At 63.4% G+C, this 54,918-nt stretch carries 56 protein-coding genes, 2 tRNA genes and 7 pseudogenes (2 of these 65 only partly in view); 28 read left to right on the top strand and 37 right to left on the bottom strand.

The genetic code is table 11. The features are described 5' to 3' along the window. Window positions 1-493 carry the 3' portion of a TonB-dependent receptor gene (locus H9L14_RS11740; RefSeq protein ID WP_246444145.1) on the top strand. It extends 41 nt beyond the left edge of the window, so 493 of the gene's 534 nt are visible here — the last part of the coding sequence; the start codon falls outside the window, past its left edge; it ends in the stop codon at window positions 491-493. Between the two features lie 529 nt (window positions 494-1,022). After that, window positions 1,023-1,727 (top strand): TonB-dependent receptor, encoded by a 705-nt coding sequence (locus H9L14_RS11735; RefSeq protein ID WP_187709963.1) that lies wholly within the window; start codon window positions 1,023-1,025, stop codon window positions 1,725-1,727. On the opposite strand, the gene H9L14_RS16730 is transcribed toward H9L14_RS11735, so the two are convergent. From H9L14_RS16730 to H9L14_RS11710, 7 genes and pseudogenes are all read right to left on the bottom strand, one after another. After that, window positions 1,728-1,934 (bottom strand): tryptophan synthase subunit alpha, encoded by a 207-nt coding sequence (locus tag H9L14_RS16730; protein WP_281389383.1) that lies wholly within the window; start codon window positions 1,932-1,934, stop codon window positions 1,728-1,730. Beyond that, window positions 1,931-2,451: pseudogene (gene trpA, locus H9L14_RS16135) on the bottom strand (tryptophan synthase subunit alpha). Before trpA ends, H9L14_RS16730 begins: the two are co-directional and overlap by 4 nt. 65 nt (window positions 2,452-2,516) lie before the next feature. After that, entirely contained in the window at window positions 2,517-3,677 is a 1,161-nt protein-coding gene (trpB, locus tag H9L14_RS11725; protein WP_187708240.1) for a tryptophan synthase subunit beta, read from the bottom strand. Further along, window positions 3,668-5,059: a bifunctional indole-3-glycerol-phosphate synthase TrpC/phosphoribosylanthranilate isomerase TrpF gene (gene trpCF, locus H9L14_RS11720; protein WP_187708239.1), complete on the bottom strand. Its 1,392-nt coding sequence runs from the start codon at window positions 5,057-5,059 to the stop codon at window positions 3,668-3,670. Before trpCF ends, trpB begins: the two co-directional genes overlap by 10 nt. After that, window positions 5,052-5,792 carry an anthranilate phosphoribosyltransferase gene (gene trpD, locus H9L14_RS11715; protein ID WP_222949823.1) on the bottom strand — a complete coding sequence of 247 codons (741 nt, stop codon included), beginning with the start codon at window positions 5,790-5,792 and terminating at the stop codon, window positions 5,052-5,054. Before trpD ends, trpCF begins: the two co-directional genes overlap by 8 nt. Before the next feature lie 5 nt (window positions 5,793-5,797). Continuing rightward, window positions 5,798-6,127 carry a hypothetical protein gene (locus H9L14_RS15135; RefSeq protein WP_222949822.1) on the bottom strand — a complete coding sequence of 110 codons (330 nt, stop codon included), beginning with the start codon at window positions 6,125-6,127 and terminating at the stop codon, window positions 5,798-5,800. A 220-nt stretch (window positions 6,128-6,347) separates the two neighbouring features. Further along, window positions 6,348-6,423 (bottom strand) — tRNA-Thr (locus tag H9L14_RS11710). 166 nt (window positions 6,424-6,589) lie between these two features. On the opposite strand from H9L14_RS11710, the gene H9L14_RS11705 reads away from it, so the two are divergent. The 4 genes and pseudogenes from H9L14_RS11705 (at window position 6,590) to H9L14_RS16125 (ending at window position 13,568) form a co-directional block, all read left to right on the top strand. Beyond that, window positions 6,590-7,951: a PAS domain-containing protein gene (locus tag H9L14_RS11705; protein WP_187708238.1), complete on the top strand. Its 1,362-nt coding sequence runs from the start codon at window positions 6,590-6,592 to the stop codon at window positions 7,949-7,951. A 102-nt stretch (window positions 7,952-8,053) separates the two neighbouring features. Next, window positions 8,054-12,700, top strand: a pseudogene (locus H9L14_RS11700) (NAD-glutamate dehydrogenase). Then, window positions 12,700-13,188 (top strand): ATP-grasp domain-containing protein, encoded by a 489-nt coding sequence (locus H9L14_RS16130; RefSeq protein ID WP_246444141.1) that lies wholly within the window; start codon window positions 12,700-12,702, stop codon window positions 13,186-13,188. Before H9L14_RS11700 ends, H9L14_RS16130 begins: the two are co-directional and overlap by 1 nt. Then, entirely contained in the window at window positions 13,185-13,568 is a 384-nt protein-coding gene (locus tag H9L14_RS16125) for a hypothetical protein (protein ID WP_246444140.1), read from the top strand. The genes H9L14_RS16130 and H9L14_RS16125 overlap by 4 nt, the downstream gene beginning before the upstream one ends. Here H9L14_RS16125 and H9L14_RS11690 read toward each other — a convergent pair. From H9L14_RS11690 to H9L14_RS11675, 5 genes and pseudogenes are all read right to left on the bottom strand, one after another. Then, a complete protein-coding gene (locus H9L14_RS11690) occupies window positions 13,558-13,800 on the bottom strand; it encodes a ribbon-helix-helix domain-containing protein (protein ID WP_187708237.1) in 243 nt (80 codons plus the stop codon). The two genes, H9L14_RS16125 and H9L14_RS11690, sit on opposite strands and share 11 nt — an antisense overlap. Next, a pseudogene (gene phbB / locus H9L14_RS11685) lies at window positions 13,800-14,520 on the bottom strand (acetoacetyl-CoA reductase). Before phbB ends, H9L14_RS11690 begins: the two are co-directional and overlap by 1 nt. Before the next feature lie 32 nt (window positions 14,521-14,552). Next, window positions 14,553-15,557, bottom strand: a complete 1,005-nt coding sequence (gene hemH / locus H9L14_RS11680) for a ferrochelatase (RefSeq protein ID WP_187708236.1) — start codon at window positions 15,555-15,557, stop codon at window positions 14,553-14,555. After that, a complete protein-coding gene (locus tag H9L14_RS17100; RefSeq protein ID WP_343070262.1) occupies window positions 15,554-15,766 on the bottom strand; it encodes an AMP-binding enzyme in 213 nt (70 codons plus the stop codon). Before H9L14_RS17100 ends, hemH begins: the two co-directional genes overlap by 4 nt. Window positions 15,767-16,033: 267 nt before the next feature. Next, window positions 16,034-17,184: pseudogene (locus H9L14_RS11675) on the bottom strand (class I adenylate-forming enzyme family protein); the annotation flags it as partial. A 110-nt stretch (window positions 17,185-17,294) separates the two neighbouring features. On the opposite strand from H9L14_RS11675, the gene lgt reads away from it, so the two are divergent. The 5 genes and pseudogenes from lgt (at window position 17,295) to H9L14_RS11650 (ending at window position 21,809) form a co-directional block, all read left to right on the top strand. After that, window positions 17,295-18,173, top strand: a complete 879-nt coding sequence (gene lgt / locus H9L14_RS11670; RefSeq protein ID WP_187708235.1) for a prolipoprotein diacylglyceryl transferase — start codon at window positions 17,295-17,297, stop codon at window positions 18,171-18,173. A gap of 65 nt (window positions 18,174-18,238) precedes the next feature. Then, window positions 18,239-19,149, top strand: a pseudogene (locus H9L14_RS17480) (class I SAM-dependent methyltransferase). Beyond that, entirely contained in the window at window positions 19,146-19,655 is a 510-nt protein-coding gene (locus H9L14_RS11660; protein WP_187708234.1) for a GNAT family N-acetyltransferase, read from the top strand. The pseudogene H9L14_RS17480 and the gene H9L14_RS11660 overlap by 4 nt, the downstream one beginning before the upstream one ends. Beyond that, window positions 19,652-20,413, top strand: a complete 762-nt coding sequence (gene pgeF, locus H9L14_RS11655) for a peptidoglycan editing factor PgeF (protein WP_187708233.1) — start codon at window positions 19,652-19,654, stop codon at window positions 20,411-20,413. The genes H9L14_RS11660 and pgeF overlap by 4 nt, the downstream gene beginning before the upstream one ends. A 91-nt stretch (window positions 20,414-20,504) precedes the next feature. Further along, on the top strand, window positions 20,505-21,809 hold the full coding sequence (locus H9L14_RS11650) for a cystathionine gamma-synthase family protein (RefSeq protein WP_187708232.1): 1,305 nt from the start codon (window positions 20,505-20,507) through the stop codon (window positions 21,807-21,809). Here the strand turns inward: H9L14_RS11650 and H9L14_RS11645 are convergent. From H9L14_RS11645 to H9L14_RS16115, 5 genes are read right to left on the bottom strand one after another with little or no spacing between them, the layout of a single operon-like run. Next, complete coding sequence (locus tag H9L14_RS11645) at window positions 21,806-22,870, bottom strand: winged helix-turn-helix domain-containing protein (protein ID WP_187708231.1); 1,065 nt, start codon at window positions 22,868-22,870, stop codon at window positions 21,806-21,808. The genes H9L14_RS11650 and H9L14_RS11645 overlap by 4 nt on opposite strands. Before the next feature lies 1 nt (window position 22,871). After that, a complete protein-coding gene (locus H9L14_RS11640) occupies window positions 22,872-23,540 on the bottom strand; it encodes an HAD family hydrolase (protein ID WP_187708230.1) in 669 nt (222 codons plus the stop codon). Continuing rightward, window positions 23,537-24,304, bottom strand: coding sequence for a nucleotidyltransferase family protein (locus H9L14_RS11635; protein WP_187708229.1), 768 nt, complete (start codon window positions 24,302-24,304; stop codon window positions 23,537-23,539). The genes H9L14_RS11640 and H9L14_RS11635 overlap by 4 nt, the downstream gene beginning before the upstream one ends. Next, on the bottom strand, window positions 24,301-25,002 hold the full coding sequence (locus tag H9L14_RS16120) for a CDP-alcohol phosphatidyltransferase family protein (RefSeq protein ID WP_246444138.1): 702 nt from the start codon (window positions 25,000-25,002) through the stop codon (window positions 24,301-24,303). Before H9L14_RS16120 ends, H9L14_RS11635 begins: the two co-directional genes overlap by 4 nt. After that, window positions 24,960-25,358 (bottom strand): hypothetical protein, encoded by a 399-nt coding sequence (locus tag H9L14_RS16115; RefSeq protein ID WP_246444135.1) that lies wholly within the window; start codon window positions 25,356-25,358, stop codon window positions 24,960-24,962. The genes H9L14_RS16120 and H9L14_RS16115 overlap by 43 nt, the downstream gene beginning before the upstream one ends. A 158-nt stretch (window positions 25,359-25,516) precedes the next feature. On the opposite strand from H9L14_RS16115, the gene H9L14_RS11625 reads away from it, so the two are divergent. From H9L14_RS11625 to H9L14_RS11605, 5 genes are read left to right on the top strand one after another with little or no spacing between them, the layout of a single operon-like run. After that, a complete protein-coding gene (locus tag H9L14_RS11625; protein WP_187708228.1) occupies window positions 25,517-26,617 on the top strand; it encodes an ABC transporter permease in 1,101 nt (366 codons plus the stop codon). Further along, window positions 26,614-27,405 carry an ABC transporter ATP-binding protein gene (locus H9L14_RS11620; RefSeq protein WP_187708227.1) on the top strand — a complete coding sequence of 264 codons (792 nt, stop codon included), beginning with the start codon at window positions 26,614-26,616 and terminating at the stop codon, window positions 27,403-27,405. The genes H9L14_RS11625 and H9L14_RS11620 overlap by 4 nt, the downstream gene beginning before the upstream one ends. Continuing rightward, on the top strand, window positions 27,405-28,355 hold the full coding sequence (locus H9L14_RS11615; RefSeq protein ID WP_187708226.1) for an MlaD family protein: 951 nt from the start codon (window positions 27,405-27,407) through the stop codon (window positions 28,353-28,355). Before H9L14_RS11620 ends, H9L14_RS11615 begins: the two co-directional genes overlap by 1 nt. Further along, window positions 28,355-28,528 carry a hypothetical protein gene (locus H9L14_RS11610; protein WP_187708225.1) on the top strand — a complete coding sequence of 58 codons (174 nt, stop codon included), beginning with the start codon at window positions 28,355-28,357 and terminating at the stop codon, window positions 28,526-28,528. The genes H9L14_RS11615 and H9L14_RS11610 overlap by 1 nt, the downstream gene beginning before the upstream one ends. After that, window positions 28,525-28,968: an ABC-type transport auxiliary lipoprotein family protein gene (locus tag H9L14_RS11605; RefSeq protein ID WP_187708224.1), complete on the top strand. Its 444-nt coding sequence runs from the start codon at window positions 28,525-28,527 to the stop codon at window positions 28,966-28,968. Before H9L14_RS11610 ends, H9L14_RS11605 begins: the two co-directional genes overlap by 4 nt. Here H9L14_RS11605 and pepN read toward each other — a convergent pair. Next, window positions 28,965-31,601: an aminopeptidase N gene (gene pepN, locus H9L14_RS11600; RefSeq protein ID WP_187708223.1), complete on the bottom strand. Its 2,637-nt coding sequence runs from the start codon at window positions 31,599-31,601 to the stop codon at window positions 28,965-28,967. The two genes, H9L14_RS11605 and pepN, sit on opposite strands and share 4 nt — an antisense overlap. 103 nt (window positions 31,602-31,704) lie before the next feature. On the opposite strand from pepN, the gene H9L14_RS11595 reads away from it, so the two are divergent. Continuing rightward, on the top strand, window positions 31,705-32,103 hold the full coding sequence (locus H9L14_RS11595; RefSeq protein ID WP_187708222.1) for a DUF6491 family protein: 399 nt from the start codon (window positions 31,705-31,707) through the stop codon (window positions 32,101-32,103). Here the strand turns inward: H9L14_RS11595 and H9L14_RS11590 are convergent, their stop codons facing one another. From H9L14_RS11590 to H9L14_RS11580, 3 genes are all read right to left on the bottom strand, one after another. Beyond that, window positions 32,104-32,856, bottom strand: coding sequence for a DMT family transporter (locus H9L14_RS11590; RefSeq protein ID WP_246444133.1), 753 nt, complete (start codon window positions 32,854-32,856; stop codon window positions 32,104-32,106). It abuts the gene before it with no gap. A 169-nt stretch (window positions 32,857-33,025) separates the two neighbouring features. Beyond that, window positions 33,026-34,027, bottom strand: a complete 1,002-nt coding sequence (locus H9L14_RS11585) for a threonine aldolase family protein (protein WP_187708221.1) — start codon at window positions 34,025-34,027, stop codon at window positions 33,026-33,028. A 49-nt stretch (window positions 34,028-34,076) separates the two neighbouring features. Then, window positions 34,077-34,151, bottom strand: a tRNA-Thr gene (locus H9L14_RS11580). 90 nt (window positions 34,152-34,241) lie between these two features. Here H9L14_RS11580 and H9L14_RS11575 point away from each other — a divergent pair. Next, on the top strand, window positions 34,242-35,282 hold the full coding sequence (locus H9L14_RS11575) for a prolyl hydroxylase family protein (protein WP_187708220.1): 1,041 nt from the start codon (window positions 34,242-34,244) through the stop codon (window positions 35,280-35,282). A gap of 13 nt (window positions 35,283-35,295) precedes the next feature. On the opposite strand, the pseudogene H9L14_RS11570 reads toward H9L14_RS11575, so the two are convergent. Further along, window positions 35,296-37,088 (bottom strand): annotated as a pseudogene (locus tag H9L14_RS11570) (aminopeptidase P family protein). A gap of 121 nt (window positions 37,089-37,209) precedes the next feature. Here H9L14_RS11570 and H9L14_RS11565 point away from each other — a divergent pair. Next, window positions 37,210-37,575 carry a hypothetical protein gene (locus H9L14_RS11565; RefSeq protein WP_222949821.1) on the top strand — a complete coding sequence of 122 codons (366 nt, stop codon included), beginning with the start codon at window positions 37,210-37,212 and terminating at the stop codon, window positions 37,573-37,575. Window positions 37,576-37,690: 115 nt separating this feature from the next. Here the strand turns inward: H9L14_RS11565 and H9L14_RS11560 are convergent, their stop codons facing one another. Next, window positions 37,691-38,971 (bottom strand): carbohydrate porin, encoded by a 1,281-nt coding sequence (locus H9L14_RS11560; RefSeq protein ID WP_246444131.1) that lies wholly within the window; start codon window positions 38,969-38,971, stop codon window positions 37,691-37,693. A gap of 148 nt (window positions 38,972-39,119) precedes the next feature. Here H9L14_RS11560 and H9L14_RS11555 point away from each other — a divergent pair, with 148 nt between their 5' ends. Both H9L14_RS11555 and H9L14_RS11550 read left to right on the top strand, forming a co-directional pair. Then, the gene (locus H9L14_RS11555; RefSeq protein ID WP_187708218.1) at window positions 39,120-41,180 is read left to right on the top strand and encodes a S9 family peptidase; all 2,061 of its coding nucleotides are present in this window, start codon (window positions 39,120-39,122) and stop codon (window positions 41,178-41,180) included. Further along, a complete protein-coding gene (locus H9L14_RS11550; protein WP_187708217.1) occupies window positions 41,177-41,572 on the top strand; it encodes an acyl-CoA thioesterase in 396 nt (131 codons plus the stop codon). The genes H9L14_RS11555 and H9L14_RS11550 overlap by 4 nt, the downstream gene beginning before the upstream one ends. Here the strand turns inward: H9L14_RS11550 and H9L14_RS11545 are convergent. Next, window positions 41,569-41,730 carry a hypothetical protein gene (locus H9L14_RS11545; protein ID WP_246444129.1) on the bottom strand — a complete coding sequence of 54 codons (162 nt, stop codon included), beginning with the start codon at window positions 41,728-41,730 and terminating at the stop codon, window positions 41,569-41,571. The genes H9L14_RS11550 and H9L14_RS11545 overlap by 4 nt on opposite strands. 423 nt (window positions 41,731-42,153) lie before the next feature. Here H9L14_RS11545 and H9L14_RS11540 point away from each other — a divergent pair, with 423 nt between their 5' ends. From H9L14_RS11540 to H9L14_RS11530, 3 genes are all read left to right on the top strand, one after another. Further along, window positions 42,154-42,564: a thermonuclease family protein gene (locus H9L14_RS11540; RefSeq protein ID WP_187708216.1), complete on the top strand. Its 411-nt coding sequence runs from the start codon at window positions 42,154-42,156 to the stop codon at window positions 42,562-42,564. Between the two features lie 75 nt (window positions 42,565-42,639). Next, window positions 42,640-43,419, top strand: coding sequence for a polyphosphate kinase 2 (gene ppk2 / locus H9L14_RS11535; protein ID WP_187708215.1), 780 nt, complete (start codon window positions 42,640-42,642; stop codon window positions 43,417-43,419). 133 nt (window positions 43,420-43,552) lie between these two features. Next, the gene (locus H9L14_RS11530; RefSeq protein ID WP_187708214.1) at window positions 43,553-44,143 is read left to right on the top strand and encodes a hypothetical protein; all 591 of its coding nucleotides are present in this window, start codon (window positions 43,553-43,555) and stop codon (window positions 44,141-44,143) included. A 1-nt stretch (window position 44,144) separates the two neighbouring features. Here the strand turns inward: H9L14_RS11530 and H9L14_RS11525 are convergent, their stop codons facing one another. After that, the gene (locus H9L14_RS11525) at window positions 44,145-44,471 is read right to left on the bottom strand and encodes a TraR/DksA family transcriptional regulator (RefSeq protein ID WP_187708213.1); all 327 of its coding nucleotides are present in this window, start codon (window positions 44,469-44,471) and stop codon (window positions 44,145-44,147) included. 179 nt (window positions 44,472-44,650) lie between these two features. On the opposite strand from H9L14_RS11525, the gene H9L14_RS11520 reads away from it, so the two are divergent. Beyond that, the gene (locus tag H9L14_RS11520; RefSeq protein ID WP_187708212.1) at window positions 44,651-44,995 is read left to right on the top strand and encodes a hypothetical protein; all 345 of its coding nucleotides are present in this window, start codon (window positions 44,651-44,653) and stop codon (window positions 44,993-44,995) included. A gap of 3 nt (window positions 44,996-44,998) precedes the next feature. Here the strand turns inward: H9L14_RS11520 and H9L14_RS11515 are convergent, their stop codons facing one another. Together H9L14_RS11515 and H9L14_RS16105 are read right to left on the bottom strand one after the other, a co-directional pair. Beyond that, window positions 44,999-45,493 carry a carboxymuconolactone decarboxylase family protein gene (locus H9L14_RS11515; RefSeq protein ID WP_187708211.1) on the bottom strand — a complete coding sequence of 165 codons (495 nt, stop codon included), beginning with the start codon at window positions 45,491-45,493 and terminating at the stop codon, window positions 44,999-45,001. 321 nt (window positions 45,494-45,814) lie between these two features. After that, complete coding sequence (locus H9L14_RS16105) at window positions 45,815-46,213, bottom strand: excalibur calcium-binding domain-containing protein (RefSeq protein ID WP_246444126.1); 399 nt, start codon at window positions 46,211-46,213, stop codon at window positions 45,815-45,817. Between the two features lie 137 nt (window positions 46,214-46,350). Here H9L14_RS16105 and H9L14_RS11505 point away from each other — a divergent pair, with 137 nt between their 5' ends. After that, window positions 46,351-47,373: a hypothetical protein gene (locus H9L14_RS11505; protein ID WP_187708210.1), complete on the top strand. Its 1,023-nt coding sequence runs from the start codon at window positions 46,351-46,353 to the stop codon at window positions 47,371-47,373. A gap of 340 nt (window positions 47,374-47,713) precedes the next feature. Here H9L14_RS11505 and H9L14_RS11500 read toward each other — a convergent pair whose 3' ends face one another. Further along, the gene (locus H9L14_RS11500) at window positions 47,714-48,160 is read right to left on the bottom strand and encodes a hypothetical protein (protein WP_187708209.1); all 447 of its coding nucleotides are present in this window, start codon (window positions 48,158-48,160) and stop codon (window positions 47,714-47,716) included. Between the two features lie 17 nt (window positions 48,161-48,177). Further along, window positions 48,178-48,669, bottom strand: coding sequence for a hypothetical protein (locus tag H9L14_RS11495; RefSeq protein WP_187708208.1), 492 nt, complete (start codon window positions 48,667-48,669; stop codon window positions 48,178-48,180). A gap of 275 nt (window positions 48,670-48,944) precedes the next feature. On the opposite strand from H9L14_RS11495, the gene H9L14_RS17475 reads away from it, so the two are divergent. Together H9L14_RS17475 and H9L14_RS16725 are read left to right on the top strand one after the other, a co-directional pair. Then, window positions 48,945-49,148, top strand: a complete 204-nt coding sequence (locus tag H9L14_RS17475) for an HNH endonuclease (protein WP_187708207.1) — start codon at window positions 48,945-48,947, stop codon at window positions 49,146-49,148. A 207-nt stretch (window positions 49,149-49,355) separates the two neighbouring features. Further along, window positions 49,356-49,481, top strand: a complete 126-nt coding sequence (locus tag H9L14_RS16725) for a hypothetical protein (RefSeq protein WP_281389382.1) — start codon at window positions 49,356-49,358, stop codon at window positions 49,479-49,481. A gap of 114 nt (window positions 49,482-49,595) precedes the next feature. Here H9L14_RS16725 and H9L14_RS11485 read toward each other — a convergent pair whose 3' ends face one another. The 8 genes and pseudogenes from H9L14_RS11485 to H9L14_RS11450 form a co-directional block, all read right to left on the bottom strand. Continuing rightward, window positions 49,596-50,681, bottom strand: coding sequence for a ribonucleotide-diphosphate reductase subunit beta (locus H9L14_RS11485; protein ID WP_187708206.1), 1,086 nt, complete (start codon window positions 50,679-50,681; stop codon window positions 49,596-49,598). Between the two features lie 2 nt (window positions 50,682-50,683). Then, window positions 50,684-50,896 (bottom strand): hypothetical protein, encoded by a 213-nt coding sequence (locus tag H9L14_RS11480; protein ID WP_187708205.1) that lies wholly within the window; start codon window positions 50,894-50,896, stop codon window positions 50,684-50,686. Between the two features lie 28 nt (window positions 50,897-50,924). After that, window positions 50,925-51,299 carry a hypothetical protein gene (locus H9L14_RS11475; RefSeq protein ID WP_246444124.1) on the bottom strand — a complete coding sequence of 125 codons (375 nt, stop codon included), beginning with the start codon at window positions 51,297-51,299 and terminating at the stop codon, window positions 50,925-50,927. Then, a complete protein-coding gene (locus H9L14_RS11470) occupies window positions 51,296-51,493 on the bottom strand; it encodes a hypothetical protein (protein WP_187708204.1) in 198 nt (65 codons plus the stop codon). The genes H9L14_RS11475 and H9L14_RS11470 overlap by 4 nt, the downstream gene beginning before the upstream one ends. A gap of 2 nt (window positions 51,494-51,495) precedes the next feature. Further along, complete coding sequence (locus tag H9L14_RS11465; RefSeq protein WP_187708203.1) at window positions 51,496-51,654, bottom strand: hypothetical protein; 159 nt, start codon at window positions 51,652-51,654, stop codon at window positions 51,496-51,498. Next, window positions 51,654-53,524: pseudogene (locus H9L14_RS11460) on the bottom strand (ribonucleoside-diphosphate reductase subunit alpha). The gene H9L14_RS11465 and the pseudogene H9L14_RS11460 overlap by 1 nt, the downstream one beginning before the upstream one ends. Before the next feature lie 487 nt (window positions 53,525-54,011). Continuing rightward, window positions 54,012-54,491 carry a hypothetical protein gene (locus tag H9L14_RS11455; RefSeq protein ID WP_187708202.1) on the bottom strand — a complete coding sequence of 160 codons (480 nt, stop codon included), beginning with the start codon at window positions 54,489-54,491 and terminating at the stop codon, window positions 54,012-54,014. 146 nt (window positions 54,492-54,637) lie between these two features. Then, window positions 54,638-54,918: the 3' portion of a hypothetical protein gene (locus H9L14_RS11450; protein ID WP_187708201.1), read on the bottom strand. 73 nt of this gene lie beyond the right edge of the window; the window shows 281 of its 354 coding nt (coding positions 74-354); its start codon lies off the right edge, out of view; it ends in the stop codon at window positions 54,638-54,640.

Genomic DNA, 54,918 nt, shown 5'->3' with positions numbered 1-54,918 from the left:
CGTGCTTGATGGCGTGCCGCAGACTGATCCGTTCGGTGGATGGGTGAACTGGCCTGCCTATGACGCCGCTGGTCTGGACGAGGTCCGGATCGTCCGTGGGGCCGGCAGCGTCTCTCATGGACCCGGTGCACTCGCCGGGTTTATCGAGATGCGCTCCGCCGCCGCGGGCAGCTTCGATGCCTCGCTCGAAGGCGGAAGCCGGCAGTCGGTGCGCGGCCATGCTTATTTGGGGAAGGAGTTTGGAGAGAGTCTCCTGGCGCTCGACGCCCAGGCGGGACGTAGCGACGGTTTCGTGCCGGTCACCGAGGCCACGCGTGGGCCTGCCGACGAGGCGGCACCCTATCGCGAGGGCAGCGTCCGCGCTCGCTGGGTCATACCTGTTGCGGACAAAGTGGAAGCGCAGCTTGGCGGGCTTGGATTTGCCGACAGCCGCAACCGCGGTCTTCCTTTCACGGGAACCGCACCCGTGGAGCCGACGCATCGCTCCGGCTAGTCGGACACGGACGGTGGCAGTGGGTGGCGCTCGGCTACGCGCAATGGCGAAACCTGCGAAGCAGCTTCGCCAGCGTCGATGACGAACGGGCAAACGCGTCGCGTGTGTCGCTCCAGGATTCCGTGCCGTCGACAGGACAAGGTGCGGGCTTCGAAATCCGGCCGCCCTCGGGCCCGGAATCGACCTCCGCTTCGGGGCAGATGCCCGCTCCACGACGGGTGAGTCCCGCGAGCTATACGCCTACGCTGGCGGTCAGCCGACCAGACGCCGGATCGCTGGCGGCGACAGTGCAACCGCAGGCTTGTTCCTCGATGCCAGTTCGGAGGGGGTTCCCTGACGGTGAACGGCGGGTCCGAATCGACCGCTGGCGGATTTCCGACGGAAGGCTTCTGGAACGCCTGCTTGCTGGTGATACCGTGACGCGGGACGAAGCGTATGGAAGCCGCAGCGGATGGCGACCGACGGCGAGGCTCGGGGCCCTAATCGACCTTGGGCACGGCGCTAGCCTCCGGGGAGCCGCCTATCACGGCTGGCGCCTGCCCACCCTGAACGAGCTCTTCCGGCCATTCCGTGCGGGGCCGACGCGACTGCTGCCAATCCCCTGCTCGATCCGGAAAGACTGTCTGGCGTGGAAGCCGGCACCCGTCTTCAGCGGGGCATCATCGACGCGTCGGTGACAGTCTTCGTCAACCGCCTTTCCAACCCGATCGCCAACGTCACGCTCGGTCGCGGCCCCGGCATTTTCCCGGGTGTCGGCTTCGTCGCCGGCGACTATCGCCAGCGCCAGAACATCAGGGCCATTAACGTTCGCGGCATCGAAGCGGCTGGGGAAGTCCGGAGCGGTCCATGGTCGATCCGGCTCGGCGCCAGCTTCACGGACGCAAGGGTTGTCGCGGACGGGGTGTCCGCGGCGCTCGACGGATTGCGGCCCGCACAGACGCCGGAAGTCATTCTCTCCGGCGGTGTCGGCTGGGAGTCGGAAGGCCGGTCGGCCTCCATCGAGATCCGCCATGTGGGCTCGCAGTATGAGGACGACCTCAACCGGAACCTATTGCCTGGAGCGACTACGATCGACGCCTTCGCTTCATGGCCGCTGGGCGACAAATTGCAGATCATCGCCCGAGGTCAGAACCTATTCGACGAGTCCGTGACGGCCGCATTGAACGACGACGGCTCGGTCGAGCGAGCAACGCCGAGGACCCTCTGGCTCGGACTGAGATTTTCCTCCCGATGATCAGGAGACGAGTTCTGACCTCGTCGCCGCCTTCATTGCCGATACGAACTGCCTGAGCCGCGCTGTTCCTTCCTTCTCACGAGCTAGCTGGACGATTGCGGATCCGCTGATCACTCCGGCCGCACCAGCGGCAAGCGCGGCTTGGACGTGTGCAGGCTTGGAGATACCGAAGCCGAACACCGGCGGCGGTGCGCCCGCCTCCTTCAATTTCGCGGGAGTGATCGATCGAATTGCGCATCGGCGTGTGTGCCGGTGATGCCGGATCGGCTCACGCAATAGGTGTAGGCCTTGGACAGCTTCGCAATCGATCGGAGCGTCGGGTCCGGCGTATTGGCCGCGGCGATGAGCACCGGCTCGAGTCCGGATTGCTCCATTTCCCGCGCGAACGGTTCCGCTTCGAGTGCTGGGACGTCGGCGATTAGCAGGCTGTCCGCACCCGCTTCCGCCGCGTCGCGCATGAAGCCTGCCCGTGCGACCACGACATTGGCGTAGGTCAGGATGCCGGTGGGACGTCGGAGTGCTTTTCGCGGAAGCCAGCGATCAAGTCGAAACAGTCGCCGACACGGACACCTGCGTCCAGCGCTCGTTTCGAGGCCGCCTGGATGATTGGCCCGTCCGCAACCGGATCGGAAAAGGGGATGCCGACCTCGATCATGTCGGCCCCGCTTTCGACAAGAGCGCCGAGCAACCTTGCGCTGGTCGCGAGGTCCGGATCGCCGAGCATGAGAAAGCCGCCGAACGCGCCTTCGCCGCTCGCTTTCAACCGCTCGAACAAGTTCGCGTAGCGGCTCATGCTGGCGTTCCGAGCAATTGCTGTGCCTGCGCAACGTCCTTGTCGCCACGACCAGACAGTCCGACCAGGAGAGCTGCAGCGGGCCGATCCTTCGCGATTTTCAGCGCATGGGCGAGGGCGTGGGCTGATTCAAACGCGCAAAGAATGCCCTCGTTCGTCGCCAGCACCCTAAACGCGCTCAGCGCTTCCTCGTCAGACGCGCCGACATATTCGGCTCTTCCGGTTTCCTTGAGATAGGCGTGCTCGGGTCCTACGGCTGGATAATCGAGCCCGGCCGACACCGACCAGGTGTCCGCGATCTGGCCTTCCTCGTCTTGAAGTACGTAGGTCTCCGCCCCGTGGAGAATGCCGGGCCGGCCGCGAAGGAGCGTCGCGCCATGCTCGGCCCCGTCGAGCCCGCGGCCCGCGGCCTCAACGCCAATCAGTTGCACGTCGTCCGACAGGAAATCAGCGAACAGGCCGATCGCGTTCGATCCGCCACCAACGCATGCGATCACGGCGTCGGGAAGGCGCCCAAGCTGAGAAATGATCTGCGCCTTTGCTTCGCGACCGATTACCCGCTGGAACTCACGCACCATTGTCGGAAAAGGATGCGGTCCAGCGGCCGTGCCGAGAAGATAGTGCGTGTTCTCGAAGCTTGAGGACCAGTCGCGGAGCGCTTCGTTGATCGCGTCCTTCAGCGTCCGTCCGCCGCTTTCTACCGGAACGACCTCGGCACCCATTAGGCGCATCCGGAAGACATTCAGCGCCTGCCGTTCGACATCCTCGGCGCCCATGTAGATGACTGTCTCGAAACCCATCAGCGCGCCGACGATCGCCGTCGCGACGCCGTGTTGGCCGGCGCCTGTCTCCGCAATCAGTCGCGTCTTGCCCATTCGCTTTGCAAGCAGTCCCTGCGCAAGAACCTGATTCGTCTTGTGCGCACCGCCGTGCAGCAGGTCCTCGCGTTTCAGATAGATCTGGCCGGGCAGATTGCGGCAGCGGGTAAGCGGTGTCGGACGGCCGGCGTAGTTGGCAAGCAGATCGCCAAGCTCGGCCTGAAAGCCCGCATCGTCCTGCGCATCGAGAAACGACGCCTCGAGCTGTTCCAGTGCCGGCACCAGGATTTCGGGAGCATAGGTCCCGCCGAACCGACCGAACCTGCCATCTAGGCGCACGCGCGAAGGCTTTCGCGGCAGGCCGGCCGGAGCGCTTCAAAGAACGCGCGCGTTTTCACGGGTGATTTCATTCCGGGCATAACGTCCAGCGCGGAGCCGGCGTCGATCGCGTAGGCGCCGAGTCGGCTTGCTGAACGTGCATTCGAAGGACCGATCCCGCCTGCAACCAACGCTTTCGGCAAGTCCGGATGACGCTGGATCAGGTCCCAATCGAAGGTCCTTCCGGTTCCTCCGTTGCCGTTGTCGAACAGGATCCGATCGCCGCCGCGGTTCGGATGCGGGCTGCGACCGACGCTCACCGCGGTCCAGATTTCGCAATCCTGCGAAAGCTGCCGCCGCAACGCCCGCACATATTCGACGTCCTCGTTGCCGTGGAGCTGTACGGCATGCAGGTTCAGCAAGGTCGCAAGGTCTGCCACGACTGATAGGGGAGCGTTCCGGAAAACCCCCGTCGGCAAAACTCCTTGGCAGCGTGCAAGGCCGGCGAGGGGCGCCGCCTGCTCGGCGGTCAAATTACGTGGGCTGCCCGGAACGAAGACAAATCCTGCAAATGTCGCTGGTCGGCCAGCTCTCACGTCGTCGGGAATGGTCAGGCCACAGAGCTTCACCCGCCCGAAGATCAGAGTGCGCGCCGCCTCAGCGGGCCTTTCCGAACGCATCAGGGCGCTGCCAACGAGAAACCCGTTCACGAGGCCCGATAGACGGTCCACATCAGCGCGGCTGTCGATACCGGACTCGGCGACCAATAGGTGGTCGCGCGCGAGACCAGCCAGCCGTTCCGTCGCCGCGAGGTCGATCGTGAGATCGCGAAGGTCGCGATTGTTGATGCCGATCAGGGGAGCGTCGAGCGCCAGCGCCCGGCGCATTTCTCGCTCGTCGTGGACCTCGACAAGCACGTCCATGCCCAATGCTTGGGCCTCGTCGATGATTTCGCGCGCTCGCTCGTCATCGAGAAGCGACAACATCACCAGGACGGCGTCGGCCCCCGAAATCCGCGCTTCGACCACCTGACGCCTGTCGATGAAAAAATCTTTGGCGAGGATGGGCGCATCAAATGCGGCGCGCGCAGCTTTCAGGTCGTCAGCCGATCCGCCGAAGAACTTGCGGTCGGTGAGCACGCTGAGGGCATCGGCAACACCCGAATATCCGCGCGCGATGGCACCTGCATCCGCGTCGCTACGGATCGCGCCAGCCGAGGGCGATGCCTTTTTGATTTCGAGGATGAAGGAAGAGCCAGGCTTTTGGATCTGGCTGATCAAGCTGCGTCCGGTCTTCCCTGCTTCTGAGCGTAGCCCGTCGAGCGCGACTCCGTCGAAGCGGCTCGAAATCTCTTGCTTTTTGGCCGAGGCGATCTCGCCAAGCACACCCACCGGCTCAGTCATTAGAGGCCTCGACATATAGATCGAGGATCTTGCCCGATTTGCCGGACAGCAGGGCGTCACGTGCGGCACCGGCCGCATCCTTGAGGGAGGCCGCCTTGCCCGCGGTGTAGAGAAGCGCAGCGGCGTTCAGGATGACGATGTCGGATTGCGCGGGAGATCCTTCACCGTCGAGGAGGATTCGAAGCCGCGCCGCATTCTCCTCAACATCACCGCCGGTGACGACGTTCAGAGGAGCCCTTTCCAGCCCTGCCTCTTCCGGGGTGATTTCGATTTCCGTGAGTTCGCCTCGCGATAGGCGAATCGCGCGGGTCTCGCCGTGAAGAGCTATCTCATCGAGTCCTGAGCCGTGGACGACGAGCGCTTCCGAGACGCCGACGGCATCCAGGGTTTGCGCTATTCGGCGAAGCATTTTCGGGTCGGCGACACCCAGCAATTGTACTGGCGGCCGTGCCGGATTGATGCAGGGGCCGAGCAGATTCATCACCGTCCGGACAGATAATTGACGACGAACGAGCGCCGCGTGCTTCATCCCAGGATGGTAGGCAGGCGCGAACAGAAAGCAGAAGCCGGTCTCGTCGAGCAGTGACCGCGCCTTTTCGGGACCGAGGTCGATCTTCGCTCCCAGTGCTTCAAGCACGTCGGCGGATCCACATCGCGAGCTGACGCTGCGATTGCCGTGCTTCGCGATCGGAAGACCGGCCGCAGCGGCAACGAGGGCTGTGGCGGTCGACACGTTGATCAGCCCCGACCCGTCTCCCCCGTGCCGCAACAGTCGGCGAACAAATAATCTGGCCGATCGAACGGAAGCGCAGCTGCCGACAGCGCGTGCGCGGCGCCGATCATTTCTTCCGCCGTCTCCCCTTTCATTCGAAGGGCGATCAGCATTCCTGCGATCTCGGCCGGTTCGAGGCGGCCAAGCACGAGCCGTTCGAACAGATGTTCGGAATCTTCGATCGGCAAATCCTCCCCGGCGAGCAGCTTCGGGAGCGGATTGGGCACGGGAACGTCGGCGGGCAGGCTGGCGACGTCAGTCTCGAAGGACTCCGCGCGGAGTTGGACAATGGACATGGAATGCTCCTGAAACAAAAAAGCCCGCCGGTGGCGGGCGGGCAGTCGATGATCGTTTGGCTAATCGATCAGTCGCGCCATCGCGCCGCAAAGGTCCAGCCGTGCCACCAAAGGGCGACGGTGCGGACAGCGGCGATGGCATTCAGGTGCGTCATCGGGCGTCTGGGTAGATGAAGCCGGCCAACCGGGTCAAGCCGCGATGGACGATTATGAAGAAGGGTGGTGCCGCTTGAGGGACTCGAACCCACGACCCCATCATTACGAATGATGTGCTCTACCAGCTGAGCTAAAGCGGCGCGCCTTCTCGAAGGCCGAATGCGGCCCTTAAAAGCGGCGCTCGCCCTAACAGTGGCATCCAGAGCGGTCAACGCAGCGCTGCCTGAACAGATAGGGTTAACGGTTTCTTCAAGCTTAGAACGCATCTTCCTCCCCGCCGAGTTGGAGGGAGTGGGGCCCAAGGGCATGGATAGTTATCGCGAATATCCGAACGACTTCGACGTCCCTCCGGCGTCCGAAGGCTCGTCGCCCGAACAGGCCGGCATCGACATCGGCAATGATGAGCGGCGGATGCACGTCCGCGCCTACAATTACTGGGTCTCCTTGCTGAATGGCCGCGACTACCCGTCGATCGAGGATCTCGAACCGGGAGAAGTCGAGGATTTCGCCGAGAACAGCGTCTTGCTCGACTTTACGTCCGGCCGCGACAATCCGGCGACGCCGTACATCGGCGTGGCAATCCGGGAAGAATGCGGCCTCGGCGAGGGCATCAAGTGCATCGATGAAGTACCCAGCCGGTCGCTGCTTTCGCGATTGACCGACCATTATCTTCAGATCATCGCCAACCGCGCGCCGATCGGCTTTGAAGCCGAGTTCGTGAACCAGCGCGGAGATCCGATTTGCTACCGCGGTATCCTGATGCCGTTCTCGTCGGATGGGGATACGATCGATTTCATTTACGGCGTCATCAACTGGAAGCGGTCGATCAGCGGTGCTGACCAGCCGATCGCGGCAGCCCTCCCGCCGGTCGAGCAAGAGCCCGAGCAGTTCGCCGAGATCGAAGCGGACGAAGACGAGCTCATCCTAGAGGACGCAATTCTCCCGGAAGCTCCTGTCTCTGAGGAAACGACCGAAGAAGAGTCCTACGCCCTCGACGCTCCGACCGTGCATTTTGCCTGGGAAGACGGCCCGCTTCGCGATGAGGAATCCGACGTGGCGATCCCGGAGATCGTGCTCGATGACAGCGCGGGCCTCGCCGATCATCTGTCAGCGGCAAGGGAAACGGCCGACGCTGTGAAGGCCGCCGACGGGCGCACCCGCTCGGCCCTCTATCGCGCGCTTTCGCAGGCCTACGACTTCGCCCTCGCTTCCGAGCGCGAGCCGGAGGATTACGCCGAACTGCTTGAGGAATCGGGCATGAAGGCGCAGGCCCGTGCGCCGATGACGCCCATTGTGAAGCTCGTCTTCGGCATCGACTACGACAAAGCGCGCCTGACCGAATTCGCGGCGGCCTTGTCTTACGGACGCCGGCAGGAGATCGCGCAGGGTGGCTTCCTCGACTTTATCGAACGGCAGGTCGGTGGCCTCAAGGCGCTCGTCGCTGCGGAGCGCCAGGCCAAAAGGCCGGAGCCGAAGGTCGATACGAAAGGCGAGGCCGCAAAGGCGAAGCTTCGCGACGCGGCCCCGATCGCACTGGAGGCGATTTCGCCGGCCTCGGAGTTCGCTCTGGTACTAACCCGTCGTCGCGCCGATGGCGGCGTCGACCCAGTTGCGGTCGTCGAAGACGAAGCGATGATCGAGAAGGCAATCCGCCGCGCCGGACTTTAATATTGCTGTTTAAGGCTGGTTCGGGGCGAGCCGGGGTTGTCCCGCTCCGAGGGCAGGTCTATAGGCCGCGGGCATCGCAAGTCTGCGGAGCCAATCGATTTCATGACCGCCCATATGCGCCTCGCGAGGCCACTCGTTTCGTCCATTCGTAAGGCGCTTACCCAAAACGCGCTTCCCGGTGAAACTGAAGGGTTTACGTCCGCCATGGAGCAGGATGCCGCGGCGTTCCTGGCATCCGTCGGGGCCCAGCGGAAGCGGGCGAGGTGGCGATTGCCATCGAATCCACCGGCGGCGAAGCCGGTCGTCGCCGCATGCGGATTGCCATCGTCAACGATGACATGCCCTTCTTGGTCGATTCGATCGCGAACACGATCGCCCGGCGCCAACTGACCATTCATCGCCTGCTTCACCCGGTCGTCTGCGTCGAGCGCGACAAGAACGGAAAGCTCCTCTCGGTCGAGCCCCTCTGCGGCGACAAGGATCGCCGAGAGTCGATGATGTACCTCGAGCTCGACCGCACCCACGCGCGCGGCCGCAACGAGCTTGTTTTGGATCTCAAGGCCGCACTTGCAGACGTGCGAGCGTCCGTCCGCGACTGGCCGAAGCTTCAGGCCAAGATGCGGGAAGACGCCGCCGCGATCGAGGATCCGGAGGGCCGTGCCCTTCTCGAATGGTTCGCGGAAGGCGCGATGACCCTGCTGGGCTACCAGGTAGAGCGGGCGACGGGACAGCCGACCGAGACGCTGGGCCTGTTCAGCATCCCGGGAGCGCCGACCGACGAGGGCGGAGCCCTCGGCGCGATGCGCTATTTCGAGCAGGGCGGCGACGTCCCGCTGATGGCCAAGGCGGAGCGCAAGTCGACCGTCCATCGCGGCGTTCCGCTCGATCTGGTCGTCGTTCCCATCCGCGAGAAGGGCAAGGTTGTCGGGATCGGCGTCCACGCAGGTCTCTGGACCAGCCAGGCGCTTGGATGGCCGGTCGAAGACGTGCCGCTCCTGCGCCAAAGGCTGGAGCAACTCGACGAGAGCTTCGGCTTCGATCCGAAAGGTCACTCTGGAAAGGCGCTGCGTCACGCCGTATCGTCCTTGCCGCGCGATCTGCTGGTCAATGTCAGCTTCGAATCGGTTCGCGATCTGGTGATGATGGCCATGTCGCTAGCCGACCGTCCACGGCCGGCGCTCCTTCTCGTTCGCAGTATCCTCAAAGGCCAGCTGTTTGCCTTCGTGTGGCTGCCGCGCGAGGAAATGAACACGCAGCGCCGCGAAGCGATTGGCGCCATGCTCGAGTCCGTCGTCGGAACCAAGATCACGAGCTGGTCGGTCGAGACCGGCGAGGGTTCGCTCGCGCTGATTCGATACACCCAGTACATCGACAATGACGCCGCGACCCCGGATTCCCAGGCTCTCGACGATCGTCTCAATGAGATGGTCCGCGGCTGGGCCCCGCCGTCGAGGAATCGCTCATCGCACGCGTCGGGGCGCCCCGCGCGACCAGGCTGACACTCACCTATGCGGGTGAGTTCTCGGACAGCTACCGGACCCGGACGAAGCCGGAGGAGGGAGCCGAAGACATCGTTCGGCTGGCGGCTCTTGCCGATTCCGATGATCGCGGTGTCCGTCTGTTCCGCCGCGACACCGACGAGCCGAACCAGCTACGCATCAAGACCTATCGCCGGGGCGAACTGATTCCGCTTTCCGAAGCCGTGCCGGTGTTCGAGAATTTCGGATTTCGGGTTCTCGAGGAAATGCCGTCCCAGGTCGGTGCCGGGGCTCAATCGGCTATATCCACGACTTCCGGCTGGAGCTCCCGAGCGCGGACGATGTCCAAGCGATTCTCGCCCGAGCGAGCGAAATCGAAGCGGCGATATCAAGTGTCTTCAGCCGCGAAGCGGAAGACGACGAGTTCAATCAGCTGGTTCTGTTTGCGGGTCTCGACACTCAGCCGGTCGTCTGGCTCCGCTCGTGGTTCCGTTACCTGCGCCAGACGGGAAGCTCGTTCGGTCTCGTCACGGTCGTTGATGCTCTGCGCCGCGCACCGCGGGCAACGGCGGCACTCGTCGGGCTGTTCACTGCACTCCACGATCCGTCGGCGAAGCGCTCGCGGACTAACAAGGCCGACAATCTCCGCGAGCAATTCGACCAGGCGCTGACCGCGGTCCGCTCGATCGACGACGATCGAATTCTTCGCCGGCTTCGCGCCCTGGTGGAAGCGATCCTCCGCACCAATGCTTTCGCCCAGAAGCCGGACGAAGCGCTCGCATTCAAGATCAACTCGTCGCTGGTGCCCGGCCTTCCGCGGCCGGTGCCGTGGCGGGAAATCTGGGTCTACAGTCCGCGTGTCGAAGGCATCCACCTGCGTGGCGGCCCGATCGCTCGCGGCGGCCTGCGCTGGTCGGACCGGCGCGACGACTTCCGCACCGAGATCCTCGGCCTGATGAAGGCGCAGCTGGTCAAAAACGCAGTGATCGTTCCGACTGGCGCCAAGGGCGGGTTCTATCCCAAGCAGCTCCCGCCCTCGACCAACCGCGATGCCTGGCTTGCTGAAGGCACCGAGAGCTATCGGATCTTCATCCGCTCGCTGCTCTCGATCACCGACAACATCGTCGACGACAAGGTTGTGCACCCCGATCGTGTCGTCATCCAGGATGGAGAGGACCCGTACTTCGTTGTGGCCGCCGACAAGGGCACCGCGACCTTCTCCGACGTCGCCAACGCGCTCGCGCTCGAGCGCAATTTCTGGCTCGGCGATGCCTTCGCGAGTGGCGGCTCGCATGGCTACGACCACAAGGCGATGGGTATCACCGCCCGCGGCGCCTGGGTGTCGGTTCAGCGCCATTTCCTCGAGATGGGTATCGACGTTCAAAGCGACCCGGTCACGGTTGCGGGCGTCGGTGACATGTCGGGCGATGTGTTCGGCAACGGAATGCTGCTGTCGAAAGCGATCAGGCTCGTCGCGGCGTTCGATCACCGCCACATTTTCATCGACCCCGATCCCGACCCGGCATCCAGCTGGGAAGAGCGCAATCGCATGTTCAACCTGCCGCGCTCGAGCTGGGACGATTACGATCGCAAGAAGATGTCGAAGGGTGGCGGAATCTATCCGCGCACGCAGAAGTCGATCGAACTCAGCGCTGAGGCGCGTGCCGTGCTCGGCATCACCGAGAAGACGGTCGATCCGGCGACGCTGATGAACTCCATCCTTAAGGCGTCGGTCGACCTGCTCTGGTTCGGCGGCATCGGCACCTATGTGAAGGCGTCGACGCAGAGCAATGTCGACGTGGGCGACCCGGCCAACGACGCCATCCGTGTCGACGGCATCGAAGTCCGCGCTCGCGCGATCGGCGAAGGCGCCAACCTTGGAATTACGCAGGCCGGACGCATCGAATTCTCGGAAAAGGGAGGCCGGATCAACACGGACTTCATCGACAACAGTGCCGGCGTCGACTGCTCCGACAAGGAAGTGAACATCAAGATTCCGCTCAACCGCGAAATGCGGGAAGGACGGCTGACGTTCGAGAAGCGCAACGCCCTGCTCGCGAAGATGACCGACGACGTTGCGGAGATGGTGCTGGAAGACAACCGGCTTCAGACGCTCGCTTTGTCGATCGCCGAGAACAGCGGTGCCCGCGGCCTCCCCGGCTATGTCCGCACGATCGAATTGCTGGAAGCGGCCGGCCGGATCGACCGAAAGGTCGAAGGCCTTGAGTCCAGCGAAGACCTGCTCCGGCGCAGCCAGGAGAACAGGGGCCTGACCCGGCCGGAGCTCGCGGTCGTCCTGTCGATGTCCAAGCTGGCGCTCCAGGACGCGGCCGAAGACCTCAAGCTCGCCGACGACAAGATGGTGGAGAAGGAACTCTACGAGGCCTTCCCGAAGCCAATGCGGAAGGCTCATGCGGACTCCATCCGCGCGCACCGGCTGCGCAATGAAATCCTCGCTACGCGCGTTGCGAACCGGCTGGTGAACCGCCTCGGCCCGAGCGCGGCTCTCGACCTGACCGAGGAAGAGGGCGCGTCGCTCGCGCAAGTGATTTCGGTATTCCTGGTCGCCGAGCGGTTGCTCGACTTGCCCAGGCTCTGGGCGGAGATCGAGGAGACGCCTCTGCCCGAAATGGTCCGTGTCGAACTCTTCGCGATTGCCGCGAAGAGCGTCCGTTCACACCTTTCGGACATTCTCCGGGCGGTTGGCGGCGAAACAAGGCCGAGCGTGCTGTGCAAGATGCTCGAGCCCGGCGTCCGCAAGATTTCCACGGCCGCGGCAAAGCTCATTCGATCGGAAGTCCGGAACGAAGCCGCAGCGCGGCGCGAGAAGCTCGTATCGCTCGGCGCGACCGACGATATCGTGAAGGGTCTCGTGCGTCTGTTCGAGCTCGATGGCATCTTCGGAGTGGCTGCGCTGGCAGCCCGCAAGAAGATGGACGAGCTCGCTTTGACCCGCGCCTATACCAAGCTTGGCGAGGCGTTGGGGATCGACTGGGCGCAACAACAGCTCGCACGCTTCACGCCCGCCGACCAGTGGGAGCGCCTGCTGACGGCCGGCCTGGAGCGAGACTTCGAGCAGCTCAGGATCGACTTCCTGTCGCGCTTTCGCGGCAAGGAACCAGACCAGGCTGTCGAGGATTGGGTTTCCCACCAAGGGCCGAGGCTCGAGCAGTTCCGCAACCTCATCGATCGCGCGCGCACGGAGGGCGCGGTCAGCGCGCCGATGCTCGCGCAGATCGCTGCCCAAGCTCGAATCCTGCTCGCCCGCTAGTGCGCTTCGCCTTTCTCGTGCCCGATCCGGATTATCCGGAGGAATGGGAATGGGCATTCGACGCCGAGGCCGATGCGCTCCGGGCGCGCGGTCATACGGTCGACCCTGTGCCGTGGACGGGGACGGGTGATCTCAGGGGTTACGACCTCGTCTTGCCGCTCGTGGTGTGGGGCTACCACCTGCAATATGCGGACTGGCTTCGGTTTCTTGATGGTGTTGAGGCAGAGCGACTGCCGATCGTGAATCCGGCCCGGCTCCTACGCTGGAACAGCGACAAGGCCTATTTGAATGAACTCGCTGCCAAGGGCATCCCGACGGTCGACACTGTAGAGGTGGAGCAGCTTAGTGAGGGCGACCTGGTTAAGGCCGCCCAGCTTTTCGGCACGGAAGAGCTGGTCGTGAAGCCTCCGGTTTCTGCTTCTGCGACCGGAACGCACCGCATCCGCGATGCGATCCTATTCCAGCCTCCGAACGCGGCCAGCGAATGATGATCCAGCCGTTTCTTTCGAGCATCGCCACCGAAGGCGAATATGCGGTCATCCTATTCGACAGCGCGTACAGCCACACAGTGGTGAAGCGCCCGAAATCAGGCGATTTCCGTGTTCAGCCGCACCTCGGCGGCAAAACCGAGCCGTCGGAAGCGCCTGAGGGCGCCGTCGAGCTCGCCAGGGCCGCTCTTGCCGCTGCTCCCGCGGACGCGACCTATGCCCGGGTGGACATTGTTCGCGGCAATGACGGACAACTTCAGATCATGGAGCTGGAGCTGATCGAGCCAGCGCTCTTCCTCGACGTCGCCCCGCACGGCGAGGAAGCCTTCGCGAACGCCGTCATCGCTGCTGCGGAGCGGGCGAAGCTCCTCAACGCCTGAACGCCTGAGAGAACAGCCACTGGCGGATCGCCGAGGTCAGGTTCGGTATTGGCCGCGATTCGAGTCGGGCGGCATCGATTTCGGCAATCACCGAGTTCACCGGTTTTCCGGCGTCCTTTGCGGCGCGTTCCAGCGCGCCCCAAAACATCGGCTCGAGGCTGATAGAGGTCTCGTGTCCCGCGATCGTCACCGATCTCTTGACCGGGCGTCCGAGACCTTCGCCAGCAGCCATCAGTACATATGCTGCCCGCCATTGATCGACATGGTCGAGCCGGTGATGAATCCTGCGTTCTCATCACAGAGAAAGGCCACGCCGCGAGCAATTTCATCAGCGCGTCCGAGCCGGTTCACTGGAATGCGTGCGATAATCTTCTGCAGGACTTCCTGCGGCACCGCGGCAACCATGTCTGTGTCGATGTATCCAGGGGCGACTGCGTTGACGGTCACGCCAGCACGTGCACCCTCCTGCGCAAGGGCCTTGGTGAAACCGTGGATACCGGACTTGGCGGCGGCATAGTTGACCTGGCCGTACTGTCCGGCCTGTCCGTTGATCGAGCCGATGTTGACGATGCGTCCGTATCCGCGGCCGGTCATGCCTTCCCAGACGGCTTTGGCCATGTTGAAGCAGCCGCCGAGGTTCGTATCCATGACCTCCTGCCACTTCTGGTGGTCCATGCGCTTCATGGTCGTGTCGCGGGTGATGCCGGCGTTGTTGACGAGCACGTCGACCGGTCCGATCTCCGCCTCGACCTGCGCGACGCCCTTCTGGCATGCGTCGTAGTCGGATACGTCCACTTGAACGCTGGGATGCCGGTGCGCTCGCTGAACTCACGTGCGCGCTCGTCATTGCCCGCATAATTGGCGGCGACTTTCATCCCTGGTCTCGAAGGGCGACGCTGATCGCCTCGCCGATGCCACGGGTCCCGCCGGTCACAATTGCAACACGCGCCATGAGTCTCTCCCTGTGTCTCTCCGAGACGGCGCTTATGATTCTACCGTCCAGCCCGCAAGTTCGCGGCGAACGATCGCCTCAAGCATGTCCATGCCCACTGGCGAGTCATTCAGGCATTCAAGCCGCGCGAACGCTTCGCCGCCGCTCGCCAGGAACGTCTCGCTACCGCGAATTCCAAGCTCCTCGACCGTTTCGACGCAGTCGGCTGAAAAACCGGGCGCGGCGATGGCTATGCGTTTGATGCCCTGCTTCGGATAGTCGGTGAGAACCTTGTCCGTTGCCGGCTCGAGCCACTTCGCTCGCCCGAACCGCGACTGGAAGGCGATGTCGGTTGGGATCTTCAGCTGCTCGGACAGCAGCCGCGCGGTCTTCTGGCAGTGGCAATGGTAGGGGTCGCCTCGCTCGAGGGTCCGCTTCGGCATTCCATGAAAGCTGAGCAATAGCCGCTGCGGTTCGAAATCGAGAGCGGCCAACTGGTCCTGGATGCCAGACTTCAGCGCATCAATGTGTAGAGGATCGTCGTAGTAGGGCGGTAGCGTCCTCAAAGCCGGTTGCCGCCGCATCGACGCGAGCTTGCCGAACACGGCGTCGATCGCGCTGGCCGTCGTGGCGGCGCAATATTGGGGGTAGAGCGGCGCGGCCAGGATCCGCTCGCAACCCAGTTCAGCCAGGTTCTCGATCGATTGCCCGATGCCTGGATTGCCGTAACGCATCGCGAAATCGACGACGACGTCCTCGCCCAAACGCTTCTGAAGCGCTTCCGCCTGGCGCCGGGTTATTGCCGCGAGCGGAGAACCTTCCTCAGTCCAGACCTGCTTGTAGGCATGAGCGGACTTCTTTGGCCGCGTGCGCAGGATGATTCCGTGCAGAATGGGAAGCCAGGCGATGCGCGGGATCTCGATGACGCGCGGGTCGCTCAGGAACTCGGCTAGGTACCGGCGAACCGCAGCGGCCTCGGGCGCATCGGGCGTTCCAAGGTTGATCAGAAGCACGCCGGTCCGGCCATGCTCGACCTTCGGATGATCAGCGGGCTTCAATGCCGGTACTGCGCCTTGATCGCGACACGGTCGATCTTGCCCGTGCCAAGCTTCGGCAATGGCTGGTCCGCGAAGATGAAGCGCGCGGGAATCTTGAACATCGAAATGCGGGGTTCGAGGAAAGCGCGCAATTCCTCGTCGGTGAGGTCGCTGCCTTCATGACGGTAGATGACGGCGACGGGAACCTCACCCAATCGATCGTCGGGCATTCCAAATACCGAAGCCTCGGCCACCGCGGGGCAAGCATAAATCTCGGCTTCTACTTCGGCGCAAGCGATGTTCTCTCCACCGCGGATAATGATGTCCTTCTTGCGGTCGACTATGAACAGATAGCCGTCGTCGTCGAGATATCCGATGTCGCCCGTCCGCACGTAGCCATCGGACGTGAAGGCAGCGGCTGTGGCTTCCGGATTCTCCCAATAGCATTTGATGTTCGCCGCAGAGCGGATCGCAATCTCTCCGCGTTCGAACGGGGGCAAATGGGCATCACCGGCGCCGAGGATCGCTAATTCGACGAAGGGAGCCTGCGCTCGACCCGTGGAATCCGGCTTGGCAGCATAATTGCCCCAGAAATTGGAGCATCCGACCGCGTTCGTCTCGGTCAAGCCGTAGCCGAGCGCCGGCTGGGCCCTGGGAAATTCCTTCCCGAGCCGCTCGACATGGCTGACCGGCCTCGGGGCACCACCGGCCGCAATGTCCGTCAGCGACGACAAATCGTACTTGCTGCGGTCGGGTGGTTCATAAGCTCGAGGCTCATCGTCGGTACCCCGACGAAATATGTGATGCTCTCCTTCTCGATCAGCCGGAGCGCTTCACCGGCGTCCCACTTGGGCATCATCACCATGGTCCGGCTGATAACGAAGCTGTTGAGCATCACCGGCACTTCTCCGGTCACGTGGAAGAGCGGAACATTGATCAACGTCCGCTTCGACGAGGGTGCGCGATTCTCCTCGGTCATGATGCCGAGCAGGACAATCAGTCCCGTTGCATAGGCGTACACGCCTGTCGTCACCGCCAGATGCGTCGACAGCGCGCCCTTGGATTCGCCGGTCGAGCCTGAGGTGAAAAGGATCGTCGCATCGTCCTCCGCCGCGATTTCCGGCAACGGCGCTTCAAGATCGGCGCCTTCGAGCAAAGGAGCCAGAGCTCGATCGAGATGCTCGTCGATGGCAAGGGTCACCAGCGCGCAGGAGCCGCAGACCTTCTCGATCTTCTTGGCGCGCGGAACGTCGGCGATGATCAGCTTCGGGCGGACCATGTCGAGCGCATGCTCCATTTCGTGCGGCTGCCACCAGCCGTTGAGCAAAGTCGCGATGCCGCCGGCCTTGGCGATCGCCATGTAGCTCACCACCCACGCCGGGCAGTTGCGCATGGCAATACCGACGCGGTCGCCCTTTTGGATCCCGCGGCTGACCAGCGCGTGAGCAAGTCGCTCCGACCAGAGGTCCAGGTCGGCAAAGCTCAGCCGCTCGTCACCGGCAACGATTGCCTCAGCCTGGGCATTGAGAGCGCAAAATGTACGGAAGAAGGTCGGAAGGGTCGCCGGAAAGTTAGTTACGATTGCTCGGCCCTGTTCGTCCTCACCGATGATCAGCCGGCCGCCGGGCCCGATGACCCTCGCAAGCATGTCGTCGAACTTGAGATCGAGCTCAGACGGCATCCCAACTCCCCAAGGTCAACTCCTTTGCCTTTCCGGTCCGCAACCTTATGAGGCGCAGTTCATAAACGGGGAAGACCTTGGCGATACAATCAGTAATCGGCGCAATCATCTGGAGTGATCTCGGCCTCGATCCGGTCGCGCTCGATCTCGGCTTCTTCCAATTGCGATGGTACAGCCTCGCGTACCTGGCAGGCATCTTCATTGGCTATTGGTACATGCTGAAGCTGATCAAACAGCCCGGCGCACCGATGGCCCGCCGGCATGCCGACGATCTCGTCTTCTATGCAGCGCTCGGGATCATCCTCGGCGGCCGGGTAGGCTACGTGCTGTTCTACAATTTGAGCTACTACCTTCAGAACCCGCTCGACATCCTCAAGCTGTGGGACGGCGGCATGTCCTTCCACGGCGGAATGATCGGCACCGTGCTGGGTATCATCTATCTCAGCCGGAAGGAGAAGCTGAACTGGCTGCGCGTCCACGACTATGTGGCGTGCTGCGTACCCTTCGGCCTGTTCTTCGGCCGTCTTGCGAACTTCGTGAATCATGAGCTGTGGGGCGCTCCGACCAATGTCGCATGGGCGGTGCGATTCCCTGAACTCATCGGCGGGATGACCGTGCTCGGCCCGCCGCGGCACCCGAGCCAGATCTACGAGGCGATCCTCGAAGGCCTGCTGCTGTTCGCGATCCTGGCCTGGATGTTCTGGAAGACGCAGTCTCGCTACGAACCGGGCAAACTCGTCGGGGCTTTCACCTTCTTCTACGGCCTGTTTCGCTTTCTCGTCGAATTCGTCCGCGAGCCCGATGCCCAGCTGGTCGGTTTTGCGCAGTCCACGGGTCTTCACATGGGCCAGTGGCTATCGCTGCCGATGATCCTTCTCGGCGCATGGCTCATGTGGACGGCCAAGGGACGACGGCAGCGCGTCGAGCCGACCGCCGGAACGGAGAGCGTCGCCTGACGCCGCTGGAGCGGGCGCTAAGGGAGCGAATCCAGAATGAAGGCCCGATAACGGTCGAGGCCTATATGGAAGCGTGCAACGCTTACTATTACGCGACGCGCGATCCGCTCGGGCGGGACGGCGACTTCACGACCGCGCCGGAAATTTCGCAGATGTTCGGGGAGATGATCGGAGCGGCGCTTGCCGACGCATGGGCGAGGGCCGGAAAGCCCTCTGACGCGATCTATGCCGAGCTTGGTCCGGGCCGGGGCAGTCTCGCCGCAGATGCGCTTCGGGTGCTTCGGCGAGCGGGCTTCGAAGGAGCGGTCCATCTGATCGAGACAAGCCCGTACTTCGGGTTCAGCAAGGCGAGCGCGTCCCTGATGCCCAATGGCATGACTCCATCGAGGACTTGCCCGCAGCGCCTCTGCTTCTGGTCGCCAACGAATTCTTCGACGCGCTGCCGGTGCGCCAGTTCGTCGCGGGCTTCGAGCGCAAGGTGATGATTGCGGCGGGCGGCCTGGCGTTCGACCGGGACGGGGAGATCATGGAATCCTCACCCGCTCGGGATGGCGCGGTGTCCGCAATTGCCACCTGTCTCGCTCAAAGCGGCGGGGTCGCGCTCGTAATCGACTACGGCCACGAAAAGACTGCGCCCGGCGACACTCTGCAGGCGGTGCGCGGGCATCGCTACGTCCCGACTCTCGTTGATCCCGGCGAGCAGGACTTGACGTCGCACGTCGATTTCGAGGCGCTCAGGCGAGCGGCCACCGATGCCGGTGCCGCGACCACACAGGTCGTCACCCAAGGCGATTGGCTCCAACGGCTGGGAATCCAAGCGCGCGCCGACGCCCTCGCCAAATCCCACCCGAAGCGAGCGGAAGAGCTGGAGATCGCAATCGACCGCTTGTGCCATGAGGAGCAGATGGGCCAGCTGTTCAAGGTGTTGGCGATCCGCTCGCCCGAATGGCCAATCCCGGCAGGATTTCCGGAATGAACATTACCTACCGTCGCGGCGGTCCGGAAGATGCCGCAGAACTCGATCGAATCTTCGACACGGTCTTCTGCGATACTTTCGGCCACCTTTATCGGGCCGAAGACCTCAACGAATTTCTCACGAGCTTCGGCATCGAAGATTGGAGGGCGCAACTCCAAGATCCGCGTTTCGCTGTTCAAATCGCCGAAGCCGGTGGACGTGCCGCCGGTTTCGCCAAGATTGGGCCGTTGAAGCTGCCTATCGAGAACGAGCGTCCAGCTGTGCTCCTGGATCAGCTTTATGTCCTCAAGGAGCATCACGGCGCGGGGATTGCGCGTGACCTCATGGACTGGGTTTTCGATGAAGCCCGACGGCGCTGTGCCGAAGACATCTACCTCACCGTCTTCATCGACAATCATCGCGCCCGCCGATTCTACGATCGCTTCGGATTCGAGCCCGTAGGCCGGTACGACTTCATGGTTGGAAAGCATGTCGACGAGGACGTCATCATGCGGAAGGCGCTGTGAGCGTCGAGGTCTCTCGTTCCAAATTGCTCGCGAGCCTGCCCCACGGCTTCCTCGGCAGGCAGGGCGGAGTTTCCGAAGGCGAGATGTGGGGACTGAACGTCGGCTTTGGCAGCGGCGATCATCCAAAGCTCATCGCGGAGAACCGCAGGAGAGCGATCGAGGCGGTGCTGCCGGGCGCGGCCCTTGCGACCGTCCACCAGGTGCATTCGCCAACGGCCGTCCGCGTCGAACATGCCTGGCCGCAGGACGAGCGGCCCCATGCCGATGCGATGGTTACCGACCGGCCGGGCCTGTTGCTCGGCGTCCTGGCGGCGGATTGCGCGCCGGTCCTGCTTGCCGATCTCGATGCCGGGGTGATCGGTGCCGCCCACGCGGGATGGCGCGGAGCGGTCGCAGGGGTCACGGACGCGACGATCCAGGCGATGGAGCAGCTTGGCGCCCGGCGGGACCGGATCGCCGCTGCGGTCGGGCCGTGCATCGCGCAGGCCTCATACGAAGTCGACGAATCCTTCCGCTCGAACTTCGTCGGTCAAGCCGAAGGCAATGGCCGTTTCTTCGTCACCGGGCCCTCTGGTAAGCCGCACTTCGACCTCGCCGGATACGTCGTGCATCGCTTGGCCTCGGCGGGGATCCACCAGCCCACAGCGCTCAACCTCGACACCTATTCCGAGCCTGACCGTTTCTACAGCTACCGGCGCTCGACCCATCTCGGCGAGCCGTCATACGGGCGCCAGATCAGCGTGATCGGCCTGCCCTAGGCGAAAAGCTGGGCTTATCGGTTGCCTCCGCTGACTTGATTGGCGTGGGCGCCGGTCACGCGCTAAAGCGCGCCGCGACAGGAGATTATTTTTGCCTACCGAAAACGAAATCAGCGGCACGCCCAAGCGTCGCCCGAAGCAGTCCCCCACCAGCATCGGCAATCACAAGCTCAAGCCATCGACCTTGATGCTCGGCTACGGGTTCGACCCGGCCTTGAGCGAAGGCTCGCTGAAGCCGCCGGTGTTCCTAACCTCGACCTTCGTATTTGACAGCGCGGCGGACGGTAAGCGCTTCTTCGAAGGCGTGACCGGCAAGCGGCCTGGCGGCGCCGAAGGCCTGATCTATTCGCGCTTCAACGGTCCGAACCAGGAAATTCTCGAGGATCGCCTGGCGGTCTGGGAAGGCGCTGACGATGCGCTCGCCTTTTCGAGCGGCATGTCTGCAATTGCGACGCTGTTGCTGACGTTCGTCCAGCCCGGCGACGTCGTCGTCCACTCCGGCCCGCTCTACGCGGCGACGGAAACGCTCATCGCCAAGATCCTCGGCCGCTTCGGCGTGTCCTATCTCGACTTCCCGTCGGGCGCGTCACGGGAGGAGATCGATGCGGTCATCGCCAACGCCAAGGCGAAGGGCCGCGTCGCGCTCATCTATCTTGAGAGTCCAGCCAACCCGACGAACCAGCTTGTCGATGTCGAAGCGGTGACGGCCGCTCGCAACGCGGCTTTCCCGGAGGCCGAGCGTCCCCCGATCGCGATCGACAACACGTTCCTCGGGCCGCTCTGGGCGCATCCGCTCAAGCAGGGTGCCGACATCAGCGTCTACAGCCTCACCAAATATGCCGGCGGCCACAGCGACCTCGTCGCGGGCGGCCTCGTCGGCCGGCAGGGCCTGATCGATCAGATCCGCATGATGCGGAACACGATCGGCACCATCTGCGACCCGAACACGGCGTGGATGCTTTTGCGCAGCCTGGAAACGCTCGAGCTTCGCATGGAGCGCGCGGGATTGAACGCCGAGAGGGTCTGCGCTTTCCTTCGCGACCATCCGAAGGTCGAAAGCGTCGGTTATCTCGGCTTCCTCGAGGAAGGCTCCCGGCAGGCCGACATCTACAAGCGCCACTGCACGGGCGCGGGCTCGACCTTCTCGCTTTACCTAAAGGGCGGCGAGAAAGAGGCGTTCGCTTTCCTCGATTCGCTCAAGATCGCGCACCTGGCGGTGAGCCTCGGCGGAACCGAAACGCTCGCCAGCGCTCCGGCTGCGATGACGCACTTGTCGGTGCCGGACGAGCGCAAGCAGGCGCTCGGCATCACCGACAATCTCGTTCGCATCTCGATCGGTGTCGAAGACCCGGACGATCTCATCGCCGACTTCGATAATGCGCTGAGGAGCGTCTAGCGCGCTCCGAGCTCGCGGAGCAGGTTGGCCGAATATCGGATAGCAACCGCGATCCCGACACCGAACAGGAAGCCCTCGATCGCGCCGAGGCCGACCTGCGAAGTCATCCCGAAATGGGTTTCGCCGAACCAGTGGCCGAGGCCGTCAATGTTGATGGGCGAGGTGGGGAACGCCTCCGCCAGCGAGTCCAGGCTCGCGCCCATCAACCTGCCGCCGAGGAGCGGCAGGACTGCGCCGGCGATGCCGCCGGCAAGGGCAGCGCCGGAAATGGAAGGCCACGACCGCACCCGGGCGAGCGACAGGTGCGAACCCAGGCCGACCGCTCCGCCGAGGACGAATCCCTCGAAGCCGCCCCCGATGCTGACCGGCGCCTTGCCGATCATCACGCTGAATGCGTCGATGCCGAGCAGCTTCACGGCTCCGCCGACGATCAGGCCTCCAAGGGCGGCGCCGACCGCAGTCGCCGCGACCTTGGGCCCCGCGATGCGGTGAGCTGTCGCAATCCCTACGCCAACCGCGAACCCGCCTAACGCCGCCGTCAATATGTTCACCGAAAGCATGACGAGCAGAAAGGACGCCGCGCCAACCGCGGGTCTCAGCGGGTCGGGCGACGCGCCGAGGCCGTAAATCAGTCCCCCCGCGACGCCGACCAGGCCGCCGCCGACCGTGCATGCTGCCGTGAGCGAAAGTCCGCCCTGCCACCCTCTGGGGAAGAGTATCGGCCGGCCAAAGCGTGTGTGAACCTGCCGTTCCTCGACGGGCGCGATGAAGCGGTATCCATGCTTGGGAACGGTCTCGATGAATTGCGGACGTGCAGCATCGTCGCCCAGCAACCGCCGCAGGTTCGCAATGCACTGGCTCAGCGCTTCGTCGGTGACGGGAATGCCCTTCCAGACCTCGTCGAGAAAGCGATCGCGGGTGATGAGTTCTCCGGGATGCAAGAGCATCAGGATGAGAGCGTCGAGGTAGCGGCTGTTGACCTCGATCGCCTCTCCACCATTCGTAAGCCGGCGCTGCCCGGCATCGACGACAAAACGATCGAAGCTGAACTGCGCCGTCACTCTAGCTCCAGTCCTCGACCGTCCAGCCGCGAGCGAGCGCCAGCCGCGCAAGCTTCGCATGCGGGTTTACCGCCACCGCTTCGTCAGCCCATTCGAATACCGGGGCATCGCTTGCGTGGTCCGAATAAAAACGCACGTGACCCCGCTCGAAGCCGCTCTTGGAAAGCCAGTCGGAAACCATCCGGAGTTTTGCGGGCCCGTAGCAATTCTCGCCGTCGATCTTGGCGTGGACCCGCTCATCGAGGCCGATGATCGATCCGGTGCCGATCACGTCGTCGAAGCCCAGGCGTTCACCGATCGCATCGGCGTAAAGCCTGTAACTTGCGGTTGCCATCACCACGCGACGGCCTTCTGCCTTGTCGCGCTCGATTGCCGCGCGTGCACCCGGCCGGACATTGGACGCCGCGGTACGATCGGCGAAGCTTTCGACCAGCGGCTTCAATTCACGCGGATGGCGCTTGTGGCCGAGCAGCAGGCGATGGTTGATTTCCTTGAGCTTCCCTCGGTCGATCAGCTTCAGGGCATAGCAAAGCATTGAAGCGATCACGAAAGGTAGCAGAAGCAGTCGCCAAGGTGCGCTTCGCATCGCGCAGTGAAGCAGGAACGGCGTGTAGGTTGCGTGCCGCGTGATCGTTCGATCCATGTCGTAGATCGCGAAATCCACGATCATGCGCGGCCTTCAAGAATGGCCGTCACCAGCTCGTGATCGGCCGGCTTGTCGACGTCGACCGCGGCGAGGGGATCGGATAGCTCCACCACACGAATGGATAGGCCAAGCTTTCGTCCGATTCGATCCAGCGTTTGCTGGAGCGTGCGAAGGCGCAGAACCGCGCCGAGGAAGCCCGTCAATCCAAGCTTGAAAAGCATCCTCCACGCCTTTTTCCGGTTCTGCTCGTTCGATCGCCACAGCTCGAGCGTCGACCGGACCTTAGGGCTGCCGAGCAGGAACAGGTTTGCCCCGCTGTAGGCCCCGCCGCGGAAGCGAATCCACGTGCGCTTCGTCTGCGGCAGGCGTTTGAGCAATCTGTCTTGGGTCACGAGCCCGATGGCGATGTCGGCGCCGCTGGAATTCACAAGGAAATCCCGGACCATCTCTGGCGTCAACAGGGCGTGATCCGCTGTCGTCACCAGGATCGGCCATTTCGTGTCCGGATCGACGCACATGGCTTCCAGCGTAGCCGCGATCGTCTCGCCCGACGGTTCAACGGAGATACGCGGATCATCAGGCAGGACCGCGCCGATCCTCTCAGGCTGCTGCGCAAGCACTCGAATTCGATCGACGCCATCGCTCGCAAGCAGCGCCTCGACAGGCCGCAGCACCATCGGCTTTCCGCCGACCGGGATCAGCGCCTTGAGGTCGGTCCCATAGCTTTGGGCGAACGGATCAAGGCCCGGTCGCGACCCTGCGAGAACGACCGCCGTAATGCAGCTCACGATAGCCAGGACACCACGGGCTGGCCACGGTCATGGGCCGCACTCGCCTGCGCCAGCCGGACGGCATGGAAGATCAGCGAGATCAGCGTCCACAGCGCCACCAGCTCGATACCAACGTCGGGACGCCCGAACAGCAAAGCGGCGACAAGGATCACCATGTTCGGGTTCCGGCGCGCGGTGATCAGCCGAAACTTGCTGTCGATCGGACGCCAGACATGGATATGCATCTTGTCGAAGCGCCGCATGAAGATGCCTTCGATGACGCGCTGGGCGACATAGCCTCCAACGATCGCCCACAGCAGCATGACTGCGTAGACCGGCTCGATCGGCGTCCCATAGGCCTCCAGTCCGTGAATCCACGCCCACCACCAGAACGGTGGGTGGATTAGGTCGATGCCGTGGTCGAACACATTGCCCCATTTTGACGAACTTCCGGTGCAGCGCGCGAGCTTCCCGTCGACCGTGTCGAGCACCATGAAGACGAAGCCTGCAGCGACGCCTGGCCAGAAGCTTCCGATCCAGAACAGATAGAAGGCGAGGACGCAGAGGACGGCACCGATCAATGTGACCATGTTCGGCGTCATGCCCGCCTGCGCCGCCCACCTCGTCAGGTGGAAGGCAGGTCTCCGCCACAGATAGAGCGTCAGGATATCCGTCACGCCCTTGTAGGCCGCGTCATAGGCTGCCTGCTCGACCACGATGGGGTTTGTCGGATCAAGCGGCATGATGAACGGCCGTTCGCGCTTGCGGAGTTCGGAGTAACTGAGCTCGGCTGTCTCTCCGTCGATCTGTTCCAGACCCCAAGCGATCCGCCTTCGCCGAGAATCGCCTGGCTGACCGCATTTGCATCCTGTTCGGCAGCGACATTGGCGAGGACCGGATTTCCGCGAAGCATGAGCACGGTACCCGGACGCCGCGAAATCTCGCGCAACCAGGCAGGGTCCCAGGCGAAGCGCATGTTGGCGAGCACGATGTCGCGATCCGCGGCGGCAGCGTCGGCACAGTCGAGCCCCATGTTCTCGGCGAGCCGGCAGGCGCGGGTGCGCGCGTCCATTCCGAACAAGTGTGCGGAATTGGCTCCGACGGGCACGAAGAGAGGGCGAGACTGCGTTGCCATTGAGCCTGCGCATAAAGGCAAGAAGAGCGGCAAGAAAGTGGCGCTCGTGCGCTCCACTTGCCCGCCAGAGTGAATGCAGGCAGTGTCCGCGCCGCATGGCCGCGACCGCCGCATCCACCGCCGAGGGCGGAAATCCGCCGTTTCGCATTCGCGGGACGCTTACGATTACCCGCGCTGCCAGCATTCAGCGAGAGATCGACGCCGAGTCCGACCCGCTGACGATCGATTTGTCCGGCGTGGAGCGCATGGACACGGTCGGGGCCTGGCTTGTCTATCGTGCCGTGCGGGACCGGGGAGCGAAAGTGGCTGGGGCGACGCCGGAATCGCAGAGCCTGCTCGACCAGGTCGCCGAATTCGACCGGCCGGTCCAAGTTCATCCCGACGAGAAATCGAGCGTCACCCGGGTCATTGCCGAGCTGGGCGAGTGGATTGCCGAGACCGGGCGGACTCTGGTCGGGCTCCTAGGATTCTTCGGAGCGACGCTCGTTGCGATGGCGAACCTGGTCTCGCGACCGAAGCGGTTCCGCTGGAACGCGGTCATCCAGCGGTTCGACGTGGTCGGCGTGCGTGCGCTCGGCATCATCGGGCTGATGAGCTTCCTGATCGGCGTCGTCATCGGCCAGCAGGGCGCGGTCCAGCTTCAGCAGTTCGGTGCCGAGGTCTACACCATCAACCTGATCGGCCGGATCACCGTCCGCGAGCTCGGAACGCTGATGACGGCGATCATGGTCGCGGGCCGTTCGGGTTCGGCCTTCGCCGCGCAGCTCGGCACGATGAAGATCACCGAAGAAATCGATGCGATGCGCACCATCGGCGTATCGCCGGTCGAAGCGCTCGTCATCCCCCGCCTGATTGCGGCAGTGATCATGATGCCGCTGCTGGCCTTCTGGGCGATGCTGATGTCGCTGCTCGGCGGCGGAATCTTCGTCTGGCTCGACCTCGGAATCCCGCCCCTGACCTACATTCAGCGCCTTCAGGAAGTGATTCCGCTCACCGACCTGTGGATTGGCCTCATCAAGGCTCCGGTGTTCGGGTTTATCATCGCGCTGGCCGGCTGCTTCCAGGGCATGCTCGTCGAGAGCAACTCCGAAGAGGTGGGGCTTCGCACGACCACTGCCGTAGTCCAGTCGATCTTCCTAGTGATCGTCCTCGATGCCGTCTTCGCCGTATTCTTCAGCTCGGTCGGCTGGATATGAAGGGCTGCCAGCCCGTCATCGCGGTCAAGGGCCTCGCCAATCGCTTTGGCGAAGCGGTCATTCACGAGGACCTCGACCTCACCGTTTGCCGGGGAGAGATACTCGGCGTCGTCGGCGGCTCCGGCACCGGCAAGTCCGTGCTCATGCGCTCGATCATCGGTCTCCAGACGCCGGCCGCAGGCGAGATCGAGGTGCTCGGCGAGAATATGATCGGCCGCGAGGAAGACGAGGCCAAGAATATTCGCCGTCGCTGGGGAATCCTCTTCCAGAATGGCGCATTGTTCTCGACGCTTACCGTCGCGGAAAATGTCGAAGTGCCAATCCGCGAATATTTTCCGTACCTGAAACCGCCGCTCCTCGACGAGATCGCGTCGTACAAAATCGCGATGGGTGGTCTTCCGGCGGACGCAGGCCCGAAGTATCCGGCGGAATTGTCGGGCGGAATGATAAAGCGTGCGGGGCTCGCGCGCGCATTAGCACTCGATCCGGAGCTATTATTCCTCGACGAGCCGACGGCAGGCCTCGATCCGATCTCAGCGGCGGCGTTCGACGAGCTGATCGTCTCGCTCCAGAAACGTCTCGACCTCACCGTCTTCCTGATCACGCACGATCTCGACACGCTCTACGCTATCTGCGACCGCGTCGCGGTGATTGCGGACCGGAAGGTCATCGCGGTCGGAACGATTCCGGAACTATTGGCTTTGGATCATCCTTGGATACAAGAATACTTTAACGGGCCGCGTGGTCGGGCCGCAGCGGATACGGCTAAGGAGCACGCGCAAGCCTGATGGAAACGCGGTCTAACTATGTGATGGTCGGCGCCGTGACGCTCGCGATGATCGCGGGCCTGCTGCTGTTCACCGTCTGGATCGCGGGCCTGAACAACCGCACGAACAAATGTTACGACATTTACTTCGCCCAAGGCGTCAGCGGGCTCAACAAGGGTTCGAACGTCAGCTTCTCCGGTGTTCCCGTCGGGCAGGTCAGCCAGATTTCGCTGCTTCCGGACCGGCCGGAATTCGTCTGGGTGCGTATCGAAGTCGATAGTGAAACGCCGGTGCTTCAGGGCACCACCGCGCAGATCAAGGGCGTTGGCTTCACTGGCGTCAGTGAGATTCAGCTCGGCGGCGCCGTAAAAGGCGCGCGGCCGATCACCCAGCAGGGCCCGCAGGGTTGCCCGGTCGTTCCGGCTAGCTCGGGCGGCCTTGGCGCATTGCTCAACAGCGCTCCGGAACTGATCGACCGCATCCAGCGCCTGACCGAGCGGCTGACCGAGCTCCTCAGCGACAAGAATCAGAACTCCATCTCAGACATCCTCGAGAATGTGGACAAGACGACCAGGGTGCTTGCGGAACGCGCGCCCGACCTTGCTGACGCGATCGGCGATGCGCGCATTGCGGCCAAGCAGGCTGGCGTCGCCGCCGAGAAGTGGGGCGAGGTCGCCGACACGACGAACGTTGTGCTAAAGGATAATGCTCAGCCGGCCGTCGAGAATCTGCAGAAGGCGATCGCGTCGGTTCAGCGTGCCGCCGACAATCTTGACGCCATCGTTTCCGATGCGCGGCCGGGCGTTCAGAACTTTAGCAAGTCGACACTGCCCGAGGCCAACCAGCTGGTTCGTGACCTTCGCGAGCTTTCCCAATCGCTGAAGGGCGTATCGGAACGGGTCGAACAGGGCGGGATCGGCGGCACTTTGGGACCGCAGAAACTGCCCGATTACAAACCGAGGAAGCAGTGATGAAATTGTCGGCGCGAGCACTTGCTTCGGTCGCACTCGCGGTGGCCGTCGGCGGCTGCTCGTTGGGCGGAATGCTGGGCGGCGGAAAGGCTCCCGCGACGTTGCTGACGCTGACTCCCGAAGCGGCCCGACCGGCGAATTCACGCGCGCCGCGAACGCAGGCCAGGCGGTGACCGTACAAACTCCGGTCATCGCAAAGGAACTCCGGACGGTTCGAATCCCAGTCCGCGTGTCTCCGACAGACGTCCAATATGTGACGGACGCACAGTGGGTCGACACGCCCGATCGGTTGTTCGCGAACTTAGTTTCGGAAACCATCCGCCGGACCACAAATCGTGTGGTGCTCAGTAGCGGCATGACCGGGCTCGATCCGGGCCTGATCGTGTCCGGAGAGCTGCAAAGCTTCGGTTACGACGCGGCGACTGGGCAGGCCGTGGTCCGCTTTGACGGCGCGCTCTCCACCGCAGGCGGAACTCGCGTCGAAGCGCGCAGGTTTGAGGCGGCCGCTCCGTCCGACGGGTCGGCGCAAAGCATTGGCCCGGCGCTCAACCGCGCTGGCAATGCGGTGGCGCTCCAGGTCGCCAACTGGGTTGGCAGCCGGCAGGCTCCCTAGGCCAGCGACTTGGTCGCCTGTTCGTAGACGTCGCGAGACAGCCCGCGCGTGTCGGCAATCCGCTCCAGCTGGCCGCGCATGAGCTCCGAACGCTTTGGCTCCATCCGCCGCCAGCGTCCGAGCGGAGGCACCTGACGCGCCGCGGCCTGCGGGTTCAGCCTGTCGGCGGCAATGATCATGTCGGCGACGAAGCGGTAGCCGCGCCCCGACGCGTCGTTGAACACCCAGTGGTTCATCCCAAAGCTGCCGACGAGCGCGCGGAGCCGGTTTGGGTTCTGGAGGGTGAAAGCCGGGTGCGATGCAAGCCGCTCGACCTCGTCCAGGGTGCCACTGCGCTGCGCTGCCGCCTGAAGGCTGAACCATTTGTCGATGACCAGGGCATCCTGCTCGAAGCGGTCGTAGAAGGCCTGAAGGGCCTGCTCCCGCTCCGGGGCATCGAGCGACACGAGCACTCCCAGCGCGCCCTGCCTGTCGGTCATATTGTCCGCGGCGTCGAACTGGGCCTTGGCTATCCGGGCGCCTTGCTGCGGATCGCCGGCCGCAAGCATGCCGAGAGTGACCGAGCGAAGCCGTCGAGTGCCCTTTGCCAGCGGCGAGAGATCGTCGCCCGACCCCGCGGCAGCCGACTGCGCCTTCGCGAGATCGTCCATCAGCGCTTCGCCCATCGCCTTGCGCAATTGCTCGCGCGCCGAGTGGATTGCGTCAGGATCGATGACCTCCAGCCGCTCTGCGATTACGGCCTCCTGAGGCAGAAGAATCGCCTCGGCCTTGAATGCCGGGTCGAGCTCGTTTGAACGAAGCGTATTGCGGACGGCCCGAATCAGCGGCTCGAAGTCCGCCTGCTCGCCACGCGTGCCAGCGAGGAGAGCGCCAAACGCAAGCTCCTGCATTGCTTCATATCGCGCGAACGGATCGGTATCGCTTTGCGCCAGACGCTCCAACTCGCCGTCGCGCCGCGCACCGTGAACGACGACGGGTGCCGAGAAGCCTCGATTGATCGACAAGAGGGGCGCTTCGTCGATGCCCTCGAAACGGACCTCCCGGCTCAATCCGTCGAGCAGAATCAGTTGCTCGGGAGCAATCTCGGTCCCGCTTTCCTCGCCGATGAGCGCCGTACGCAGCGGGATCGGCATCACCTGCTTGCTCGATTGTCCCGGGGTCGGCGCGACGCGCTGGTCGAGCCGCAGCGTCGCCGCTTTCGCCTCCGCGTCATAGTCGAGCTTAGCTCCGACTTGCGGAGTTCCGGCCTGCGAGTACCAGATCTTGAATTGCGACAAGTCGACGCCGCTTGCATCCTCCAGCGCCTCGACGAAATCGTCGCAGGTCACGGCCTGGCCGTCGTGCCGCTCGAAATACAGATCGGTGCCGGCTCGGAATTTCTCCGGTCCAAGAACCGTGTGGAACATGCGGATCAGCTCGGCGCCCTTGTTGTAGATCGTCGACGTGTAGAAGTTCGAAATCTCCATGTAGCTGTCGGGGCGGATCGGGTGCGACAGCGGCCCGGAATCCTCAGGGAACTGCACCATTCGCAGGATTCGGACGTCTTCGATGCGCTTTACTGCGGCGCTCCCCATGTCGGCGGAGAAGCTTTGGTCGCGGAAGACGGTGAAGCCTTCCTTCAGGCTTAGCTGGAACCAGTCACGGCATGTGACGCGGTCGCCTGACCAGTTGTGGAAATATTCGTGTGCGACGACGCGGGCGATATTGTCGAAATCGACATCCGTCGCAGTGTCCGGATCCGCCAACACATAGGCCGAATTGAAGATGTTGAGGCCCTTGTTCTCCATCGCGCCCATGTTGAAGTCGGACACGGCGACGATGTTGAACAGGTCGAGGTCATATTCGCGGCCGTAGACGCGTTCGTCCCAAGCCATCGCCTCCTTGAGGCTGTCCATGGCATGCTGGGTCTTCGGCAGGTCCGCCTTGCGCACCCAAATGGCAAGATCGACCTTGCGGCCGGACATGGTGGTGAAGCTGTCGCGGTTCGGCTTCAGGTCGCCGGCGACCAGCGCGAACAGATAGCAGGGCTTCGGGAAAGGATCTTCCCATTCGGCCCAGTGGCGGCCGCCCTCGCTCTTGCCGGTCTCAACCGGATTGCCGTTCGTGAGCAGGACGGGGAATTGAGCCTCATCCGCTTCCATCCGGACCTTGTAGCGGCTGAGCACATCTGGCCGGTCCGGGAAGAAGGTGATGCGGCGAAAACCCTCGGCTTCGCATTGGGTGCAAAGCATTCCGTTTGAGGCATAAAGACCCATCAACTTGCTGTTGGCAAAGGGATTTATTTCGGTGTCGATTGCGACCTCATGTGCGTCCCCGGCAAGCGGGATCAGCAAATCGTCGCCCTTCATCGTCCAACTATCGGACGGGTTGCCGTCGATCCACACGCCGAGCGGCTTGAGCTCGTCACCGTTGAGCAAAAGCGGCGCGCCGGCCTCAAGACCCTCTGGATTGCGCTCCACGGTCAGTTTCGCCTGAACCCGGGTCTTCTCGATTCCGAGGGTGAACTTCAACTCGATCTGAGGAACCAGCCAATCAGGCGGGCGATAGTCCTCGCGGCGGATGGTTGCGTGGGTCGGGGAGGGCGGTGCCTCCGGCGTGGTCTCCGCTTCCGGGAGCGTGCGTACGTCGGCCATCGGCGCGACTTAGGACCCGGTTCATTACGAAGCAATGAGCGTGGGCGTAGGTGAATGGGCAGTCCGACTTAGGCGTTGCACCATCCGCAGCAGGAGCAAGCCGATGACCAGGTCCGCTCTCACCCTCCTTTCGATTGGGGTCGCGACCCTCGCGGCCTGCGCTCAGCAGGCCGCGAGCGCGCCTGCCTCAGCAGCGAGCTCGGGGCGCGAATGCTTCAATGCCCGCAACATCAGCAGCTTCACTGCGCAGGGTGAAAGCACCATCGACATCCAGGCCGGCGTCCGGCGCTATTACCGCCTCGAACTCGCGGGCGTGTGCACGAACGTGAACTGGGCGAGGAAAGTGGCTGTCGTCACCCGAAGTGGCAGCTCCTGGATCTGTCAGGGCTTCGACGCCGATCTCGTGATCGCCGATCCGGGCATTGGCCCGCAGCGCTGCCTTGTCAGTAGCGTGAGACGATTGACGGACGCGGAGGCGCGCGCCCTCAAGTACTACAAATGATCAGGCCGCGTCGGGCGGAGCGAGGACGTTCTTCCCGCGTGTCAGCGCGCCCACCATTCCGCCTAGTGCCAGCACGGCACCCGCGACGGCGATCGGAGTCCAGCGATACCCTTCGAGGACGGTCGAGAAGCCCATGGCGATGATCGGCACCAGCACGCTCGAATAGGCTGCCTTGGCAGGGCCGATCTTGCGGACCACTGGGTAGTAGAGGCTGAACGTCAGCACCGAGGCCGGAAGCGCGAGGTACAATACGCCGACCCAGTAGCCAGGGCGGTTGTCGAAAACCGGCGGCCCGCTCATCGCGAAGGCGATCGCAGCGTCCATGATGGCGCCCGCGGCCATCGACCAGGCGAGCATGCTGAACAAGGGAAAGCGGCGGATCTCGTCGCGCGCCTGAAAGACGTTGGCCGCCGAAGCTGCGACCATGCCGAACAGCGTCAGTCCGATCCCAATTGTGATCTCTCCGGCTCGTGCGGAATGCTGTTGGAATTCATGGACGAACAGCAGTGCTATCCCGGCAATCGCGACCAGCGAGCTCCATACGAACCGGTTGCTCGGCCGATGATCGAGGAACGCCCAGCCCATCAACGTGCTGGGGATGAGCAGCAGCGCAAAGATGGTCGCGACGACGCCGGAGGTGATGTGGCGCTCCGCAAGATAGACCGCGTTGAAGTTGATGCAGAACTGGGCGAATCCGAGGAAGGCGATCGGGACGATTGCCCCGCGCCCGAGGCGCAGGTCCTCCCCTTCCATTTCGCGACCAGGGCCATCGCGGTCCCGGCGATGATGAATCGGTAAGCGACCGACCATTGCGGCGGGACGATGCCGAGCTGGTCCCGGATGACGATCCAGGTCGATCCCCAGATTGCGGTGAAGATGATGAAGGGCAGGCCGACCTCGGCGAAGGCCGAGCGCTTGTGGCTCACAGGGCCGCGATCGCCGCTGCGAGCTGGTCCACGGGCTCGCCGCCCTGGTCCCAGCTGGTCACGAAGCGAATTTCGTCGGGGCCCCAGTCGTAGAAGTCGAAGCCCTCGGCTCGGAGCGATTCGGCTTCTGCCGCCGTCGCCCTCACGAAGATCTCGTTGGCTTCGACCGAGTATATGAGCCGCTCGCCAGCCGCGTTGGCGATCGTCTGCGCTGCCGCATTGGCTGACCGGGCATTGTCGAGCCAAAGGTCGTTTTCGAGCAGCGCGAGGATCTGGGCTGCGAACATGCGGCCCTTGGATGCGAGATGGCCCGCGCGCTTCCGCCGGACCGCGATCTCGTCCGCCAGCTCAGTCCTGAACAGGATCAGTGCCTCGGCATTCAGACCGCCATTCTTTACGAAGCCAAAACTGAGCGCGTCCACGCCAGCCCGCCATGTGAGGTCCGCCGGGCTCGCACCGGTGCTGACCACGGCGTTGGCCAAGCGCGCTCCGTCCATGTGAAAGTTCAGGCTGTGCCGTTTCGTCGCCTCGCCGAGCGATGCGACCTCGGCGGCCGAGTAGACCAGGCCATATTCCGTCGCATTGGTGATCGACAGCGCCTTGGGCTGAACCTGATGTACGTCCTTGCGCACTTCTCCAACCGCCGCATCAACGGATTCCGCCGAAAGTTTCGCACCCGGCCCGTCGACCAACATCAGTTTGGCGCCATCGGCGAAAAAACCCGGCGCACCTGCCTCATCGACCTCGATATGCGCGTCCTTGTGGCAGATGATTCCGCCGTACCCCGGGCAAAGCGCGGCCAGCGCGAGGCAGTTCGCGGCAGTCCCCGTCAGGACCCAGAAGGCGCGGACATCGGTCTCGAACAGCTCCGAAAATGCACGATCGAGGCTCTGGCTAAGCGCATCGCCGTCATAAGCCGTATCGAGGTGGTTCGAGCGCGCGATCGCCTCAATTACCGCTGGGTGCGCGGCAGCCGCATTGTCGGAGAAGAAGCGCATGGCTTCGCCGCATGGCGGCGCCAGCTACGCGCGTCAATCTAGGGAACGGTGGTGCTGCCGGTGAGGATTGAACTCACGACCTCAGCCTTACCAAGGATGCGCTCTACCACTGAGCTACGGCAGCACTGACCGGAAGAGCCGCGCCTATGGCCAAGCGGGTCTCGCCCGTCAACCCGACTTGCCCGGTCCCGGAACGAACGCTTAGGGGAGTGCCATGTCGGGCAAGGACAAGCAACGCGAGGAACGGCTCGCCGCGGCGCTCCGGGAAAACCTGCGCCGCAGGAAAGCGCAGTCGCGGGAGTTGGGCCAAGGTGGCGGCGGCTCGGACGATGAGGCGCGGTTCCGCGAAGGCATGGCGATCCTTGGGGGTCCTGCGGCGGCCTCGGATTGGCAACGGGCCGTTGATCTCATCGATGCCGCGGCGGCCGCAGGAAACGCCGAAGCCATCGCGAGACGAGCAGTGTTCGAATGCCGGGGCGTGGGTCGGCAAAGCGATTGGGAAAAGGCGCTCGACTCGCTCGCCCTGGCGGCGGAGGGAGGATCCGTCTGGGCGGCGAAGCAGCTGCGGGTGCTTGCAGACAACCGGTTCGAACCGCAGGTACCCGAGACAGGGGAGGGGCGCTCCTGGCGCGATGTCCGGACAGGCATTTCCATGGCGAAGTGCCTCAGCGTTCCACAGCCGCGATCCCTTTCGGCGGATCCGCTGATCCTGGCCGTGCCGGCGATCGCCACCGCCGCCGAATGCCAGTGGCTGATCGCTGCAGCGGGGCCGAGGCTTCAGGCTTCGGAGGTCTATCAGCATGGTGTCGATCCTGGCCGCACCAATCGCTTCGCTCCGTTCAGCTTCGCCCACCAGGACGTTATTTCGGAAGTCTTTCGCACGCGAATTGCGCTGGCTCTGGGCGCTCCGCAGCAATGCCTCGAAGTGTCGCAAGTGCTCCATTATGAGGTGGGCCAGGAATTCGTTCTCCACTGCGACTTCCTCGATCCCCAGGCCCTCGGCGAGGAGATTGCGCGCAATGGTCAGCGAATTGTGACCGTCCTCGTCTACCTCAACGAGGATTTCGAGGGAGGAGCAACGAGTTTCCCGCGCCTTGGCCTGGAACATCGCGGAGCCACAGGCGATGCGCTGATGTTCAGAAACGTGGACCGGTCGGGCCAACCCGATCCGAGGACGCAGCACGCCGGACGCGCACCGACAAGCGGCCAGAAATGGGTCTTCTCGCAATGGGTGCGAAACCGCGCGCCCAGTTGAGCATCCCGCAAAGCTAGATCGGAGCGCAGGCCTTTTCGAGCCAGGCGAGGTCGTCGCCTTCCAGCCGCGGGCCGATCTTTTCCAGCACCTGGGCGTGATAGGCGTTGAGCCACTTCAGCTCCGACGGGCTCAGCATGTCCTTCTTAATCAGCCGTCGCTCGATCGGTGCGAAGGTCAGCGTCTCGAACGCAAGGGTTTCCTTCTCCGCGCCCTCGACCGGATGCTCCACGACCAGCACGAGGTTCTCGATGCGGATGCCGTACTCGCCGGTCTTGTAGTAACCGGGCTCGTTCGAAAGGATCATGCCCGCGCGTAGCGGCTCGTCGCCGCCCGCCTGGGCGCTTCCCGCCGGTGAGATGCGCTGAGGCCCTCGTGAACTGAGAGGAAGCTGCCGACGCCGTGACCGGTGCCGTGGGCGTAATCAAGGCCAGCTTCCCACAGCGGCCGCCGGGCGAAGCTGTCGAGCTGGGTTCCGCGGGTGCCTTTCGGGAAGATCGCGGTCGCGACGGCGATGTGACCCTTCAGTACACGGGTGAAGCGGTCGCGCATCTCGTCCGTCGGTTCGCCGATGACGACCGTGCGGGTGATGTCCGTCGTTCCGTCGAGATACTGGCCGCCCGAATCGATTAGATAGATCGAGTTCATCTCCAGCTTGCGGTTGGTCTTCTCGCTCGAACGGTAGTGGACGATAGCTCCGTTGGGACCCGCGCCGGAAATGCTGTCGAACGACAGGTCGCGAAGCTCAGGGTCCTCGCGGCGGAGCGCTTCGAGATAGTCGGAGGCTTTGAGCTCATCGACGTCGCCCTTCGGCGCTTCGGTCTCGACCCAGCGCAGGAAGCGCGAAATCGCCGCGCCGTCGCGATATTGCGCCGACTTCTGACCCGCGATCTCGACAGAGTTCTTGATCGCCTTCGGAAGGATGGTCGGATCGCGGACCGGAAGGATCTTCGCGCCGGCCTTGTCGAGGGCTTCGAAAATAGCGGCAACGGCCCGCTCCGGATCGACCGCGACGGTCTGGCCCTTCAGCTCGCCAAGGGCGGCTTCGAACGCATTGCGGTCGTGGAGGCGAACGCCGTTGCCGAGATGCTGCCGGACCTCAGCGCTGATCTTCTCGGGATTGACGAAAAGGTCGGCAGTGCCGTCCGAGCGGACCAGTGCAAACGCGAGCGCCACCGGCGTCCGCGACACGTCCTGCCCGCGCACATTGAACGCCCAGGCGATCGAATCGAGCGCCGACAGGACGGCCGCGTCCGCGTGCTTCTCGGTCAACCAGTCGGCGATTTCCTGGCGTTTATCGGCGGACGACCGGCCGGTGTACTTCTCGGCCTGGACGGCGAGGTGCGCCTTCGACGCCTCGGGCCGGTCGGACCAGACCTTGTCGATCGGGTTCTGCTCGACCGCGACCAGCTCCGCGCCGCGCGCCGCGAGAGCTTCCGTCGCCTTTTTCACCCAGTCCCGGCTGTGAAGCCACGGGTCGTAGCCGATGCGCGCGCCCTGCGGCGCATGCTCCTTCAGCCAGTCGGCAACGCTGGTTTCCGGCACCGACTGATAGGACCAGTCCTTGCCGTCGACCTGGCTACGCACCTGAAGCGTGTAGCGCCCGTCGACGAAGATCGCGGCTTCCTGCGGCAGGACCACCGCCGAACCTGCGGAGCCCTCGAAACCCGTCAGCCAGGCGAGCCGCTGCGCGTAGCTGCCCACATATTCGCTCATATGTTCGTCGGTAAGCGGGACAACAAAGCCGTCGAGTTGGTCGGCCTTGAGCTGCTCGCGAAGTGCCTTCAGGCGGTCTGCATAGCTGGACATGGACGCTACCTAGGCCCGCGCGCCAGCCTCAACAAGTTTTCAGGATTTCCTCACGTCCCGCTCAGGCCAATCATCCCGGCGGATGTCATGGTAAGACCGCAATCTCAGGAGAGTGGAGCATATGACCGGATCGGCCTACTGCGCGGGCGTCGGCATCGCCATCGTGGCATCGTTCCTCACCGCGTGGACTACCATCGTCCGCGATGACGGCACCGGCATCGGCTACTTCATGGTGATCATGGCGGCAGCGGTCGGCGGGTTCGCCGCCTGGTTCCGCGCCGCAGGCATGGCGCGGACCATGCTCGGCGTAGCGGTGATGCAGCTGTGCCTCGGCGCCCTGATTGCAACCGCGCCGGTAACCGCGAACATGCCGGGTGGCGCGCCAAAGGTATTGCTGTTCAACGGCTTTTTTGCAGCCCTGTGGCTGATTTCAGCGGCGTTCTTTCACGCTGCTTCCAAGGAAGGGCACGGCCGTAAGATAGTGTAATTAGCTTCCCGCTTTCGACCCATTCCTGCCATTGGCCACGTCGGCTGAATGGCCGGAAACTTTTGCTCGCAGGCAACTAAAAGATCGGTCCGCGGACGCGCTCTGAGAAGATGGACTAGAAGCCAACCTGCGTTCTAAGGCCGAACAAGAGGGCATTGCGCCGGCCGGGGACGGCACCGGGATTGACGATATATTGGAGGTCCGGCTGTAGCGTCAGCCAGCGGTTGACGACGGCGCGGTACGTTCCCTCGATCGATAGTTCAAAGTTCAAGCTCGGATTTCCCTTGAGCGCACCGGCGCGTCGGTAAGGCTTGCCGAAGTGGGCCCAGCCGAACGCGATCCCGACCTGATCCTCGGCACGCCGCTTGAAAGGGCCGGTATAGACCAGGCCACCGCCGAAAAAATGGTCGAGCGGATTGTAGTGGTCGTTGGCGAAGCCCAGCCGCAGCCAGCCGCGAAGCCCGGAATCGGTCTGTTGGTCGACTGGTACGAAACGCCGTTCCAGGGTCATATAAACGCCGTCATTACCCCCGCCCCGGACCGGGTGGCCGGCCCGCGCGGTTGCGAGAATATCGTCGAACTGAGCCGTGTAGCGCCAGTAGCCGATCACGGCACGGTACCGACCCAGCTCGCGCTCGACGTCGCCAACGAGCAATGCCCCGTCGCCGTGACGCAGCTCGATCGCGGCGAAGCGCTTCGGATGGTTGGGATCTCCGGCGACCCCGTCGAGCACTGCCGCGCGGACAAGCCAGCCACCCTTGAAACGATAATCCCCCCGCAATGCCAGAGAGGTCACAGGGAAGATGGAGGGTCCATTCTCTCCCGATTGCGAGAAGTCCGGGCCGATTCCCTGGCTCGAATTGATGAACAAGGCGCCCGTTTGCTGACAGTCGAACTCGGAATTGAGGTCATAAAGGCCGATCTTTACGGAAGCCTGGTCTTTAGCGAACCGTTGCTCGATCCACGCTTCATACAGCCGTCCGGCCCGCACGTCGGTCTCAATGTTCGACGCGGATTGGAAATCGCCGGTGAGGTCGCGGCTCATACCCTCACCATTGTTGTAGAGCGCATAGGCAAACAGAGTCGCGCCGCGCCACCCGAGCAGTTTCTCGGCATCGACCTTCGCCGTCAGGTCGAGATTATCGAGATAGCGAGTTCCCTCGCGGATTCCGCCGCGGGAATTGTGCCAAACGTCGAACGTATAGACGATCGAAAGGTCGACCGCCGCGCCTTCCGCTTCCGCCTTTGGTGCGGGGATGTGGGGCGAGGTCGCTTTCGACGCAGCCTCTGCCTGCGACGTTGGGTTCGAGCCGGTTTCCTGCAGTTGAGCGAGGGCCGGCGTTGTCGACGCGATCATGAACGCGCCGAAGGTCCATTTTTGAAATGCCGCCTGCATGCCCGTGAATTCCGTATGGCGAAGATGACAATGTCAAGCGTGCCCAGCGTGAGAATGAACGAGCGAATGTCAGCTTTCCACCCAAAGCAGACATGCGGCTCATCCGCTTCCACTTCCCGTAGCCCGTCATCGCGCTAAGAGCGTTCGCATGGACAAGCCCGCTGCGTTTCCCGCCCCGCCTGTCGCCGAAGAGCGGCCCTATTCCTACGAACGGCACGGCGTGACGATCGATGATCCATGGCACTGGATCCGCGACCAGGGCTACCCGCAGGTCACCGACAAGGACGTGCTCGCCTATCTGACGGCCGAGAATGACTATTTCGGGCATTGGCAGGAACAGCACAAAGCCCTGCTCGACGAGCTGTTCGAGGAAATGAAGGGGCGCATCAAGGAGGACGAATCCTCGGTCCCGATTCGCGACGGCGACTTCCTTTACTGGTGGGCGTTCAAGCCCGGAGCTCAGTACCGGACCTGGTATCGCAAGCCGGTCGGCGGCGGCGACGACCAGGTCATTTTCGACGAGCCGGCCGAGGCCGAAGGCAAGGATTACTTCCGGCTCGGCGCGCTCGAGGTCAGCCCGGACGCGAAGCTCGCGGCGATCTACGTCGACGACAGCGGGGCGGAACGCTTCGCCATCCGCATCCGCGACCTCGCCACCGGCAAGGACATCGAGACCGTCACCGAGGTCGGCATCGGCTCCGCGGTCTGGACGAGCGGATCGGACGGCATCGTCTTTACTGAGGTCAACGAGAACTGGCGCAGCTACCGCGCCCGCTTCCACCGGCTCGGCACGACGACGGACCAGGACGTCACGCTTTACGAGGAAACGGAGGAACTCGGCTTCTCGGTCGGTGTCGGCCATTCGCAGGACCGCAGCCTGATCATCGTCGCGACGGGCGACAATGCGACCAGCGAGGTGCGCTTCGTCGGCGCGGACGACCCGACGCGGCCGCTGACGCTGGTCTCTGCACGCAAGGAGAAGCGCCAGTACGACGTCGACGCTGCGCACGGGAAGCTGTGGATCCTCACCAACGACGACCATGTGAACTTCCGCCTCGCCGAGGCCGATCCGGCCAATCCGGGCGAGTGGACGACAGTCATTCCGGGTTCCGACCGTGTCTATCTGCGCCACGTAACGTCCTACCGCGATCACCTCGCGATCCAGCAGCGCGTGGATGGCCTCGATCAGCTGATTCTGCGGACGTACGAGGGTGAAGAGCGTCGCATTCCGTTCGACGAAGCGAGCTACTCCACCGCCTTCCTCGGCAATCCCGAATTTGCGCCCGAGGCCTATCGGTTGGCTTATTCGTCGCTGGTCACGCCGGCGACGGTCTACGACTATCACCCGCAGGACGACCGGCTCGAAGTCCTGAAGGTGCAGGAAATCCCGTCAGGCTACGACGCGTCAAAATATGAGACCGAGCGGGTGATGATTATAGCCCGCGACGGCAAGCAGGTTCCGGCCTCCGTCGTCTATCCGAAGGGCTTCAAGAAGGACGGCAGCGGCAAGCTCTTCCTTTACGCTTACGGCGCTTACGGTCACGCCATCCCGCCCGCCTTCAACAGCAATCGCGTAAGTCTGCTCGACCGCGGCTGGGCCTATGCCATCGCCCACATCCGCGGAGGCGACGACCTCGGCTACCAGTGGTTCCTGGACGGCAAGCTCGAGAAGCGCACCAATACGTTCAACGATTTCGTGGATGTCGCGAAGGGCCTGATTGCCGAGGGTTTCACACACAGGGGCGGCATCGGCATCAACGGTGGCTCTGCTGGCGGCGAGCTGATGGGCGCTGTCGTCAATTCCGATCCAGATCTGTGGGGCGCGGTCGTAGCGGACGTCCCGTTCGTCGACGTCCTCAATACGATGCTCGACGACACGCTGCCGCTGACGCCGGGAGAGTGGCCGGAATGGGGCAATCCGATCACCGACAAGGCGGCGTTCGACACGATCCGCGGCTATTCCCCCTACGACAATGTCGCGGCGCAGGATTACCCGCCGATGCTGATCACCGGCGGCCTCAACGACCCGCGCGTGACCTATTGGGAGCCGGCAAAGTGGGCCGCCAAGCTTCGCAAGAACAAGACTGACGACAATCTCCTCATGCTAAAGATCAACATGGGTGCGGGGCACGGTGGCAAGTCGGGCCGCTGGGAACGGCTGCACGAGGTCGCGGAAACCTACGGTTTCGTCCTGACGCAGGTGCAATGACCAGGCCCGTATTCGAGTTCGAATTCACGGCGGCGCCGGAGCACATCGACGAGCTCGGGCACGTCAACAATGCGGTCTGGGTCCAGTGGATTCAGACCATCGCCGTCGCGCACTGGCATTCAGTCTGCGATCCGACGCACCACGACGCCTACTTCTGGGTCGTGGTTCGCCATGAGATCGATTATTTGCGCGCCGCCTACGAAGGCGATCGCATCATCGGCCGGACATGGGTCGGTGAGGCCCCGAAAGGGGCGCGTTTCGACCGTCTCGTCGAGTTCGTTGGGCCGGACGGAAAGACCTGCGTCCGAGCACGGACGAGTTGGGCGATTATTGATCGGACGTCGGGGCGGCCGATCCGTGTGCCGCCGGAGGTTATCGCACCGTTCGTCTAGAGACTGTTGAGCGCGTCCACGAGAGCCTTCTCGTCATCCTTGGAGATCGGCGCCCCGGTGACATCGGTCGCATTTGCTGCGGTGTTGCTTGAGCTGTCGTCCGGAACCGCGATGTCGACGGCCAGCCAGATGATCCCGGCCGCCCAGATGAGCGCCATCCATCGGCTCCTGAATATCCAGCTGTGACGCATCGGGATCATGATGGGATTGTCGCAGGTCCCGGTTAACAGGCGCTTCCGCTGCAAATCGGCGAGACAAAGCGTCGGTCCGCCGAACTGCCACTTTTCGCAGGCGTGCATCCACTGCTTGGCGTCATTCGTTTATGGTGTGAGTCGCGGGAAGAGTGATTGGCCAAGCACAACGACAACATCGCACGATATGAGCGCCGCGACGCGCGAAGGTGGACTCGCGCCACGGATTACTGGCCCGATGCGAATTCCGGTGGACCAGCAATAAATTGGACTGGCTCGCGGCCGATTTCCGATTTTGCCGTCACTCGACGTTCCGAGCGGCCGTCAGTTGCCACGCGTCGTGGGTTCGCCCTGCCGATTGCAGTCGTCGCTCTAGCAGCTGCCTTCAGCTTGTGGGGGAGCGGCATCCTAGAACGCGGCGAGCGGCAATCCGCGGTCTCCGCAACAACCAGCAAGGGGCTCGTCTTCGGCCTTTGCAGTGACGGCGGCCTGACAAATTGCGTTGCCAGCGGCGACAGCTTCTATCTCGGCGGAAAGAATATCCGGATCGCGGGCATCGAGGCACCGCAATTATACGGATCAGCCTGCCCGAAAGAGGCGGCGCTCGGGCAGAATGCGGCCGTAAGGCTCCAGCGCATGCTTAATTCCGGTGAGCTGGAGCTCACCAGGATTCCGCAGGATCTCGACCGCTTCGGCTTGCTGCTTCGAAACGTTGCCGTCGATGGGAAGGATGTCGGCCGGACGATGGTTCGCGAAGGGCTCGCTCGCGAGATCGGGGATATCACGCGGAACTGGTGCTGAGGAGGCTGCCCAGCTTGCGCTGGGTCCTCATACGGCCTTTGATCCGCAAAGGGTTGCGGAACAGAGGTGTCGGAGATGTCGAAGCTCAAGCGTAAGCAATACGAAAAGCTGCTCGAGCCGATGCAGGAGGAGCTGGTCGCGATGGCCCGCTGGGTCGCTGCAACCGGGCAACGCGTCGTCGTGCTGTTTGAAGGCCGCGATACGGCGGGGAAGGGCGGGGCGATCCAGGCGATCGCCGCGCGACTCAATCCGCGCCAGTGCCGCACCGTCGCACTCCCCAAGCCGACCGAGGCCGAAGCCGGGCAGTGGTACTTCCAACGCTATGCGGCGCATCTGCCGACGACCGGCCAGATCATCCTGTTCGACCGCAGTTGGTACAATCGCGCCGGCGTCGAGAAGGTGATGGGCTTCGCGAAGGACGAGCAGGTTGGCGAATTCCTGAAGGCCGCACCGCAGTTTGAAAAGATGCTGACCGACGACGGGATCCTGCTCTTCAAATATTGGCTGGCCTGCGACCAGGAGGAGCAGGAGAAGCGCTTCGCTGAGCGGATCGACGACCCGCTGAAACGCTGGAAATTGTCGCCGATCGACCAGGCGGCCCGCACGAAGTATGCCGACTACACCAAGGCCCGCGAGGAAATGCTCGAGGCGACGCATACCGACTGGGCGCCGTGGACCCTGGTCGACTTCAACAACCAGAAGCGCGGCCGTCTGACGCTGATCCGCAACTTGCTTGACCGGCTGCCGGATACGAAGTGCGATGAAAAGCCGATCGACTGGCCCCCACTGGGCCATAAGCCGCTCAAGGAACGATTCGAGATCCTGAAGCCGATCCCCGACTTTCCGGCGGATTGATGCGATTTCCGCCGCGGCGGCAGGCGTCGCGATTCTGGCCGCAACGACGCTCGCGGTCTTTATTCGCCGCCCGGCCGTTCGTTCTCGCGGGTCTCGCTCGCCGTTATCTCGTCAGTTTCAAGCCGGGTTGGCGTTGAACCATGCAACTCCAGTTCAGCTTCGGTCGCGCATCGTCTTTCGGATGTTGAGCGGCCTGCCCATCCTCCTCGCCATGGCGGCGCAGGCTGCGGAACCGGCGGCCGCCTCCTACGGTCCAGCGGTGCCGCCGAAGCCCAAGCCTGCGGCGAAGGCGCCGTCCGAAGCCTGCAAGACGACCGAGCCCAAGGACGTGAAGGACGACACGAGCGCGATCGTCGTCTGTGCTCCGCGGATCGAGGGATACCGGATCGATCCCGACGTATTGGCCGCCCAGCGCCACGCCAAGAACCGGACCCGGCCAAAGCGGCCGGAGCGACTGGTCGACACCAGTTGCCAGTCGGTCGGTCCGATGGGCTGCCGGCCCATGGCGGGGATCGACCTCCTCGCCGCCGCGGTGACCGCGGCTACGATGGTCGAGAAGGCGGTAACCGGCCAGAATGTCGGCAAGATGTTCGTCACCGACCCGCAGCCGAGCGAATATGAGCTTTACCAGGAGGCCAAGCGGGCCCGGGAAGCGAAGGAGGCCGAAGCGGCCGCGGCGGCGAGAGCGAAGGCTGAAGCTGCTAAAGCCGCCCAGCCCAAGTGATTCACTCCGCCTGGCGGGCGCAATCGATGCAGAGCGCAGCTTCGGGCCTGGCTTCGAGCCGGCCGGCGGCGATGTCGCGGCCGCAGCGGACGCATTCGCCGTAAGTCCCGTCCTCGATCCGGCCGAGCGCCCGCTTCACCGAAGCGATTTCGCGCTCGATCAGCACGCCCTGTCCCTCGAGCGCCGCATCGTCTTCCTTCTCAATCGCCTGCTCGTCCCAATCGGCGTTGAGCGGCTCGGACAGGTCGCGGGCGATCTGCGTCAGCCGGGCTTCCAGCTCTGCGAGCGACGTTTCGAGACGCGCCTTGGCGGCGGCGGTGTCGGTCATCGGACGGCTCCTTTCGAGGCCAAGCATACAAAAGGACCGAGAGCAGTTCGTCGCTACTCCCGGTCCCTGTCGCCGAGGCCTTTCGGCCCTCGGTGGCAGGTCCCTTGTCATCGTAACCCAGTCTGAAACCTATAGGTAGATTCACGGACCGGTAAGCGAATAGGGTTATCGTCGAGGGAATGAGCCGCAGCGTCATCATCAAATATGTGAACCCGTGGAAGTATCGGCGGGAGCAGATCGCGCAGCGCGTTGCGGAGCTTCGCCACCGCGACGGCGACAATTGCAGGCGGTGCAAGCGGCCGATGCGCTTCGACCTTCAGGACGGCCACGACCTTATGCCGAAGATCGAGGAGATCGCATTCGGGTCTTCGGGTGAGAGCGAAGCGCTCGACAATCTCTGCCTTACGCACACCCGCTGCAACGCGAAGCACGGCTGCGACACCGCCGAGGTGAAGGAACGGGCGCGGATCAAGAACGAAGCGGCCCTGTTCGCCAAGTCGAAGCAGAAGCGCAAGCGGGCCTGACGCCTACGCCGGTTCGGTCGCCTTCGCCGCGGATGCCGTGTGCGAGAACATCGCGCGGTCGTATTGCGCACGGCTGCTGATCGCCATCCGGTTCCAAGTGTTGATCTGTACGCCGGCGAGCGTGAGCCAGGCGATTTCCTCCTCGCTGAAATGGGCCTTCAGCGCCTCGAAGCTTTCGCGGGAGGCTCCGGTGTCGGCGATCAGCGTTACTTCCTCGATCCAGGCGAGCGCTGCCCGCTCCTTGTCCGAATATGCCGAGGATTCCTCCCAGGCGTCGAGAAGTGTCAGTCGCTCGGTCGGCTCGCCGTCGCGGAGTGCTTCGTCCGTGTGCATCGCGATGCAATAGGCGCAGCCGTTGATCTGCGACGCGCGCAGCTTGAGCAGGTGCAGGAGCTTGCGCTCGACATGCTGGCCGATCAGCCCTTCGAGCTGGAGGAAGTGGCGGTAGGCGTCGGGAGCGATCTTCGACAGGTCCATCCGCAGCGGTTCAACGGACATGCTTTCCTCCTTGTTTTGGATGCGACGCCACGGGTGAATTAGGACGAGCGGATCGCGGTTCAAGTGCGGGCAGACTGTAACCCTCGCCGGAGCGGAGGTTGGCCAAATCGCACTGTCCGAATGAGTGAATTCGGGGGTCTTCCACTTCGTCACCTTCGGCCGGACAGGAGACGGTTTTCGCGGGACGCGGAAGTTCGCCAAGTTCGCTCCTCTACTCGCGTGTGCAGGCGCGCAGGTGGATGAGTTGCAGATCGGCCCGAATGGATCGGTTAGCTTAAGACACAGGAAGGCGCCTGTAGGACAGGGTTTTCTGTCGCGGGATCAGCCGCGAACGGGTTCGCAGGCGACGCCGTCGCCGTCGCCGTCCATCTCGACGCGATAGCCCGGCTGGCCGGCGTAGAGCGGAGCCTTGCCGAGCGCGCGGACCTCTTTGCAGCCGGAGTACATCGCGCTCTGCTCGATCGCGCGGCGGGCGTGGGCCGTGCTTGCTCCCCGTGAAGTATCCGGTGCCGGTTCGCCAGCCGACCAAGCGCTGTCGGCAGCGGCTTCTTCCGTGCTGGGCGGAACCTCGACCAAGGCCGGCGAGGGCGCATCCTTCGAAAAGCGGACCGAAGCGTCAGGCCGGCTGTAGGTGGGCGCTGCCGGAGGAACGACGGACCAGACATAGCCCGCCACGCCGCCAAGCACGATCGCTCCGATCAGCAATTCCCTCACGCCCATGCCGTCATCTTCGCACGGGCATGGTTGCGGAGGAGTAAAGCATGAAGTGTTCCGGTCGACTCAGGCGCTAAACTTGCATTAAACAAAAAGTTAACACAAAGTGATCGCTGCTCGGGCGCGAGTCGGGGAATATGCGCATGTCGAAGCGGGCGCTTCTGTTTGTCGGACTTCTATCTTTGGCCTCTTCTGCAGCCGCTGAGGGACCGTTCGATGTTCACGGCCTGATCGTAGGGAATGAGGGGGCACGGTACGTCAAAGGCGTGCCCACGCTGGATCTGCAGCAGCAGCGCGGTGCCGTCCAGCTTCGCTCGTTCGGATTCTATAACAACCGGCCGGTTTTTGCCCTGGCGTTCTACAACGCCGGCGCAGAGCCCGTGAACATCGGGCTCGAGGATATTCACGTCACCAAAGACGGCGAGTCACTCCGGGTCTTCTCTGTTCAGGAGCTGGAACGGCAAGCAAAGCAAAAGGCGTGGTGGACGCAGTTCGGAATGGCGATGCTGGGTGGCATTAGCGCAGGGCTCGCTGCGAGCCAGCGCAACTACTATCACAGCACCATTACAGGTCCGTACGGCAGCTACAGCATCCACAGCAGTTATCCGAGCCTCGCAGGCCAGCTTCGGGCGAACGCCATCCAGGCGGACACGGCCTACGGAATGGCGGCGATCCAGTTTCAACTCGACCAGACCATCGCGATAATGAACAACCACGTCGTTCAGCGAACTACGGTCGATCCCGGCTCATCCTACGCGGGCCTAGTCGTTCTCGATAAGCTCAAGACCGGCAAGCCGCCATTTGAGCTTCGCATCGACGTTGACTGGAACGGAGAGCGTTACCCGTTCGCCTATATGATGCAGAAGCCAGGTCAGCCTGTGCCCGATCGTTACGCTGGGATGTTGGCCGCGAATGCAAAGCCGAGAGCGCTCCCTGCGTATGCCCTTTCGAATTCTCCTCCGAGTGGCGGGAGGGCACAGGTTCGCCTCGCGTCTCAAAAAACCGAGAAAGGCGCGATCTACTTTCGATCGGGCGCGGTGAAAGTGCCCGCGAAGACCCCGTCGGGTTACTGCCTGATAGTGCCAGCCGATTACGTCTCGACCGGTTCGAAAGACTATCCGATCATCAGCCGGGCAACGCCTTTGTGTGAGTCTGACGCGGATTAGGTCTAGTCCGTCGAGCGCTAACCCGATGATAACCATGCCGGCTTAACTATCGGCTCCATGGCAGCTCCGCTCAAAACCGGAAAACAGTCCGTCAAGCTGGTGGCGCCCGCGCGGGCATCGCGGATTCGTCGCGATCCGCCGCCGGTGGTGAAGAAAGTCGTCGTCAAGGACCCGGAAGAGCGCGACACCCAGATGGTCGTCATCGGCGTCGTCGGGTTCGCTCTCGCGCTTCTCATCATCACGATTGGCTTGAGCAGCGCCTGGGGCTGGTCCCCAGCCAGTACACCGTTCATCTCAAAGAGCTGTAGCCCCGAGCGCGGCTGCGCGGCAGCGACGGTTATTAGCCGCCTGGCGTGGTCGTCGTCTGATCACCGCCCTGCACGTCGCCGCCTGTTGAGATCTGCTGCTGGACGACCTGCGTTAGCTGGGCGCTGGTGGTAGTCGCGGTGCACGAAGCTTTGCCGCTGGCGACAGACGCGGCGAGCACGTCGACCGACACTCCGCAGACGGAGGCGGCAACGTCGATCGGCACCTGCGCGGTCACCGGAATGCTGTTTCGATCCACCTGCAGCGAGATGGACAGATCGTTGAGGACGTTCTGAAGGTTCACGCTGACAAGCGCCGGGACGCTGCCTCCGCCAGTGCCGCCGGTGGTTCCGCTGCCCGCGGTCGTGTCCGTTCCCGTGCCGCCGGCGATGGCAGGCGCGGTGTCCGGCTGAGTGGTCTTGCAGGCGGCGAGAAGGGCGACGGACGCGAGGGCGCCTGCCAGTCTCAAGGACTTCGACATTTTCATTCCTCCGAAAGCTACTGGGGCGGTTGGGCCGAGGGATCCGTGGTCGTAGTGGTGGTCGTCGTCGCCGTGCCGGTGGTGCCGGAGGTCGAACCGGTGGTCGTCTGGGCTCCGCCGCCGACATTACCGTTCGCAGCGATCTGCTGCTGGATGTACTGCGCCAGCTCCGGCGAGATGCTGTTCGCGGTGCAGCCCTGGCTGCTTCCGCCGCCCGCGCCGATGGACAGGATGTTGATCGACACGCCGCACACGTTCGCGGCGACGTTGATCGGGATCTGGGCGTTGATCGGGATGCTTGACTTGTCGATCTTCAGGTCGAGCGCGAGGTCGTTGAGGACGTTGCGCAGGTCGACATTGACCAGCGAAGCTCCTGCGCCGGCAAGATTGCTGGCGCCGTCGGCGACCGCGCTTCCAGCGCTTTCAACTCCGTCCGAAATGCCGTTGGTTTTACAGCCGGCGAGCAAAGCGAGCGCCGCCAGCGGGAGTGCTACAGATACGCGTACCATTACTATCCCCTGTTACTGACGCGCCCAACGTTCCGACGCCGAGTTTGGTTTCCCGATTCTGGACCGACGTCTGGATGTGGCGCGACGGCAAGTGGCAGGTGGTCGCGTCGCAGGACAATGTCGTTCCGCCGGAGGGGAAGTAGCGGATCAACCATTTGGAAACGACGACGAAGTTACCAGTTGAGAGTGAGTAAGCGTCGGCTACCTAAGTGGCTTAGTGAGCATCTGAGGCGGCGGAAGAATCGCGACGCGGTGCGGAAACGCGACGGCGACAATTGCTGGAGCTGCGGTTATCCGATGCGCTTTGGCGGGCCCCTTTCAACACCCGCCGATCAGCAACAATTGAGCATGTTCTGGCGCAGGCGAACGGCGGGACTGACGATCTCGACAATCTCCGGCTCTGTCACAAGGGTTGCAACAGGCATCTCGGCACTAACCCGCCTGAGCAGAAAGAGCGGATGCGGCCTCGCCGCGTCTAGTCTTGCAATGTCCGAGCCGATTCATGTGACGCCGCGCGGGCGGCGGCTGAAAGGACTCGACGAGTTCGAGACGCCTGAATTCGTTGGACGCATGGCTCGCGCGCGGCGCCGACGGACATGGACGTGGTGGATAATGGTGGCGGCTACCGCTCTGGTCGGTTCCGGTCTTGGCTGGTTGTTATTCTAGGCGTCGCTTAAAACGTCCACATGTCCGGCAGTATTTGGGAACGCGTCTACAAGATGGCCTTCGCGGCGGTGTACCCGCAATATCTCCGCAAGGCGGAGGCGAAGGGCGGACGGAGGCGGAGCTCGACGAGGTCATCCGCTGGCTGACCGGCTACTAACAGGAAGGGCTGGAGGCCGAAATCGCGGCGGGAACGAACTTCAATACCTTCTTTGCGAGGGAGCTGGAGGGCCCTTCGTGGGCCCTCCTTCATTTCCGGACTTCTACTCCGCCGCTACCCCAGCCTTCTCGAACATGTCGCCGGTGCCTTCGCCGTCAGCCGCATTCTCCGCCGCGGAAGCTGCTCCATCGCCATCGTTCGCGGCCGCCTTCGCCTTCTGCCGGCGGTCGAAGTTGTCCCACACCTCGCCCCAATTCCCACGGGTCGCGGCCTTCGAATATTCGGTCGCGCGGGTCTCGAAGAAGTTGGCATGCTCGACGCCGTTCAGCAGCGGCGCGAGCCACGGCAGCGGGTGCTCGTCGACCATGTAGATTGGCGCGAAGCCGAGCTGCCCAAGGCGCCAGTCGGCTAGGTAGCGGATGTACTTCTTGATCTGCTTGGGAGTCATGCCCTCGACCGGGCCCATTTCGAACGCCAGGTCGATGAACGCGTCCTCGAGCCGAACCGTCTTCTGGCAGGCGTCGATGATCTCTTCCTTCACCGCCTTGGTCAGGCAGTTCCGTTCCTTCACGAAGGCGTGGAACAGGCGGACGATGCCCTCGCAGTGGAGGCTTTCGTCGCGGACCGACCAGCTGATGATCTGGCCCATGCCCTTCATCTTGTTGAAGCGCGGGAAGTTCATCAGCATCGCGAAGCTGCCGAACAATTGCAGCCCCTCGGTGAAGCCGCCGAACATGGCCAGCGTCTTGGCAATGTCCTCGTCCGTGTCGACGCCGAACTGCTGCAGATAGTCGTGCTTGTCCTTCATCTCCTTGTACTGGAGGAAGGCGCTGTATTCGCTTTCCGGCATGCCGATCGTGTCGAGCAGGTGCGAGTAGGCGGCGATGTGCACCGTCTCCATGTTGGAGAACGCCGTCAGCATCATCTTGATCTCGGTCGGCTTGAACACGCGGCCGTACTTGTCGTGGTAGCAATCCTGCACCTCGACGTCGGCCTGGGTGAAGAAGCGGAAGATCTGCGTGAGCAGGTTGCGCTCATGGTCGGTGAGCTTCTGCGCCCAGTCGCGGCAATCCTCGCCGAGCGGCACCTCCTCCGGCATCCAGTGGATCTGCTGCTGACGCTTCCAATATTCGAACGCCCACGGGTATTCGAACGGCTTGTACTGCTTGCGGGCTTCGAGAAGGGGCATACTCAGGCTCCTTGGGAAATTGTTGCCGGACCGGCGGTGCCGATCGCGAAAGCGGTGAAAAGCATTCCGAACGTGGTCGCCATCATTCCGGCAATCAGCATTGCGGTGCTCTTTGGGTTCTGGCCGACGCCGCCGCGGATGGCGGCGATCATCATCGTCACGCCGACTAACATGGCGATCGGGCCGATGATCAGGAAGAGGGTCGCGGCGCTCACAGGTTGAGCTCCTCGACCCGCTTGGCCTTCACGTCGATGACGTTGCGGTCGCGGTAGACGACGTGGCTCTTGCGGGCGCCGACCCGAACACGACGATGCCGAGGAAATAGCCGAAGTCGTACCAGCCGCCGTTGTTGGGAACGGCGTAGACCGCGACCTTGTCGAAGAAGAGCGAAACGATCCAGGCGACCGGGAAGATGAAGCCGTGCCACAGGCCGAGCAGGAAGCCGGGCGCGGTCGGTGCGACCGCGGCGCTGTCCTGCGTCGCAGCGCAGGCGGAGAGGGCGAGGGCGGCCGCGAAGAGCGCGGCGTATCGAGGCCGGAACGCGCGCGACACCCCGCCGCGCGGGCTCCGGCCTCTTTCCCCCACCCGGGGACTGGTGAACTGAAATGCGGAGATCACTGGCCGAGCTCCGCAGCTGACGGATGATATTCGAGCAGGCCGAGACCGTGGATCGCAAGGATGACGGCAACGACGAACAGGATCACCGCGCCCTGGCTGCCGTACTGGTCGCCGTCGGCGGGACGGCGCCGGTACAGGTATATGCCAGCCGCGACCATCGCGACCGCAGCCACAAGCTCGATGATCTCGCGCATCGTCACCGCGGCAGCATCCCCGCGACGCCCGCGCGCTGCGCATATTGCAGAAGCTCCGCGCTGAAATAGGCGGTCGCGACGAACCCGATGAGGTCGAGCAGCAGCAGGCCGCCGACAACGCTGCCGGCGAGCGTGGCTGCCTTGCGGGTCCGCTGCGACACTATTGGCAGGCGAGGCATTCGTCATAGTCCGTGGTCGAGGTGACCTGGATTTCACGAAGCTCGGGCGTGTTGTCCGCCTCGACCCCGCCGGCGAAACCGGCGCGCTGCACCGACTTGGAGCGGAGGTAGTAGAGCGACTTGATGCCGAGCTCCCATGCGCGGAAGTGGAGCATCAGAAGGTCCCACTTGTCGCAGTCGGCCGGGATGAACAGGTTCAGCGACTGAGCCTGGTCGATGAAGGGCGTGCGGTCGCCCGCAAGCTCGAGCAGCCAGCGCTGATCGATCTCAAAGCTGGTCTTGAACACGTCCTTTTCTTCCTGGGTCAGGAAGTCGAGGTGCTGCACCGAACCGCCCTGCTCGAGGATCGAGTTCCACACCTTGTCGGTGTCTTTGGCCTTGTCCTTGAGCAGCTTTTCGAGGTGCGGGTTGCGGATCGAGAAGGAGCCAGACAGCGTCTTGTGCGTGTAGACGTTGGCCGGGATGGGCTCGATGCAGGCCGAGGTGCCGCCGCAGATGATCGAGATCGACGCGGTCGGAGCGATCGCCATCTTGCAGCTGAAGCGCTCCATCACGCCCATGTCGGCGGCGTCCGGGCACGGCCCGCGCTCCTTTGCGAGCATCATCGAGGCTTCGTCGACCTGCGCCCGGATGTGCTTGAAGATCTTCATGTTCCACGACTTCGCCATCGCACCCTCGAACGGGATGCCGCGTGCCTGGAGGAAGGAGTGGAAGCCCATGACGCCGAGGCCGACCGAGCGCTCGCGGTCCGCCGAATATTTGGCGCGAGCCATCTCGTCCGGTGCGCGAGCGATGTAGTCGCTGAGCACGTTGTCGAGGAAGCGCATCACGTCCTCGATGAAGGTCTTGTCGCCCTTCCACTCGTCCCAGGTCTCGAGGTTGAGCGAGCTCAAGCAGCAGACGGCGGTGCGATCGACGCCCAAGTGATCCTTGCCGGTCGGAAGCGTGATTTCCGAGCAGAGGTTCGAGGTCGTGACCTTGAGGCCGAGATCGCGGTGATGCTTCGGCATCGTCTTGTTCACCGCGTCGATGAAGATGATGTACGGCTCGCCCGTCGCAAGGCGGGTCTCGACCAGCTTCTGGAACAAGCTGCGTGCATCGACCTTGCCGCGGACGCTGCCGTCCTTCGGCGACTTGAGCTCGAACTCGGCCCCTCGCGCACGGCTTCCATGAACTCGTCGGTGACGAGCACGCCGTGGTGCAGGTTCAATGCCTTGCGGTTGAAGTCGCCCGAGGGCTTACGGATCTCAAGGAATTCCTCGATCTCCGGGTGATTGATGTCGAGGTAGCAGGCCGCCGAACCGCGACGCAGCGAGCCCTGCGAAATCGCGAGCGTCAGGCTGTCCATGACGCGGACGAACGGGATGATTCCGCTGGTCTTGCCATTGAGGCCGACCGGCTCGCCGATACCGCGGACGCTGCCCCAATAGGTTCCGATTCCGCCGCCTTTGGAGGCCAGCCAGACGTTCTCGTTCCAGGTTCCGACGATGCCGTCGAGGCTGTCGGAAACGCTGTTGAGGTAGCAGCTGATCGGAAGGCCGCGGCCGGTGCCGCCGTTCGACAGCACGGGCGTTGCCGGCATGAACCAGAGCTTGGAGATGTAATCGTAGATGCGCTGCGCATGGGCGGCGTCATCCGCATAGGCGGCCGCGACGCGCGCGAAGAGATCCTGGTTGCCCTCGCCCGGGAGCAAATAGCGGTCCTTCAACGTCTCCTTGCCGAACTCGGTCAGCAAGGCGTCGCGGGACTCGTCGGTGGTCACCTCGAAGGCACGAGCGTCGACGGTCTTGCTGGTGCGGACTGCAGTCGCCGTGTCGTCGCTCGGGACTTCTGAACCGGTTGAAAAATCCATTACGCTTCCCCGTCCGCTATCGATCTCCGGAGAGATCGCCTGTTCCCCAAATGTTCGACTCGGAGCCATGCCCGGCGCCATAGCCTTTTTCGGCGCTGCGAGGGGCTTTTTCACGCCCGTCCCCTGTGGAAATCGGGGACGAGTCGGGTCGGTCACCGGAATAGCAGATTCCGCCTCCGAACACCAGTAATTGCGTGCACCCCTGCCTCGCTACAACCTATAGTGCCCCAACTGTCGTGAGACGCAAGCGGGTAAATTCGATGTGAAGCAAATATCCTGTGGATGAGTCTTCGCCGCAACGATCGTCCCGCAATGAGTCATTGTGGATGCCTGCCTCCCACTCATTGCGGACAGGCACCCTTGTGTAAGTGTTCCCCTTTCGAGGGGGCGACAATGCTCAACAGACGTAACGTTCTCGCCGCCGGTATTGTCTTGCCGATGGCAACCCATGCGTTGAGATGGCGCCGCGTCTGAACGCGCGGGCTATCTAGCGTTCGAACTCCAGCACGTCGGTCGGAGCGCCCTTCATCCTGAGCATCTTGCGCGTGAGCGTGAGGTGCTTTCCGTCGGCCGAAACGGTGGCTGTCGAATGCACCGATGGCTTGCCCTTGAGCCGGGAGCTGGCCCTGAACTCGCGGTCACTTACGACCCTCAGCATGATGCGATCGGCATTGGGGTTTCCGACCATCGGATACCACTTGCCGTCATAGCCCGCGGTGTAGCTGAAATTGAGCTCCTTGCCCGCCGCGTCCTTGGAGCTGGACTTCATCGTCACCTTCTTGCCGGAGATGTCGTAAGTCCGGGTCTCGCTCGCTTCCTTCGCGGAAGAAGCGAACTTCGACTTCGCCGCGTCCAGGTGCCAGGTGCCGTTCCACAACTTGGCATTCGGCTCCGCCGCGCTCGCGCCCTGCGGGACGGCAAGCGCGAAGCTCGCAAAGATCAGTGCGAATTTCGATGGTGCGTTCATGGCCTAACTCCTTCTCAGGATCACAGGCCGCCGCCCGACTCAAAGCGGTGACGAAGCGATATACGCTCATTGGATATGCCAAGAACGCGGTTTCTTTCGCTTCGCCTGGAACCGCCGCAACGAGGCGTCAGCCGAGGGCCCGGAACCTATCGTCCGGAGCCGAGCACCCACTTGTCGAAGACGGCCTGAATATCGAGCGGAAGACCCCTGCCCAGCCGAACCTTGCCCTGCAGAAGCTCCTCGGTTTCCAGCGGTAACGGCTGATCGAACGCAATGCCGCATTCGCCGTGATCGGACCAGGCGACGGATCCGAACGCCTGCACCGTCTCTATGGCAACCATCAGGTCTTCGCCCATTCTCGGCAGGTCCGGGCCGCGCAGCCTCACCCGCTCGATGAAACATCCGCGACAATCGCGGATCGAGAACG

The organism is Sphingomonas sediminicola, assembly GCF_014489515.1.
GTDB lineage: Bacteria > Pseudomonadota > Alphaproteobacteria > Sphingomonadales > Sphingomonadaceae > Sphingomicrobium > Sphingomicrobium sediminicola.
Note: the sequence above shows the minus strand (reverse complement) of the source record. Positions and strands in the feature narration are given on the sequence as shown.

What these genes read in the sequence shown, in the direction of transcription:
- H9L14_RS11515 (WP_187708211.1), bottom strand. Translation starts at nt 45,493, where the DNA reads ATGTCCGTTGAACCGCTGCGGATGGACCTGTCGAAGATCGCTCCCGAC.
- H9L14_RS11610 (WP_187708225.1), top strand. Translation starts at nt 28,355, where the DNA reads ATGAAATTGTCGGCGCGAGCACTTGCTTCGGTCGCACTCGCGGTGGCC.
- H9L14_RS11545 (WP_246444129.1), bottom strand. Translation starts at nt 41,730, where the DNA reads ATGGCGCTCATCTGGGCGGCCGGGATCATCTGGCTGGCCGTCGACATC.
- H9L14_RS11560 (WP_246444131.1), bottom strand. Translation starts at nt 38,971, where the DNA reads ATGCAGGCGGCATTTCAAAAATGGACCTTCGGCGCGTTCATGATCGCG.
- H9L14_RS11525 (WP_187708213.1), bottom strand. Translation starts at nt 44,471, where the DNA reads ATGACCGACACCGCCGCCGCCAAGGCGCGTCTCGAAACGTCGCTCGCA.
- trpCF (WP_187708239.1), bottom strand. Translation starts at nt 5,059, where the DNA reads ATGACTGAGCCGGTGGGTGTGCTTGGCGAGATCGCCTCGGCCAAAAAG.
- H9L14_RS11585 (WP_187708221.1), bottom strand. Translation starts at nt 34,027, where the DNA reads ATGCGCTTCTTCTCCGACAATGCGGCTGCCGCGCACCCAGCGGTAATT.
- H9L14_RS11660 (WP_187708234.1), top strand. Translation starts at nt 19,146, where the DNA reads ATGAACATTACCTACCGTCGCGGCGGTCCGGAAGATGCCGCAGAACTC.
- H9L14_RS11455 (WP_187708202.1), bottom strand. Translation starts at nt 54,491, where the DNA reads ATGAACGCACCATCGAAATTCGCACTGATCTTTGCGAGCTTCGCGCTT.
- H9L14_RS11625 (WP_187708228.1), top strand. Translation starts at nt 25,517, where the DNA reads ATGGCCGCGACCGCCGCATCCACCGCCGAGGGCGGAAATCCGCCGTTT.
- H9L14_RS11705 (WP_187708238.1), top strand. Translation starts at nt 6,590, where the DNA reads ATGGATAGTTATCGCGAATATCCGAACGACTTCGACGTCCCTCCGGCG.
- H9L14_RS11470 (WP_187708204.1), bottom strand. Translation starts at nt 51,493, where the DNA reads ATGCGCGAGATCATCGAGCTTGTGGCTGCGGTCGCGATGGTCGCGGCT.
- H9L14_RS11505 (WP_187708210.1), top strand. Translation starts at nt 46,351, where the DNA reads ATGTCGAAGCGGGCGCTTCTGTTTGTCGGACTTCTATCTTTGGCCTCT.
- H9L14_RS11550 (WP_187708217.1), top strand. Translation starts at nt 41,177, where the DNA reads ATGACCAGGCCCGTATTCGAGTTCGAATTCACGGCGGCGCCGGAGCAC.
- H9L14_RS11575 (WP_187708220.1), top strand. Translation starts at nt 34,242, where the DNA reads ATGTCGGGCAAGGACAAGCAACGCGAGGAACGGCTCGCCGCGGCGCTC.
- H9L14_RS11555 (WP_187708218.1), top strand. Translation starts at nt 39,120, where the DNA reads ATGGACAAGCCCGCTGCGTTTCCCGCCCCGCCTGTCGCCGAAGAGCGG.
- H9L14_RS11640 (WP_187708230.1), bottom strand. Translation starts at nt 23,540, where the DNA reads ATGATCGTGGATTTCGCGATCTACGACATGGATCGAACGATCACGCGG.
- H9L14_RS16105 (WP_246444126.1), bottom strand. Translation starts at nt 46,213, where the DNA reads ATGGGCGTGAGGGAATTGCTGATCGGAGCGATCGTGCTTGGCGGCGTG.
- H9L14_RS11615 (WP_187708226.1), top strand. Translation starts at nt 27,405, where the DNA reads ATGGAAACGCGGTCTAACTATGTGATGGTCGGCGCCGTGACGCTCGCG.
- H9L14_RS11565 (WP_222949821.1), top strand. Translation starts at nt 37,210, where the DNA reads ATGACCGGATCGGCCTACTGCGCGGGCGTCGGCATCGCCATCGTGGCA.
- H9L14_RS16115 (WP_246444135.1), bottom strand. Translation starts at nt 25,358, where the DNA reads ATGGACGCGCGCACCCGCGCCTGCCGGCTCGCCGAGAACATGGGGCTC.
- H9L14_RS11520 (WP_187708212.1), top strand. Translation starts at nt 44,651, where the DNA reads ATGAGCCGCAGCGTCATCATCAAATATGTGAACCCGTGGAAGTATCGG.
- H9L14_RS11485 (WP_187708206.1), bottom strand. Translation starts at nt 50,681, where the DNA reads ATGCCCCTTCTCGAAGCCCGCAAGCAGTACAAGCCGTTCGAATACCCG.
- H9L14_RS11690 (WP_187708237.1), bottom strand. Translation starts at nt 13,800, where the DNA reads ATGGCTGCTGGCGAAGGTCTCGGACGCCCGGTCAAGAGATCGGTGACG.
- ppk2 (WP_187708215.1), top strand. Translation starts at nt 42,640, where the DNA reads ATGTCGAAGCTCAAGCGTAAGCAATACGAAAAGCTGCTCGAGCCGATG.
- H9L14_RS17100 (WP_343070262.1), bottom strand. Translation starts at nt 15,766, where the DNA reads ATGCCCGACGATCGATTGGGTGAGGTTCCCGTCGCCGTCATCTACCGT.
- H9L14_RS11620 (WP_187708227.1), top strand. Translation starts at nt 26,614, where the DNA reads ATGAAGGGCTGCCAGCCCGTCATCGCGGTCAAGGGCCTCGCCAATCGC.
- H9L14_RS16725 (WP_281389382.1), top strand. Translation starts at nt 49,356, where the DNA reads ATGTCCGGCAGTATTTGGGAACGCGTCTACAAGATGGCCTTCGCGGCG.
- H9L14_RS11495 (WP_187708208.1), bottom strand. Translation starts at nt 48,669, where the DNA reads ATGGTACGCGTATCTGTAGCACTCCCGCTGGCGGCGCTCGCTTTGCTC.
- H9L14_RS11590 (WP_246444133.1), bottom strand. Translation starts at nt 32,856, where the DNA reads ATGGAAGGGGAGGACCTGCGCCTCGGGCGCGGGGCAATCGTCCCGATC.
- H9L14_RS16125 (WP_246444140.1), top strand. Translation starts at nt 13,185, where the DNA reads ATGATGATCCAGCCGTTTCTTTCGAGCATCGCCACCGAAGGCGAATAT.
- H9L14_RS11595 (WP_187708222.1), top strand. Translation starts at nt 31,705, where the DNA reads ATGACCAGGTCCGCTCTCACCCTCCTTTCGATTGGGGTCGCGACCCTC.
- H9L14_RS11500 (WP_187708209.1), bottom strand. Translation starts at nt 48,160, where the DNA reads ATGTCGAAGTCCTTGAGACTGGCAGGCGCCCTCGCGTCCGTCGCCCTT.
- pepN (WP_187708223.1), bottom strand. Translation starts at nt 31,601, where the DNA reads ATGGCCGACGTACGCACGCTCCCGGAAGCGGAGACCACGCCGGAGGCA.
- H9L14_RS15135 (WP_222949822.1), bottom strand. Translation starts at nt 6,127, where the DNA reads ATGTCCATTGTCCAACTCCGCGCGGAGTCCTTCGAGACTGACGTCGCC.